This window comes from Novosphingobium sp. NFX11, from assembly GCF_057376415.1.
Genome location: NZ_CP080384.1, coordinates 3,259,024 through 3,316,694 on the forward strand (window position 1 = coordinate 3,259,024; position 57,671 = coordinate 3,316,694).

General features: G+C 65.4%; 42 protein-coding genes, 1 tRNA gene, 6 pseudogenes and 1 riboswitch (2 of these 50 only partly in view). Of the genes and pseudogenes, 25 read left to right on the top strand and 24 right to left on the bottom strand.

All coding sequences use genetic code 11. The features are described 5' to 3' along the window. On the top strand, positions 1-162 hold the end of the coding sequence (locus KZO24_RS16810; RefSeq protein WP_271181412.1) for a threonine aldolase family protein. Its footprint begins 834 nt before the window's first position; only the last 162 of its 996 coding nucleotides appear in the window; its start codon lies beyond the left edge, outside the window; its stop codon occupies positions 160-162. Continuing rightward, positions 159-1,067 (top strand): DMT family transporter, encoded by a 909-nt coding sequence (locus KZO24_RS16815; protein ID WP_271181411.1) that lies wholly within the window; start codon positions 159-161, stop codon positions 1,065-1,067. The genes KZO24_RS16810 and KZO24_RS16815 overlap by 4 nt, the downstream gene beginning before the upstream one ends. On the opposite strand, the gene KZO24_RS16820 is transcribed toward KZO24_RS16815, so the two are convergent. Then, positions 1,032-1,835 carry a Rossmann-fold NAD(P)-binding domain-containing protein gene (locus KZO24_RS16820; protein WP_271181410.1) on the bottom strand — a complete coding sequence of 268 codons (804 nt, stop codon included), beginning with the start codon at positions 1,833-1,835 and terminating at the stop codon, positions 1,032-1,034. The genes KZO24_RS16815 and KZO24_RS16820 overlap by 36 nt on opposite strands. A 169-nt stretch (positions 1,836-2,004) precedes the next feature. On the opposite strand from KZO24_RS16820, the pseudogene pepN reads away from it, so the two are divergent. From pepN to KZO24_RS16850, 6 genes and pseudogenes are all read left to right on the top strand, one after another. Further along, positions 2,005-4,658, top strand: a pseudogene (pepN, locus tag KZO24_RS16825) (aminopeptidase N). Continuing rightward, complete coding sequence (gene pgeF, locus KZO24_RS16830) at positions 4,651-5,421, top strand: peptidoglycan editing factor PgeF (protein ID WP_271181408.1); 771 nt, start codon at positions 4,651-4,653, stop codon at positions 5,419-5,421. The pseudogene pepN and the gene pgeF overlap by 8 nt, the downstream one beginning before the upstream one ends. A gap of 1,120 nt (positions 5,422-6,541) precedes the next feature. Then, a complete protein-coding gene (petA, locus tag KZO24_RS16835; RefSeq protein ID WP_008830913.1) occupies positions 6,542-7,075 on the top strand; it encodes a ubiquinol-cytochrome c reductase iron-sulfur subunit in 534 nt (177 codons plus the stop codon). Positions 7,076-7,098: 23 nt separating this feature from the next. Beyond that, positions 7,099-8,400 (top strand): cytochrome b, encoded by a 1,302-nt coding sequence (locus KZO24_RS16840; protein WP_008830912.1) that lies wholly within the window; start codon positions 7,099-7,101, stop codon positions 8,398-8,400. Positions 8,401-8,426: 26 nt separating this feature from the next. Next, entirely contained in the window at positions 8,427-9,266 is an 840-nt protein-coding gene (locus KZO24_RS16845) for a cytochrome c1 (protein ID WP_271181405.1), read from the top strand. Positions 9,267-9,462: 196 nt separating this feature from the next. Further along, positions 9,463-9,999, top strand: coding sequence for an adenine phosphoribosyltransferase (locus KZO24_RS16850; protein ID WP_271181404.1), 537 nt, complete (start codon positions 9,463-9,465; stop codon positions 9,997-9,999). 148 nt (positions 10,000-10,147) lie between these two features. Here KZO24_RS16850 and KZO24_RS16855 read toward each other — a convergent pair whose 3' ends face one another. Beyond that, entirely contained in the window at positions 10,148-11,227 is a 1,080-nt protein-coding gene (locus KZO24_RS16855) for a malonyl-CoA decarboxylase (protein WP_486486649.1), read from the bottom strand. Between the two features lie 551 nt (positions 11,228-11,778). Between KZO24_RS16855 and KZO24_RS16860 the strand changes: the two genes are divergently transcribed. After that, positions 11,779-11,852: transfer RNA gene (locus KZO24_RS16860), tRNA-Gly, on the top strand. 424 nt (positions 11,853-12,276) lie between these two features. Next, on the top strand, positions 12,277-12,492 hold the full coding sequence (locus KZO24_RS16865; RefSeq protein WP_271181402.1) for a hypothetical protein: 216 nt from the start codon (positions 12,277-12,279) through the stop codon (positions 12,490-12,492). Positions 12,493-12,611: 119 nt separating this feature from the next. Here KZO24_RS16865 and proP read toward each other — a convergent pair whose 3' ends face one another. Next, positions 12,612-14,339 (bottom strand): glycine betaine/L-proline transporter ProP, encoded by a 1,728-nt coding sequence (proP, locus tag KZO24_RS16870; RefSeq protein WP_486486650.1) that lies wholly within the window; start codon positions 14,337-14,339, stop codon positions 12,612-12,614. Positions 14,340-14,791: 452 nt separating this feature from the next. Between proP and KZO24_RS16875 the strand changes: the two genes are divergently transcribed. From KZO24_RS16875 to KZO24_RS16890, 4 genes and pseudogenes are all read left to right on the top strand, one after another. Next, positions 14,792-15,883, top strand: a complete 1,092-nt coding sequence (locus KZO24_RS16875; protein ID WP_486486651.1) for a phospholipase A — start codon at positions 14,792-14,794, stop codon at positions 15,881-15,883. A 425-nt stretch (positions 15,884-16,308) separates the two neighbouring features. Further along, positions 16,309-16,464, top strand: a complete 156-nt coding sequence (locus KZO24_RS16880) for a hypothetical protein (protein WP_271181398.1) — start codon at positions 16,309-16,311, stop codon at positions 16,462-16,464. A gap of 181 nt (positions 16,465-16,645) precedes the next feature. Further along, positions 16,646-17,474 (top strand): annotated as a pseudogene (locus KZO24_RS16885) (23S rRNA (adenine(2030)-N(6))-methyltransferase RlmJ). 172 nt (positions 17,475-17,646) lie between these two features. Next, on the top strand, positions 17,647-17,967 hold the full coding sequence (locus KZO24_RS16890; protein ID WP_271181396.1) for a hypothetical protein: 321 nt from the start codon (positions 17,647-17,649) through the stop codon (positions 17,965-17,967). A gap of 222 nt (positions 17,968-18,189) precedes the next feature. Here the strand turns inward: KZO24_RS16890 and KZO24_RS16895 are convergent. From KZO24_RS16895 to KZO24_RS16915, 5 genes and pseudogenes are all read right to left on the bottom strand, one after another. Next, positions 18,190-20,244 (bottom strand): annotated as a pseudogene (locus tag KZO24_RS16895) (TonB-dependent receptor). A 172-nt stretch (positions 20,245-20,416) separates the two neighbouring features. After that, positions 20,417-20,664, bottom strand: a riboswitch (cobalamin riboswitch). 472 nt (positions 20,665-21,136) lie between these two features. After that, positions 21,137-22,426 carry a purple acid phosphatase family protein gene (locus KZO24_RS16900; RefSeq protein ID WP_271181394.1) on the bottom strand — a complete coding sequence of 430 codons (1,290 nt, stop codon included), beginning with the start codon at positions 22,424-22,426 and terminating at the stop codon, positions 21,137-21,139. Between the two features lie 11 nt (positions 22,427-22,437). After that, positions 22,438-25,644 (bottom strand): TonB-dependent receptor, encoded by a 3,207-nt coding sequence (locus KZO24_RS16905; RefSeq protein WP_486486652.1) that lies wholly within the window; start codon positions 25,642-25,644, stop codon positions 22,438-22,440. A gap of 133 nt (positions 25,645-25,777) precedes the next feature. Beyond that, positions 25,778-26,752, bottom strand: coding sequence for a FecR family protein (locus tag KZO24_RS16910; protein ID WP_271181392.1), 975 nt, complete (start codon positions 26,750-26,752; stop codon positions 25,778-25,780). An 11-nt stretch (positions 26,753-26,763) separates the two neighbouring features. After that, positions 26,764-27,306 (bottom strand): RNA polymerase sigma factor, encoded by a 543-nt coding sequence (locus KZO24_RS16915; protein WP_486487189.1) that lies wholly within the window; start codon positions 27,304-27,306, stop codon positions 26,764-26,766. 669 nt (positions 27,307-27,975) lie between these two features. Between KZO24_RS16915 and ltrA the strand changes: the two genes are divergently transcribed. Both ltrA and KZO24_RS16925 read left to right on the top strand, forming a co-directional pair. Then, positions 27,976-29,298, top strand: a complete 1,323-nt coding sequence (gene ltrA, locus KZO24_RS16920; RefSeq protein WP_486486653.1) for a group II intron reverse transcriptase/maturase — start codon at positions 27,976-27,978, stop codon at positions 29,296-29,298. Between the two features lie 288 nt (positions 29,299-29,586). Continuing rightward, positions 29,587-31,548, top strand: a complete 1,962-nt coding sequence (locus KZO24_RS16925) for a TonB-dependent receptor plug domain-containing protein (protein ID WP_486486654.1) — start codon at positions 29,587-29,589, stop codon at positions 31,546-31,548. Here KZO24_RS16925 and KZO24_RS16930 read toward each other — a convergent pair. Then, complete coding sequence (locus KZO24_RS16930) at positions 31,511-32,167, bottom strand: cation efflux transmembrane domain-containing protein (RefSeq protein WP_271181389.1); 657 nt, start codon at positions 32,165-32,167, stop codon at positions 31,511-31,513. The two genes, KZO24_RS16925 and KZO24_RS16930, sit on opposite strands and share 38 nt — an antisense overlap. Before the next feature lie 64 nt (positions 32,168-32,231). Here KZO24_RS16930 and KZO24_RS16935 point away from each other — a divergent pair, with 64 nt between their 5' ends. Beyond that, a complete protein-coding gene (locus tag KZO24_RS16935; RefSeq protein WP_271181388.1) occupies positions 32,232-32,636 on the top strand; it encodes a MerR family transcriptional regulator in 405 nt (134 codons plus the stop codon). Positions 32,637-32,650: 14 nt separating this feature from the next. Here the strand turns inward: KZO24_RS16935 and arsH are convergent, their stop codons facing one another. The 8 genes and pseudogenes from arsH to KZO24_RS16975 all read right to left on the bottom strand — a co-directional run bounded on the left by arsH (position 32,651) and on the right by KZO24_RS16975 (position 40,739). Beyond that, the gene (gene arsH / locus KZO24_RS16940; RefSeq protein WP_271181387.1) at positions 32,651-33,400 is read right to left on the bottom strand and encodes an arsenical resistance protein ArsH; all 750 of its coding nucleotides are present in this window, start codon (positions 33,398-33,400) and stop codon (positions 32,651-32,653) included. Then, positions 33,397-33,999, bottom strand: a complete 603-nt coding sequence (locus KZO24_RS16945; protein WP_271181386.1) for an aquaporin — start codon at positions 33,997-33,999, stop codon at positions 33,397-33,399. The genes arsH and KZO24_RS16945 overlap by 4 nt, the downstream gene beginning before the upstream one ends. Next, positions 33,996-34,426 (bottom strand): annotated as a pseudogene (gene arsC / locus KZO24_RS16950) (arsenate reductase (glutaredoxin)). Before arsC ends, KZO24_RS16945 begins: the two are co-directional and overlap by 4 nt. Positions 34,427-34,437: 11 nt before the next feature. After that, positions 34,438-34,767, bottom strand: coding sequence for an ArsR/SmtB family transcription factor (locus tag KZO24_RS16955; protein WP_271181384.1), 330 nt, complete (start codon positions 34,765-34,767; stop codon positions 34,438-34,440). Positions 34,768-35,030: 263 nt separating this feature from the next. After that, the gene (locus KZO24_RS16960; protein ID WP_271181383.1) at positions 35,031-35,801 is read right to left on the bottom strand and encodes an SDR family oxidoreductase; all 771 of its coding nucleotides are present in this window, start codon (positions 35,799-35,801) and stop codon (positions 35,031-35,033) included. Then, the gene (locus KZO24_RS16965; RefSeq protein WP_430097531.1) at positions 35,798-37,411 is read right to left on the bottom strand and encodes a GMC oxidoreductase; all 1,614 of its coding nucleotides are present in this window, start codon (positions 37,409-37,411) and stop codon (positions 35,798-35,800) included. The genes KZO24_RS16960 and KZO24_RS16965 overlap by 4 nt, the downstream gene beginning before the upstream one ends. Then, on the bottom strand, positions 37,408-39,459 hold the full coding sequence (locus KZO24_RS16970) for an acyltransferase family protein (protein WP_271181381.1): 2,052 nt from the start codon (positions 39,457-39,459) through the stop codon (positions 37,408-37,410). Before KZO24_RS16970 ends, KZO24_RS16965 begins: the two co-directional genes overlap by 4 nt. 131 nt (positions 39,460-39,590) lie before the next feature. Next, entirely contained in the window at positions 39,591-40,739 is a 1,149-nt protein-coding gene (locus tag KZO24_RS16975; RefSeq protein ID WP_271181380.1) for a cell wall hydrolase, read from the bottom strand. A gap of 236 nt (positions 40,740-40,975) precedes the next feature. On the opposite strand from KZO24_RS16975, the gene KZO24_RS16980 reads away from it, so the two are divergent. Next, positions 40,976-42,304, top strand: a complete 1,329-nt coding sequence (locus KZO24_RS16980) for a glycosyltransferase (RefSeq protein ID WP_271181379.1) — start codon at positions 40,976-40,978, stop codon at positions 42,302-42,304. 71 nt (positions 42,305-42,375) lie between these two features. On the opposite strand, the gene KZO24_RS16985 is transcribed toward KZO24_RS16980, so the two are convergent. From KZO24_RS16985 to KZO24_RS17010, 6 genes are read right to left on the bottom strand one after another with little or no spacing between them, the layout of a single operon-like run. Then, on the bottom strand, positions 42,376-42,966 hold the full coding sequence (locus tag KZO24_RS16985; protein ID WP_486486655.1) for a phytanoyl-CoA dioxygenase family protein: 591 nt from the start codon (positions 42,964-42,966) through the stop codon (positions 42,376-42,378). After that, a complete protein-coding gene (locus KZO24_RS16990) occupies positions 42,953-43,339 on the bottom strand; it encodes a hypothetical protein (protein ID WP_486486656.1) in 387 nt (128 codons plus the stop codon). The genes KZO24_RS16985 and KZO24_RS16990 overlap by 14 nt, the downstream gene beginning before the upstream one ends. A gap of 22 nt (positions 43,340-43,361) precedes the next feature. Next, positions 43,362-44,132 carry a P-loop NTPase family protein gene (locus KZO24_RS16995; RefSeq protein ID WP_271181377.1) on the bottom strand — a complete coding sequence of 257 codons (771 nt, stop codon included), beginning with the start codon at positions 44,130-44,132 and terminating at the stop codon, positions 43,362-43,364. 27 nt (positions 44,133-44,159) lie between these two features. After that, on the bottom strand, positions 44,160-45,686 hold the full coding sequence (locus KZO24_RS17000; protein WP_486486657.1) for a GumC family protein: 1,527 nt from the start codon (positions 45,684-45,686) through the stop codon (positions 44,160-44,162). After that, a complete protein-coding gene (locus KZO24_RS17005; protein WP_271181375.1) occupies positions 45,683-46,837 on the bottom strand; it encodes a porin family protein in 1,155 nt (384 codons plus the stop codon). Before KZO24_RS17005 ends, KZO24_RS17000 begins: the two co-directional genes overlap by 4 nt. Continuing rightward, entirely contained in the window at positions 46,834-47,550 is a 717-nt protein-coding gene (locus tag KZO24_RS17010; protein WP_285020188.1) for a polysaccharide biosynthesis/export family protein, read from the bottom strand. Before KZO24_RS17010 ends, KZO24_RS17005 begins: the two co-directional genes overlap by 4 nt. 258 nt (positions 47,551-47,808) lie before the next feature. On the opposite strand from KZO24_RS17010, the gene KZO24_RS17015 reads away from it, so the two are divergent. Then, a complete protein-coding gene (locus KZO24_RS17015) occupies positions 47,809-48,696 on the top strand; it encodes a WecB/TagA/CpsF family glycosyltransferase (protein ID WP_486486658.1) in 888 nt (295 codons plus the stop codon). 149 nt (positions 48,697-48,845) lie between these two features. Here the strand turns inward: KZO24_RS17015 and KZO24_RS17020 are convergent, their stop codons facing one another. Next, a complete protein-coding gene (locus tag KZO24_RS17020) occupies positions 48,846-50,231 on the bottom strand; it encodes a glycosyltransferase (protein ID WP_486486659.1) in 1,386 nt (461 codons plus the stop codon). A gap of 100 nt (positions 50,232-50,331) precedes the next feature. On the opposite strand from KZO24_RS17020, the gene KZO24_RS17025 reads away from it, so the two are divergent. The 6 genes and pseudogenes from KZO24_RS17025 to KZO24_RS17050 all read left to right on the top strand — a co-directional run. Further along, on the top strand, positions 50,332-51,516 hold the full coding sequence (locus KZO24_RS17025; protein ID WP_271181371.1) for a glycosyltransferase family 2 protein: 1,185 nt from the start codon (positions 50,332-50,334) through the stop codon (positions 51,514-51,516). Next, positions 51,489-52,439 carry a glycosyltransferase family 2 protein gene (locus KZO24_RS17030; RefSeq protein ID WP_486486660.1) on the top strand — a complete coding sequence of 317 codons (951 nt, stop codon included), beginning with the start codon at positions 51,489-51,491 and terminating at the stop codon, positions 52,437-52,439. Before KZO24_RS17025 ends, KZO24_RS17030 begins: the two co-directional genes overlap by 28 nt. A gap of 132 nt (positions 52,440-52,571) precedes the next feature. Continuing rightward, the gene (locus KZO24_RS17035; RefSeq protein ID WP_486486661.1) at positions 52,572-54,014 is read left to right on the top strand and encodes a formyltransferase family protein; all 1,443 of its coding nucleotides are present in this window, start codon (positions 52,572-52,574) and stop codon (positions 54,012-54,014) included. Positions 54,015-54,154: 140 nt separating this feature from the next. Beyond that, a pseudogene (locus tag KZO24_RS17040) lies at positions 54,155-56,777 on the top strand (MupA/Atu3671 family FMN-dependent luciferase-like monooxygenase); the annotation flags it as partial. A gap of 108 nt (positions 56,778-56,885) precedes the next feature. Further along, positions 56,886-57,224 carry a phosphopantetheine-binding protein gene (locus KZO24_RS17045; protein WP_486487190.1) on the top strand — a complete coding sequence of 113 codons (339 nt, stop codon included), beginning with the start codon at positions 56,886-56,888 and terminating at the stop codon, positions 57,222-57,224. 72 nt (positions 57,225-57,296) lie between these two features. Beyond that, positions 57,297-57,671 (top strand): annotated as a pseudogene (locus KZO24_RS17050) (beta-ketoacyl synthase N-terminal-like domain-containing protein); its annotated part runs 675 nt beyond the window's last position; the annotation flags it as partial.

Below are 57,671 nucleotides of genomic sequence, written 5' to 3' on the forward strand. Positions count from 1 at the left end.
AACGAGATCTTCCTCACCTGCACCGCCGCCGAGCGCGAGGCGCTGCGTGCGCAAGGCTTCGCCTTCTACGACTGGGGCGCCGATGCCGCGCGGCTGGTGACGTCGTGGGATGCGAAGGACGCGCATGTCTCCGCCCTCGCCAGGGCATTGGCCGGGCTGTGACCGAGGCGCAGGAGCCCGCTTCCCGAGGCAAGGTGATCTTCGCCTTCCTCGTCGTCACGGCGATCTGGGGCTCGACCTGGCTGGTGATCAAGGATCAGGTCGGATCGGTGCCGCCGACATGGTCGATCACGTACCGCTTCGCGCTGGCGGGCGCGGGAATGCTGGCGCTCGCGCTGCTGCGGCGCGACAGTCTGCGCCTTTCGCGGCAGGGGATGGGGCTGGCGCTGCTGGTCGGGCTGAGCCAGTTCGTGTGCAACTTCCAGTTCGTCTACCAAGCTGAGATCCACCTGACCTCGGGGCTGGTCGCCGTCTGCTATGCGCTGCTGATGCTGCCCAATGCGGTGCTGGCGCGGATATTCCTCGGCCAGAAGGTGACGCCGGGCTTCGTCGCGGGCTCGCTGGTGGCGATCGCGGGCATCGCGCTTCTGATGGTCCACGAATACCGCAGCGCCCCGCCCGAGGGCCGCGTCGCGCTCGGCGTGCTGATGACTTGCGCGGGCATCCTCAGCGCCTCCACCGCCAACATCCTGCAGGGCACGAGCGTCGGCCGCGCGCAGCCGATGGTGCCGATGCTGGCATGGGCGATGCTGCTGGGCGCCGCGATCGACGCCTGCTGGAGCCTCGCCACCGTCGGCGCGCCGGTGATGGAGACGCGCTGGGAATACCTCGCCGGGATCGCCTACCTGGCGATCGCCGGATCGGTGGTGACTTTCCCGCTCTACTTCATGCTGATCCGCGAACTCGGCCCCGGGCGCGCGGCCTACAACGGCGTTGCGGTGCCGGTGGTGGCGATGGGACTCTCGACCCTGTTCGAAGGCTATCGCTGGACCGGCCTTGCGGTCGGCGGCGCGGTGCTGGCGCTGGCGGGGCTAGTGATCGCGCTGGCGGCGCGCAAGCGCGGCTAGGCCCTCGACATAAGTGGGGTAGCGCGGCCGCCAGCCGAGCACGCGCTTTGCCCTACCGTTCGCGACGCGCCGGTTCTCCGCGTAGAACGCCCGCGCCATGGGCGACAGCTCAGCCTCCTCCAGCGATTGCAGCGGCGGCAGCGGCGTCCCGGTAAGGCGGCAGGCTTCCTCCACCAGCAGGTTCTGCGCGCAGGGCAGGTCGTCGGCGAGGTTGTAGGCGCCCGGTTGAGCGCCGATCCCGGCCAGCACCCCGCTCGCGATGTCCTTGACATGGACGCGGCTGAACACCTGATCGGGCATGTCGATCCGATGCGCGCGGCCCAGCGCCAGCCGTTCCAGTATCGAGCGGCCGGGGCCGTAGATCCCCGGAAGGCGATAGACCCGCGCGCCCAGCGCCAGCCATGCCGCATCGGCTTCGGCCCGCGCCGTGCGGCGGCCGGTGCCGACAGGCGCGCTCTCGTCCACCCACGCGCCGCCGGTGTCGCCGTAGACGCCGGTGGAGGACAAGTACGACAGCGCCTTTCCCCTTAGCGCATCGCCATAGCGCTCGAGCACGAAGTCCAGCGGCTCGCCCCGCCCCTCACGTCCCGGCGGGACCGAGGAGAGCACGTGATCAGCATCCGCCAGAGCAAGGCGCACACTGCCCTCGTCGTCGAAGGCAAGGGTGCCCTCGCTGCCGGTCGAGACCACTTCCCAGCCCTGCACTTCGAACAGCGAGGCGATGAAACCGGCCGTATAGCCGAGACCGAAGATGAACAGGCGGCGCATGGTCCATAGCTAGCGAAGGTGGAGCGCGATGCCCACCCCGCTGCGACTAACTCAGCCTGCAGCTTCGCAAGTCTCGCTCCCTCCCGCTTGCGGGAGGGGTTGAGGTGGGCGGATCGCCAATGACGAATCCCCCGCTGGCAATCGGCCGCCGAGCCTCTAAGTAACAGGCATGGACATCGCCAGCAGACCCTCCGAGCCCGCCGAGAACACTCAAGTGGCGGATGCCGCGCCGCCGCTCGCCGCGCCTCCGGTGATCCGGCGCGAGGATTACCTGCCGCCCGCATGGCTGGTGCCTAAGGTCGCGCTGGATTTCCGCCTCGGCCTCGACGCCACTAAGGTCGTCGCCAAGCTCTCGGTCGCGCGCAATCCCGCAGGAAACGGCGCTTCGACGTTGCGCCTCAATGGCGACCAGATCGCCCCGCTGGCGGTCCGGGTGGACGGGCTCGACGTCAACGACTGGCGCCTCGACGGCTCCGACCTCCTCGTCGAACTGAACGGCGAGGCGCATGAGGTCGAGGTCGAAACCGCGCTCAATCCCGCCGCGAACAGCCAGCTCATGGGCCTCTATGCCTCGAACGGGATGCTCTGCACCCAGTGCGAGGCGGAGGGCTTCCGCCGCATCACCTTCTTCCCCGACCGGCCCGACGTGCTCTCCACCTACTCGGTGCGGATGAGCGGCGAGAAGGCGCAGTTCCCCATCCTCCTCGCCAACGGCAACTGCACCGCCAGCGGCGAGGGCGAGGACGGCACGCATTGGGCCGAATGGCACGATCCCTGGCCCAAGCCGAGCTACCTCTTCGCACTGGTAGCAGGAGACCTCGTCGCCAATCACGCGGAATTCACCACCATGGGCGGCCGCAAAGTCGACCTCAATATCTGGGTCCGCCCGGGTGACGAGGACCGCACCCAGCATGCAATGGATTCCCTCGTCAATTCCATGAAGTGGGACGAGGAAGCGTTCGGGCGTGAGTACGATCTGGACTTGTTCAACATCGTCGCCGTGTCCGATTTCAACATGGGCGCGATGGAGAACAAGGGCCTCAACGTCTTCAACACGCGCTATGTTCTGGCCGACCCCGAGACCGCGACGGACGGCGATTACGATGCCGTCGAAGGCGTGATCGGGCACGAATACTTCCACAACTGGTCGGGCAACCGCGTGACCTGCCGCGACTGGTTCCAGCTGAGCCTCAAGGAAGGCTTCACCGTGCTGCGCGACCAGCTGTTCAGCGCCGACATGGGCAGTGAGGCGGTCAAGCGGATCGAGGACGTGCGCGTCCTGCGCATCGCCCAGTTCCCCGAGGATTCCGGCCCGCTGGCGCACCCGATCCGGCCCGATTCCTTCCAGGAAATCAGCAACTTCTACACCGCGACGATCTACAACAAGGGCGCCGAGGTGATCCGCATGATGCGCACCATGGCGGGCCTCGAACGGTTCCGCCAGGGCACCGACCTCTACTTCGAGCGCCACGATGGCGAGGCCGCGACCTGCGAGGATTTCGTCAAGGCGATCGAGGATGGCGCCAGGCTCGATCTCACGCAGTTCCGCCTGTGGTACTCGCAGGCCGGCACGCCGCAGGTTGCTGCTGAGATGGCACACAACGGCACCCAAACGGTACTCAAGCTCACCCAGACCGTCCCCGCCACCCCGGACAGCCCGAAAAGCAGGCCATGCCGATCCCCTTGCGCGTCGCCCTGTTCGACCGCGACACCGGCGCGCATTCGGGCGAGCAGTTGATCGTCCTCGACAAGGACAGCCAGACCTTCACCTTCGACGGTTTCACGCAGCCGCCGGTGCTGTCGATCAATCGCGGCTTCTCCGCGCCGGTGGCGATCGAGTTCGAACGCGACAGCGCGGACCTCGTGTTCCTCGCCGCGCATGACGATGATCCCTTCGCCCGCTACGAGGCGATGCAGGGCCTCGTAGTCCAGCATCTCGTCGCCGCGGTCTCGGGCAAGCTCGACGATGCGGCGCGGGCCGAGGGCCGGGCGGCGATCGGCGAGGCTTACGGTTCGGTGATCGCCGACCCCGCGCTCGACGACCTGATGCGCGGCGAGCTGATGATCCTGCCCGCCGAGACCTACCTTGCCGAGCAGCTCCCCGTCTCCGACCCCGGCGCGATCCATGCCGAGCGCGAGGCGCTGAAGGCATGGCTGGGCCGCGAACTCACCGGTCCGCTTAAGGCGCTCCACGACCGCGCCGTCGCCGTGCCCTATTCGCGCGAGGCGGCCGCGCGCGGTGCCCGCAAGATCAAGACGCAGGCGCTGGTGCTGATCGCCTGCGGCGACCCGGCCGAGGGCGCTAGCCGTGCCTTCGCGCAGTACCAGGCGGCCGACAACATGACCGACCGTCAGGGCGCGCTCATGGTCCTCGCCAGCCTCGACGCGCCCGAGCGCGAGACGGCGCTGACCGACTTCCACGATCGCTACGAAGGCAATGCCCTCGTCATCGACAAGTGGTTCTCGCTCCAGGCGGGCGCGCTGAACCCGAAAGTGCTGGAGCACATCGCGGCGCTGGCGCAGCACGCAGACTTTACCATGACCAACCCCAACCGCGTGCGGGCGCTCTACATGGCGGCGGCAGCGAACCCCAAGGCGTTCCACGACGCCAGCGGCGAGGGCTACCGCATGATCGGCGACCTGATCCGCCGCCTCGACCCGATCAACGCGCAGACGGCGGCGCGCTTCGTGCCCTCGCTCGGCCGCTGGCGCCGGATCGAGCCGGTCCGCGCGGCGATGATGCGCGCCGAACTGGAGCGCATCGCGGCACTGCCCGACCTTTCGCGCGACGTGCGCGAGCAGGTGTCGAAGTCCCTTGGCTGAGCCGGTCGAAGTCAACCGCGCCGCCCTGCTCGAAGGTATCTCCCACGGCTTCCTCGGCCGCCGGGGCGGGGTGAGCGAGGGCGAGGTGGCGGGCCTCAACGTCGGGCGCGGTTCGGGCGACGACCTTGACCTCGTCGAGCGCAACCGTGCGCTGGCGGCCGAAGCGGTGCTGCCCGGCGCGCGGCTGGTCACGGTCTATCAGGTCCACTCGGCCGACTGCGCGGTGCTGGGCGGGGAACCATGGTCCGAGGAAGACCGCCCCAAGGCCGACGCCATCGTCACCGACCGGCCCGGCGCGGTGCTGGGCATCCTCACCGCCGACTGCGCGCCGGTGCTCTTCGCCGACCGCGAGGCAGGCGTGATCGGCGCGGCCCATGCCGGCTGGCGCGGGGCGCTGGGCGGCGTCACCGATTCCACCATCGCCGCGATGGAGGCCCTCGGCGCCCGGCGGGAAAGCATCGTCGCGGCGGTAGGTCCATGCATCGCGCAGGATTCCTACGAGGTGGACGCGGCGTTCCGCGAGCGCTTCCTCGCCGACGACCTGCCCAATGCGCGGTTCTTCCAGGAAGAGCGGCCGGATCATTTCCAGTTCGACCTCGAAGGCTACGTGCTGTGCCGGTTACGCCTCGCCGGGATCGCGCATCCCGAGGGGCTGCGGCTGGATACCTATGCCGAGCCCGAGCGGTTCTACTCCTTCCGCCGCGCCACCCATCGCGGGGAACTGAGCTACGGGCGGCAGATTTCGCTGATCGGGTTGGGCTGAGGGCGTACCTCCGTCATTGCGAGCGCAGCGAAGCAATCCAGGGCGGCGTCATACTGCCCTGGGTTGCTTCGCTACGCTCGCAATGACGAACTTGGTGGTCGGCAACTTACGCCCCTTAGCGGACTTCGCGTGAAGGTGGTGGACCGGCCTTTTCCCATTCCGCTGCGGTGTACTCAACGCACGGTATCAAGGTGCTACACCTATATCGCTCGCCAACCGCGCGACGAATAACGGCAACACGATCTCGATCAGATGCAAGGTCAACCACGAAGGCAATTCCCGGCCGAGGATCAAGTTGCGCATTGTCTTCAAGGTAATCGAACACAGTTTCGTCGCTGGTTAACTTACCATTCCAAAAGAGCTGATTGTCACGAATCTCCAAGAGATTCACGGTGGCCAGCTCGCCAAATTCGCACCCCTGCCGTTGCCAACCTGATGGTGATGGGTGGCAGTTAGGCCGACCCCCATTTTGCGTTAGCGATCTTTCACCACTATCCGCGCTCGAATTGCTTGTCAGATGAGCGACGGCCATGATGAAAGTAACGAATGTCATGCGGCGGAATGCTATCATGTGAATGGCAGCAATCCACCCAAATTCGCCGTCACCCTGAACTTGTTTCAGGGTCCAACAGGCCGATCGCCCAGTTCATGAGCGACTAAATCGACGGGGCGGTTTTGACCTTCCAGCGATGGCACCAACTGCGCGATGGATCCTGAAACAAGTTCAGGATGACGAAGGGCAGGGGCGCAACATCGGCGTCTCACTGATAGGCCCCCAACCCGCTCAGGCTGAGCTTGTCGAAGCCCCCGAGGCCGAGCGCTGCGGCCTGCCATGCTTCGGCAGCCCGAACGCGCCATCGCCACCGTCCCACCCCGAAATCACCGGTATCGCCAAGCCGATCGGCCTAACTTCCGTCCGTTACAGTAGCTTGCCTTGACCAAAATCAAGGTTGGCACAGGCGACGTTCATGTATAACAGAAGCCCCAAAGTCGGGAGATTCATGGGTTTTGCCCATGGTTCGTGAGCCGACACGGGGGATACCAGGATACCATTCGGTCTGATAGACCTTCTGCCGCACCTCCGGCAGAGAGGGTTGTCGAAAGCAAGGCAAGGGCAAACATGGCAGAAACAGAGGGCGTAAGGCGGCGCGATTTCATCAACATCGCCGCAGTCAGCGCTGCAGGCGTTGCAGGAATCGGGATCGTCGTCCCGCTCGTGAGCCAGATGTCGGCATCGGCCGACGTTCTCGCGGCATCTTCCACCGAAATCGATATCTCGGCGATCCAGCCCGGACAGGCGATCAAGGCGGTGTTCCGCAAGCAGCCCGTCTTCGTGCGCAACCTGACCCCGCATGAGATCGAGGCCGCCAACAAGGTCGATGTCGCCTCGCTGCGCGATCCCCAGACGCTGGAGGAGCGCACCAAGGAGGGCAAGGAGAACTGGCTCATCACCATGGGCGTGTGCACCCACCTCGGCTGCGTGCCGCTGGGCGCCGGCGAAGGTGAAGTGAAGGGCGAGTTCGGCGGCTACTTCTGCCCCTGCCACGGTTCCGCCTACGATACCGCGGCGCGCATCCGCAAAGGCCCCGCGCCCAAGAACCTCGAGGTGCCGAAGTACGAGTTCTCGTCCGACACCGTCGTCAAAATCGGCTGAGCCCAAGAGAGAGGATCAAGAACATGAGCTTTCCCTGGGCAAAGCACTACACCCCCGCGCATCCCTTCATGAAGTGGATGGACGACAGGCTGCCGATCCCGCGCCTCGTCTACAATGCCGTGGGTGGTGGCTACGAGGTTCCGCGCAACCTCAACTATTTCTGGAACTTCGGTTTCCTTGCGGGGCTCTGCCTCGTGCTGCAGATCGTCACCGGCATCGTCATGGCCATGCACTACGCGGCCAATACCGCCGTGGCGTTCGACACCATCGAGATGACCGTGCGCGACGTGAACTGGGGCTGGCTGATGCGCTATGCGCACGCCAATGGCGCCTCGGCCTTCTTCGTCGTCATCTACATCCACATCTTCCGCGGCTTCTACTACGGCTCGTACAAAGCGCCGCGCGAAATGGTGTGGCTGCTGGGCGTGGTGATCTTCCTGCTGATGATGGCCACCGCCTTCATGGGCTACGTGCTTCCCTGGGGCCAGATGAGCTTCTGGGGCGCCAAGGTCATCACCGGCCTGTTCGGCGCGATCCCCTTCGTGGGCGAGCCGTTGCAGCAGTGGCTGCTGGGCGGTTTCGCGCCTGACAACGCTGCGCTCAACCGCTTCTTCTCGCTGCACTATCTGCTGCCCTTCGTGATCCTGGGCGTGGTGATCCTGCACATCTGGGCACTGCACATCCCCGGCTCGTCGAACCCGACCGGCGTGGAAGTGAAGTCCAGCTCGGACACGGTGCCGTTCTACCCCTTCTACGTCGCCAAGGACGGCTGGGCGATCGGCGTCTTCGCGATCCTCTTCGCGATCGCGGTGTTCTACTTCCCCAACGCGCTCGGTCACCCGGACAACTATATCCCGGCGAACCCGATGAGCACGCCCGCGCACATCGTGCCCGAATGGTACTTCTGGCCGTTCTACGCGATCCTCCGCGCCTTCACGCAGGACTTCTTCTTCATCCCAGCCAAGCTGATGGGCGTGCTCGCCATGTTCGGCGCGATCCTGGTGTGGTTCTTCCTGCCCTGGCTCGACAAGTCGCCGGTGCGTTCGGGCGGCTACCGTCCGCTGTACCGCAAGTTCTTCTTCTTCGGCTTGATCCCGGCGATGCTGGTGCTGTTCTACTGCGGCGGCGCCGCGGCGGCGGAGCCCTACGTGATGATCTCGCAGCTGGCGGCGCTCTACTACTTCGCGCACTTCCTCATCATCATCCCGGTGGTCTCGGCGATCGAAAAGCCGCTGCCGCTGCCGTTCTCGATCACCGAATCGGTGCTCGGCAAGGATGACGAGGCCGTACTCGACGTTTCCGCCGCCCCGGCTTCGGCCGTCTGATCCAGCCAGAACGAAAGACGAAAGACATGGCACGCATTCTCTCGATCCTCGTCGGGCTGTTCTTCACGGTCGCGCTGGCGTGGTCGTTCGGCAAGGGCGCCTACACGCAGATCACCGAACCGCCCGCAGCGACTGCCGAGCACGAGTTCCACCTGCACCCCAAGGAACTCCACCTCGCCAGCGACGGCCCCTTTGGCAAGTTCGACAAGCAGCAGCTGCAGCGCGGCTTCCAGATCTACAAGGAAGTCTGCTCGGCCTGCCACTCGCTCAGCCACGTCGCCTTCCGCGACCTGGCGGCGCTGGGCTATTCCGAAGGCCAGGTGAAGGCCATCGCGGCGGGCTTCCAGGTCCCCGGCGTGGACCCCACCACCGGCGAGGCGAACACCCGTCCGGGCCTGCCGACCGACTACTTCCCCAAGCCCTTCGCCAACGACACGGCCGCGCGCGCAGCGAACAACAACGCGATCCCGCCGGACCTTTCGCTGATGACCAAGGCGCGCCACGAAGGCGGCCCCTACGTCTACTCGCTGCTGACCGGCTTCCAGGCCCAGCCCGCCGCGCTGCTGAAGGAGTTCCCGGACGCCAAGACGCCTGACGGCCTGCACTACAACCCGTACTTCGCGAACCTCAACCTCGCGATGGCGCCGCCGCTGACTGCCGACGGTCAGGTGGAATCCAGCCCGGGCAACCCGAAGCCGACGGTCGACCAGATGGCGAAGGACGTCTCGGCCTTCCTCGTCTGGACCGCCGAACCGAAGCTGGAGAAGCGCAACCAGACCGGCCTTGCCGTGGTGCTCTTCCTGATCTTCGCGACGGTGCTGGGTTATATGTCCTACCGCAACATCTGGGCGGGCAAGAAGCACTGAGCCCACCCATTTCGTCATTGCGAGGGGTGTAAGCCCCGCGGCAATCCAGCGCAGGGCAAACGGCTCTGGATTGCTTCGCTTCGCTTGCAATGACGAAGGGTTTTGGCGATGCCCTACTTGCTGCTAAGGGCTCCGGCGCCCCGCCATCCACGGTGATGGCGGGGCGCTTTGCTTATGAGCTGCCGGAGATGCAAAAGTGACCGTCGAAGACCTCCGCCAGCTGGTGCGCACGATCCCCGACTTCCCCAAGCCCGGAATCCTGTTCCGCGACGTCACCACCCTGATCGGCCACGGCCCCGGCTTCGCAGCGGCGGTGGGGCACATGGCGGACCGTGCCGAAGCGGCGGGCGCCGAGGTGATCGCCGGGATCGAGGCGCGCGGCTTCGTGTTCGGCGCGGCGATGGCGGCGCGCATGGGCCTGCCCTTCGTGCCGGTGCGCAAGCCGGGCAAGCTGCCGGTCCCGGTCCTCGCGATCGACTATGCGCTGGAATACGGCACAGACACGCTGGAGGTCGATCCGGGCGCGGTGCCGGACGGCGCCCGCGTGGTGGTGATCGATGATCTCATCGCCACCGGCGGCACGGCGCTGGCGGCGGTGGAACTGCTACGCCGGGCAGGGGGTGAGGTGGTGCATTCGCTCTTCGCCATCGACCTGCCTGACCTCGGCGGCGCGCAGCGGCTGCGCGATGCAGGCGTTCCGGCCGAGGCGCTGATGGCCTTCGAGGGGCATTGAGGCGCTAAGGGAAAAAGCCCACCTCTGCCCCCTCCCGCAAGCGGGAGGGGAATGAGAGGTCGGGTTTCCCCTTCCCGCAAGCGGGAGGGGCAGCGAGACTTAGTCCGCAGGACTTAGTCGCAGCGGGGTGGGAGGGTGGACCTGCCGCTCACGCCGCCACCGTCTCCTTGGCCTTCTTCCCACCCTTCTTCGCCCCGCCTTCCGGCTCCTCCAGCAGTGTTTGCACCGCCTTCGAGGTGACGACCGTGCCCAGTTCGGTCAGCGCGAAGAAGTTCGCCTCGATGTCGGCCAGATCGTAGAGGTAGTTCACCATGACCCCGTGCGCCTGCTTCTGCCCATTGGCGGAGAGGTCCGCATTGGCATGCACCGCCTCAAGCCGCGCGCCGTTGCCGAGGTGGAATCGCGCCACCGGATCGAGCGGCTGCCCGCCCTTCTTCGCCTCGACCAGGTAGCGCGCTGCCAGCCTGCGCAATTCCTGCGCGCCGGGGACCGGAGCATCGGCGTCCTGCTCCTTCGCCAACCACTTGGCAAAGCCCGGCACCGGTGAAAGCGTGGCGAACGTCTTGAGGTGCGGCAGTTCTTCCTTGAGCAGCCCGACCACGCGCTTGATCAGGTGGTTGCCGAAGGGGATACCCTTCAGCCCGACCTGGCAGTTGCTGATCGAATAGAAGATCGCGCAGTTGGCCTCGCGCGGGACGATCGTCTCACGCTCCTCGGAGATGATCTCGTGGATGGAGCCGGGAATCTGCTGCGTCAGCGCGACTTCGACGAAGATCAGCGGATCGTCCTGCATCTGCGGGTGGAAGAAGCCGTAGCAGCGCCGGTCGACCGGCTCGACCCGGCGGCGAAGGTCGTCCCAGCCCTGGATCTGGTGGACCGCCTCGTAGCGGATGATGCGCTCCAGCAGCTGCGCGGAGCTGTCCCAGCCGATCCGCCGCAGTTCGAGGAAGCCGGCATTGAACCAGGCCGTGAAGGCGTTCTCCAGATCACGGTCGAGCGCGGCCAGGCCTGAGGTGGAGGCCGAGCGCGGCACCGCCAGCAAATCTTCGCGCAAGTCGATCAGGCGCTGGGTGCCCTGCGGCGCCAGGTTGAGCTGGTTGATCAGCCGCCGGCTGGGCGACTTGCTGGCGACGTTGAGAGCGAGGGCGGAAGCCTCGTCCCGCTTGTCGTTCCATCTGGCGATGGCCTGGTCGATGGCCTTGGCGTCGGCCGGGTGGAGGTCGTGCACCTTGCCGAGAAACTCCTGCCGCGCGGCAAGGTCGCTCGCTTCGTAGAGATCGAAGAACGCCGAGGCGAGCGCCGGTCCCGAAGCCCGCCCGCGCAGCGAAAGCAGGGCGTCGGCAAGGTCGAGCAGGCTCTCCCCGCTCGCGGGCCGGGGGCGACGCCGATGCCGCGCAGCAGCTTGCCCAGCCCGGAATTCATCAGCAGATCGAGCGGGTTGCGCCGCCGCGCGGAAGCGGTTTCGGCGGGAGTGCGCGTCCGGGGCGTGTTCATCAGGACCTCGTTCTCGTCAGCTGCTTTGGGACGTCAGGCTATCATCGCTGCACCTGCGAGAGAATACGTCGAAGCCGGGATGCGCGACGTTCGGGGCAGGAAGAATGGTCCGGATCGGCAGTTTTCCGTGCCTCTGGCCACAGAAGCCGCCGGGGCGATCCTCGGATGTGCGCCTGTCATGTTGCAAGAATGCAAGAGAGGCGTTGACGTCGATGCCCCGACCGTGGCAAGCGCCTCCCACGACGCGGCCCGGGATACCACGGGGCTCGCGGTACGGCGCGATGAGCGGGTATAGCTTAGTGGTAAAGCTCCAGCCTTCCAAGCTGGCTATGCGGGTTCGATTCCCGCTACCCGCTCCAGCCACCCTTCCAAAATAGCCTGAAAATGCTATGAAACCCGCAGAAAACCAAGACTTTTGTGTCTTGGTTCGTCCGGGTATGACCACCTAAATCCACCCCCATCCGCCCCATATAGGGGCCAAACGGGGGCATGGCATTTTCCGGGCGATTAGCGTGGCCCCCAAGCGGGGGCCACGCCGCGGAAAAGGCAACGAATCATGGCACTTACCGATGTCGCTATCCGAAACGCCAAGCCACGGGCCAAGCCATACAAGATGGGAGATGCTCTGGGCCTGTTCCTTCTCGTCCAGCCGACCGGGGGCATCTTTTGCACCGTTTGGCCCGCGCTGGCGCAAGCTCCGATGGAAGGGATGACGGTGGCGGTCGTAATTAGGTAACTGCACCGTGCTGGCGGCAGAGTCGCGCCAGCGACTGGAGAATGTTGATGGCTGCCGAGAATTTGAGCCCTGAGCACGAACGGAACGCTGCGATCTATGTCGCTGTGATCGATGGGGCGACCTTCGGCCAGCTTGCCGGACGGTATGGCATCAGCAAAGTCCGGGTGCAGAAGGCCTACGCTCGCGAGCGCACGAACGCTTGGGAAGCGCGCAAGCGTGGTGAGACCAGCTACCTTGATCGGCCCATACCGGCGGACGTTTGAGGCATGCGGCATTAAAGGCACGGATCCGACGGCGCTCCTCGCCGAAGAGCGGACGGCAGAATTGCTGTCACAGCACTGGGTATTTTTCGACCGGGCTCCATGAGTACCCGCACGCCATCTCATCCGCGATCGAGCCAGTCGTTCCCTTTCTCCGGATATGCGTCGAGCGGCCGGGCGCGGGCCGGATCAGGACGTCTGCCGGGCACCTCGTCCGCCTCGTAGACACCCTGCTGGTCGATCTGGGGAAGCCCCATCTCCCAGAAGGTCAACGTCCGGAGAGGAGAAGGAGTATCGAGGGCGATCGCCGCAACCGGTTGATAGTTAGGTGAGTCCGCGCGCGGGTAACATTGCGCCCATGCTCCCCGGGTGCTCTGCCGTTCGTCCCCTTCCGGCGCCGCCAATCCGGGCAGAGCGGTATCGACCGTGACCGGCTCGTCGCTCTTCGCCAGCGCGACAGCTTCCGCCTGCGTCGCCACCGACGGGGGCGATCCTCGCAACGGCATGCCCGCCGTCTCCTTCACCGTCAGCATCGTCAGCAGCCCGATCGTCGCCGCGCCCATCAGGTAATAGGCGGGCACCAGCGGATCGCCGGTCTTCTCCACCAGCCACGCGGTCAGCAGTGGCGTGGTGCCGCCGAACAGCGAGACCGAGACGTTGAACGCGATCGACAGCGCACTGTAGCGCACCGGCGTGTAGAACAGCGCGGGCAGCGTCGAGGGCATCGAACTGGTGAAGCACACCAGCGTCACCCCCAGCAGCATCAGGCCGAGGAAGATCAGCCAGTCATTGCCGGTGCCGATCAGCAGCATGCACGGGATCGACAGCACGATCAGCGCGGCGCAGGCGCCGATGATCATAGGGCGGCGCCCCAGACGGTCGCTGAACCGGCCGCCGAGCACGTTGAGCGGCATCATCACCACCATCACGAGAATGATGAGCAGCAGACCCTTGCTTGTCGCATAGCCCATCGTCACGCTGAGATAATTGGGCATGTACGTCAGCAGCATGTAGTCGGTGACGTTGAACACCAGCACCAGCCCCACGCATTTCAGCAGCTGCGCGCGGTGGCGGCGGAACAGGTCGCCCAGCTTCGGGCGGTCGACCTCGCGCTTGTCGACGTCCTCGGCATAGGCCTGGAAGGCGGGTGTCTCCTCCAGCTTCAGGCGCATGTAGAGGCCCAGCAGGCCCAGCGGCCCGGCGACGAGAAACGGAATTCGCCAGCCCCACGCCAGCATGTCGGCGGGGGTCAGCGTCATCTGCAGTGCGGTGACGGTGCCCGCGCCCGCGATATAGCCGCCCAGCGTGCCGAATTCGAGCCAGCTGCCCATCTGCCCGCGCCGCCGGTCGGTGGAATATTCGGCGATGAAGGTCGCCGCGCCGCCATATTCGCCGCCAGTGGAGAAGCCCTGCAGCAGCCGCGCCGCCAAGAGCAGCAGCGGCGCCGCGATGCCGATCTGCGCATAGGAGGGGATCAGCCCTATCGCGAAGGTGCCCGCCGCCATCAGGATCATCGTCAGCGCCAGGATCTTGTGACGCCCATAGCGGTCCCCCAGCGGACCGAACACCAGCCCGCCGAGCGGCCGCACCAGAAACGCCGCCGTGAAAGTCGCGAACGTGGCGATCAACTGCACGCTGGCGCTGCCGGTGGGGAAGAAGACGTGGCCCAGCGTGATGGCGATGTAGCCGTAGACGCCGAAGTCGAACCACTCCATCGCATTGCCGAGCGCGGCGGCGCCGACAGCGCGGTTGAGGGTGGATCGGTCGACGACGGTGACGTCGTCCACGGTCAGTTCGCTGCTGCGCTTGAACCAGCCGTATTGGGCGCTGAGCGCCTGGCTAGCGGACATGTTTTTCTCCGGTTTCCGCCGAAAGCGAGCGCGGATAAGGCGCGCGGGTGCACATGACGGATGCGGCCGACGAACGGCCATGGATCTGAAGCGACGCCGAAAACGGCATCAAGCGGGTCCGGCGGTCCCTAGAGAGGAATCGCGGGAGGGGAAACGGATGGACGAGCTGTGCGCCCACCGGGGTGAAGCGAGGGTTTTGAGCCGTTTCAACGGCAGAACGCCGCGATGGTTCCCCCGTGCGGCGGCGGTGCCGTTCACGTGTTTCGCTGCCGTCTGCCGAATTACGATGGAAACCCCGGGGCTGCCGGGCCACAAGCTGCGCTTATGAAGACATCCCTGACATTCGTTGCCGGACTCGCGCTTGTCGCCGCTCTTTCCACCCCGCCTTCGCGCAGGAGGGGATCGAGGCGCTGATCGGGCAGGTTGCCCCTGATGCGCAGGGTGGCGCGCAAGTGGACGTGCGCCTGCTCAATACCGGCATCGCCGCCGCAACCGCCACCCTGCCTGAAACCGTCGAGGCGCGTCTGGCTCACGCGGGCGCCTTCGGGACCGGCCGTACTGTCATCCTGCACCGCGACCCGGATGACCCTGCCGTGCGCGCGATCGCCCCGGGCAGCTTCGCGAGCGTGCGCTACAGCCTTGCCGCCGATGGGTTCGAGAACGGTGCGCTGCTGTCAGTGCCCGCGTGGGGCGGCCAGTCGGTGACGCTGGCGGCGGCGCCGAACGTCGCGGCACCCGATAGCGCTCCGCAGGTTGCCGCCACGACGGGTGCGCCAACGCCGCCGGTCCCGGCCACCCCGCCGCCGAGCGACCGCACCGTAGGCAACGCCTTCCTCGCCAACCTGAGCGCCAACGAGCCGATCTACGCCGTCTACGGCCCCGGCACCGACGACGAGGCGCGCATCCAGCTCAGCTTCCGCTACCAGCTGTTCGGCAGCCGTGCGCGCGAAGGCGGCAAGTCGCTCGGCGACGGGCTCTATTTCGCCTATACCCAGCGCATGTTCTGGGATCTGGGCGCAAAATCCTCGCCGTTCCGCAACATAGATTTCCAGCCAGAGGTGTTTTACGTCACCCCGCCCAAGGCGCTGTCGGACGCCGCCACGGTCAGCGCGCAAATCGGCATGCGCCACGAATCGAACGGGCGCGACGGCGATTTCTCGCGCAGCCTCAACACCGTCTACATCGCGCCGATGGCCGCCTTCTCACTCGGCGGCGACCTGCGCCTGACGGTGGCACCGCGCGCGTGGTTCTACGCGGGCGACCTGTCGGACAACCCGGACGTGCGCCGCTATCGCGGCAACACCGGCCTGTTCTTCGAGATCGGGCAAGAGAACGGCATGCGCCTCTCGTCCTCCAGCCGGTTCAACTTCGGCAGCGGCAAGGGCGCGATTTCGGCGGACATGTCGTATCCGCTGCGACGATTGTTGGGCGGCGGTCCGGACTTCTACCTCTTCGCGCAGAGCTTCACCGGCTATGGCGAGAACCTGCTCGACTACAACAAGCGCGTCAGCCGCCTGCGCCTCGGCGTGGCGTTGGTGCGGTGACCCGCCGGGACGGTGTCGTTCCCGCGGCATTATCCACCCCAGTATTCACGAGCGTGCAAAGCCAGGTTTACGATCCGGAATTATAATCCGTTCGAAAGGATAGAACTTGGGCGGTAGAACGTCCGAAATATGTCGCGATTGATTTTCTCCAATCTCTAGCGGCTCGATTTGGGACTTTCGCGACTGTTGCTTCTGAGCTCACGAATCAAGAGACCAGGCACTCTCAGTGTTCCGATTGCTAACCATCCTTTGGCGTCAGCCGCCCTTGTTTCGGTTGTTCACGAATAAACTCGCTCTCCTCCAAGCGGTCGTTCTTACGTGATTTCGGATAATGGCGGTTGTAACGGGTGGCTACCGCCCAATGGGCCTGAAAATCGCCCAAAGCGTTCTTGACCCGCGCGCGACACATCCCACAAACAGCTCTGATGGATCATGATTTCGCCAACTTATCCCAGTCTCAGTTCGAGGATCTTTGCCGCGATCTGATCGGTGCTGAACTTGGGGTTCGGTTCGACGCCTTCCCTGAGGGGCCTGACGACGGCATGGACGGGTCGGTCTCTACCTCCGATGACGATCGCTAACGCAGCCTTGGAGCCTTACGCCGAAACGCGATGTAGGATTCTATATTGAGTACCGGATTGGTTACTTTAATCGCATCGCGCTCCGCTTCCGCGCCTAACAAGAAAGACACGATCATAACTTCGCTTTGCAGAAGGTTCAGCAGTTCGTTTAAAGGCTGATCGTCAGAATTTTTGAGCCGCAATGAATTATCGCCATTCCTTCCATGCCGGCAATAGCGCCGATGTCGTCAAACACAGCCTCCTCATCGCCTTGGTGCGGGCCTTGCAGCAGAAGCCGGGCGCGCTGACTCTGATCGATACCCATGCCGGTTGCGGGCTGTACGATCTTGGCGGTGACGAAGCTCAACGCACCGGCGAGGCCGCGCACGGCGTTCTGCAGGCCTTTGCGGACCCGAACCCCTTGCTGGACGACTATCGTGCCGCCGTGCAGGCGGTAAATGTGGGGAGAACCCCAGCTTTACCCCGGCTCGCCTCAGTTTCTGACGCAGCTTTTGCGCGAGCAGGATTTACTGATCCTCAACGAAAAACACCCGGAAGACGCTGACACCCTGCGCGGCGTGATGCGGGGCACCGGTGCGGCCGTGCATCAACGCGACGCTTACGAACTGTGGCTGGCTATGGTGCCGCCCCGCACCGCGCGCGGGGTGGTGGTGGTCGACCCGCCCTATGAGCAGACGGACGAACGCGCACGCATCGCCACCACCCTCTCCGCCGCTCACCGCAAATGGGCGCATGGCGTGACGGTGATCTGGTATCCGCTGAAAGACGGCGCCACGCACCAGCGATGGAAGGCGCAGTTGCGCAAGCTCGGCATCCCGAAATTGCTGGTGGTGGAGCATTGGCTCTACGATAGCGAGCAGCCCGGCATCTATAACGGCGCGGGCCTCTTCATCGTCAATCCGCCCTACGCGTTCACGCAAACACTGGCTCCACTGCTGGAAGCTTTGCGCGCGGCGTTAGCCCCCGAAGGACACAAGGGCGAGATTATATGCGATTGGTTGGGCGGCTGAAATGCCCCTATCCTTCCCTTCTTTCGGAGGGGGAAGGGCCGGGCGCTGAAGGACGCCGCCTGCACAGGCAATCAGCCTGCGTTCGCCGTATGCCTAAAGGAAATGGGCGCGTATCAGGCGACGATCATGAGGGAAGGGTGGAGTGTAGCTGCCGGTATGCTAGAGGCATGTCATGCTTCACAAACATGGCCGTGGCGGCACCGTCGAAATCGATGGGTTCAAATATGACTGGGAACTCCTCACCGACCCTCAATTATCTTCTTCCGATGGCTGGAAGGGCATGACGGTGTCCCTGCGTCAGCACGACATGCCACGTGAAGCAGTGCTGGAATTTCCGGCGCCAAAGCGCCTGTTGAAAGGATTGCCGAAAGGGCGATTGCATATCAACGACACGATTGCTTCACGCGGCGTGCGAGCAGCATTGTCGGCAGGATGGGATCCGACGTCGCGAGGCAAACCTATTGTATTTATGGTCGATGCCAACGGCGACTAAGCGGACGCAAATCGTGGACGCGCACACCGCAGATGTAAACTTAGTCGGACAAGATAGTGCCATTCCTACTTCGTGACCGACAAAGCAGACGGGCTGCACCTGGGGAATGGAAATCGGCGATTGAGCGACCAACCAGGGTCGGAACGGATCTTCGCATTGAGTAGAATCGCAGCACGACCACGCCCTGCCCTGCCGAACGGCGGGGCAGGGCAGGGCGTTTGATCAGAATGTGAAGCGTGCGCCGATCTTGAACGTGCGCGGCTCGATCACGCGGCTGAGACGCCCCTCCACCGGGCCATGGGTGTCGAACGCCGGGATGTAGGATCTCGTAGTAGTACGCGATGTCCTTGTCGTGGCTGTCGAAGATATTCAGCACCTCACCGTAGATCTCGATCTTGCGGCCCTTCCATGCGGCGCGGGCGTTGACGATCGTGCTGCCCTTGTCGCGCACCGAATTGTCCTCGATCAGCGGGTAGGGCCCCAGATGTCGGACGCGCACGCTCGCCTCCCATGAGTCGAGCACGATCGCCGCGCCGGCAGAGACCGCGTTCTCGACCGCGTTGGGAATGCGATCGCCATTGTCGTAGCGCGAGTGACTGGCGACATAGCTGCCGTCGAGTGCCAGCCACGGCAGCGGCCGCCAGAACCCGACTACCTCGTAGCCATGACGCTTGCTGGCGCCAGTCGGCTCCACCGCGTTGGAATCGCCGACGAAGCGCAGTTCGCTGCCCACGTCGAGCCACCAGTACGTGGCCGTCAGCGAGACGGTGCCCAGTTGCAGGCGCCCGCCCAATTCCTTGCCGGTGCCGCGCACGAGCACGGGCACGGGGATTCCACGTTTATCGCGCCGCGCACGTCGTTGGAGTGGAAACCGCGTCCCCAGTTGGCGTAGACCTCGAACTGAGGGACGATCTCGTAGGCTGCAGATACCTTGGGTGATATGATGGAATCATGCCCACTGCCGGTTCCCAGATCGGCCGCCACGGCATCTCGCGCGCGAACCGTGTAGCGGTAGTAATCTGCCCGCATGCCGCCGGTCAGCCTGAGGCCACGCGCCGGCTTCCAGGTCGCTTCACCGTAGAGCGCGCCGGACAGTTCCTCGACGTGGTATCGTCCCAGTGAGGACAGGAAGGCGCGGGTGTCTGCGCGATTTACCCCGACATTGCCGATGTGATCGTAGCGGTTTTCGGTTCCCACGCTCAATTGCAGCGTCGAGTCCACATCCCACTGCTTGCGCGCGGTGAGGCCCACGATCCAGCGCTTGTCGAACTGGTCGATCTGCGCACTGGTGCCATCGGGATCGGCGTACGTCGGGTTCGAATACATGTTCCAGTTGTAGTACTGGGCATAGACATTCGCGTTCCAGCTCGGCTGCCGCATCGCGATGTTGCCAACCCAGCGTGTGGTGCGGCCGCGCGCCGAAGGATCGGGCGAGCAGAACTCGTCAGGACACAGCGCGCTGCCGATGATCCGCTCCGGGATCTGCTCGGTCGGCCGCCAGGTGGCGTGGTAGGCATGGAGCGAAGCTTCGAGGGTGCCTCCGCCGGTGGGCGCGGTGTACTTCGCGAAGCCGGAGTAATGCCGAAGGTGTTCTGCCTCCTGCCAGGGCCCGTCATAGCGCTTCGCCTGCCCCACCAGCGTCAGGCTGCCACCCGCCACATCCTTGACGGTTCCACCGGCGGCCAGGCGCCCCGACATGTAGGATCCCCCTTCGACCGAGATCCACGGGCGGTCGAACCCATCGATAGTGGTCATGGAGGCCGCGCCCGCCAGTGCGAAGTCGCCGCCATCGGCGCGGTACGGTCCCTTGCGAAAATCCTCTCGGGCGACGACCTCGGGGATCAGACCGTTGAGATCGAGATAACCCTGACCGTGACCATGGCTACGCAGGTTCATCTGCACGCCGTCGATGTAGGTCGTGAAGTCGGTGCCGTGATCAAGGTTGAAGCCGCGCAGGAAGTACTGGTTAGCCTTGCCGCTGCCCGAATGCTGCGCCGCCACCATGCCGGGCACCGCCTCGAGCAGTTCGGCGACCCGCAGCAGCGGACGGACCAGCAGGTCGGATCCGCCGACGCTACCTTCGCTGGCGGCATGAGCGGTGCCGATCTTGGCCTCGCCGCGTCCGAACACCACGATCTCACTGGAGCCGCCGGGTGCGATGTCGGCGGGGACCTCTTTGGCTTGCGCTGGCACCGTCGCCAGTACCATTGCGCTGCCAGTCGCGATCCCTGTCGCGATGCGCACCAGCGCAACGGTTGTCATCAAATTCATCGTCATTCCCCCCGGGCGCCTGCGACTGGGTGGGAGACGTGCCGCCATAAAGACGGTCGGCACGCGCCTGCGGCCGGACGCCGCGGGCGACCGTCTGCGCGAACCGATGCGGCCTCCACCGCTGGTTCGTCGCTCGAACGGAATGATTCCGGGCCCTGGCCACCCCCTGGACCACGGCATGAGCGACCAGACGCAGGCAGGTCTCCTGGCTCACGGGTCAACGCAGCGATGCACGGCCTTCCCAGGCCTCGCATGTTGCAGCGTCCGGCCCAGTGACTGGCGGCAGGACCCTTCGCCCCGCCGCGCATATGCATCGCGCTCACCGCTTACAGTTGCAGGGACAGCCTCGGATTCGAGGGGCAAAAACCCCTCTCACCGCGTTCCCTTTTAAGCCTCTTTCGAAGCACCGGCGCGATCTCGTCCGCGCCGATGAGGGCGCAGGCACAGCGCGCTATCCCAACCCTTCCCAAGACACAAGAGTGTCTGATTGGTCGCAGAATGTTTTTGGAAATATCGCGCGGCGCCGCAGCGGAAAGATTGCGGATATAAAGAAAGCAGACAAGCCGGAGTAGACGTAGGCAATCCGAGTCTGAGTGTCAGCTAAGGATCGACGGCAGTAGCGATTGACAGGCACCTTATGAGCACTGCCCAGCCGGGTATTGGTAATTATAAGTAACTGTCAATATGGGGGCTGTACCATTCGTCGATCGTAAGGCTGCGCCAAAACTCTGTCGATATCCCGATTTTTTAAAGGATTTCATGCCTATCGACACGATCAGTTCTAACACCTCGCCTTTGCTATCCTCGGGCAGTTTAAGAATCCTCGTCGCGATGGCTAAGGTGTCCGTCGCGGCGAGGAAAGCTTGCTTCCGAACTGATGGTTTCCAGATCCCGGCCGTCAACGTGTATTTTTACGCAGCGAGACTTCGTCGAGCGCTTCGCCGGTGGCAGTGTAGGCGCGGTAGGTCAGGTGATCCGGAGTCACATCGATAACTTGATAGGCCTGCGTGCGTGACGCCGACTTGCGCGCCCAGGTCAAGCTGCCGACATCGTACATTTTGGGACCGGCCACCGACACCGCATACGTTGAGCCGGCATCGTCGGTGGTCGGGCCATCTGGGCCGATTGCGCCGCGTGCATAGCCATGGTCGTGGCCCTGCAGCACCAGATCGACCTTGTACTTGTCGATCAGCGGTTTCAGTGCCGCGCGCACTTTCGGGTTGTCGCGGCCCGGTTCGCTGGAGAACAGCGGGAAGTGCAGGAACATCACCGTCCAATGGCTGGGGTTGTGCGCCAGAAGGCCATCGAGCCACTTGATGATGGATTTCCTCGCCTTCTCATCGCGGTCGACCTGCATGGAATCGATCGAGATCAGGCGCAGGCCCTGATAGTCGGTGTACCAGCTGGTTTCGCGGCTGGCGGGAACGTCGGCCGGGCCGTCTTCGGGCAGGGTGAACTGGCGGCGCCACTGGCCGTTGATCGAGGAGCCGGCGCGGGCGGTCTCGTCCTTGACGTATTCGTGATTGCCCGGCGTCGGCATCTGCGGGGTCTGGGCATAGAGGAAGCCGCCGGCCGTGAACCATTCGCCCCATTCGGCGTCGCTGTCGTGGCGGTTGATGAGATCGCCCGCATGGATCGTGAACGCCGCGTCGCCCGCCTGCCGGAAGGCCATGCGCAGCGTGCGCGAGGCTTCGGACAGGATCTGGTTCTGCATGTCGCCCATGTAGATGAAGCGGAACGGCTTCGCCTCGCGCGAGGCGGTGCGGAACTGCAGCCATTCGGACCAGTGCGTGCCGTCGCCCACGCGGTAGGCGTAGACGGTATCGGCCTGCAGGCCCTTCAGCACCGCCGAGTGATAGGCGGCACGGAAGGCGGGGTCCTCGCGCACGGGCAGGACGGCGTCGTCGGTCGTCGCGGCGAGGGTCATCGGGGATTTCACGAAGTCCGGGCTGCTGGTCGCCACCGCATATTGCACCTGCCCGGCAGAGCCCGGCGCCGAGCGCCAGGTCACCGCCATCTCGCTCGCCGGGTCGGCGGTGAGATTGAGCACGATGCGCTCGGGGTTCACCGTCGCCGGGGCGAGGATCACCGCAGGGGGCGCGGCGGGAACGGCATCAGCCGCCCCCGCCGCGCTGAGGGGAAACGCGCTCAGCAACAGCGCGCTGGCAAGGGTTCGGGTCGCAGTCATCCTTGTTCCCCTCAGAAGATCATGTTGAAGCCGAGCGTCATGCTGCGGCCGTTCTTGACATAGGCGCGGCTGGCGCCGGTGCCGGACGAGACGGTTTCCCAATATGTGTGGGAATCGAAGAGGTTGCGGACCTGGAACTGGATCGACGACTTCTTCATGAAGGTCTTGCGGAAGGTCAGGTCGACGAAGCTGTAGCCCTGTTCGTAGGGGTTGTTGCCGAAGTCGTTGATGCCGCCCATGAACTCCGACTGGTAGTTCCAGGCACCGTAGATTTCCCAGCCCTTGCGCTTCCAGAAGATCTGCAGGTTGGCGACCGTTTCGGGCGTTTCCATCAGCGGCAGGGTGTAGCCCTCGGGGTGCCACGAGAGGCCGGTTACCGCCTTCGAGCGCTGCAGCGTCAGGTTGCCGCCCACGCCCAGCGAGCTGAGGATGCCGGGCAGCCAGGGCAGCTGCTGCTGCACGCTGAACTCCACGCCGTAGACTTCGGCCCACTTGCCGTTGTTGGGCATCGAGATCGCCACGCCTGCAGGGTCGACGTTCTCGCCCAGCGTTCCGTCGCGGATGTTGCTGGAGGAGGAGCGGAACAGGAAGTTGGTGATGTGCTTGTAGTACAGCGCCACCGAATACGACCCGGTGTTCCCGGCGTAATGCTCCAGCGACATGTCGAGGTTGAGCGAGCGCATCGGCTTGAGGTTGGGGTTGCCCTGCTCGATCGCGAGCAGCACCCAGTCCGAGGTGGAGTTCTCCTCGCCGTCGCCATCGGGGTCGGTATCGTAGCTGTATTCGCGGGCAGAGCTCATGCGGGCGATGTCGGGCCGGGCGAAACTGGTCCACACCGCGCCGCGCAGGCGGGTCTTGCGGTCGAAGTCGTAGTTTACATGGATCGAGGGCAGCACGTTGGCGAAGCTGCTGGTGTCGGTCGTGAAGCGCGCGCCCTGCACCTCGTCCATGGTGTAGGCATCGATCGTGTTGCGGGTGGCTTCCACGCGGACGCCGGCAATGATCTGCGCCTTGCCGATGCGCGCGGTCGCCATGGCGTAGCCGGAGATCACGCGTTCATTGAACCGGAAGCTGTCCTCGTTCGACAGGACTGCCTGGGACGGATCGGTCGCCACGCCTTCGAACATGGTGCTCTCGCCTTTTTCGGCGCGCTGCAGTTCGGCCAGCATCTTGGCGTTGTTCAGCGTCTGGCCGAGGCGGTAGACCCCGGTGTAGGCGCCTCCGAACAGGCTGGTCACGTCCGCGCCGTAGAACTGCGAGAAATCGGCCATGGTGCCGTCGGTCTCGAGGTTCAGGAAAGAGCCTTGGTAGGTATAGCGGCGCGAGTCGTAGAACTTGCCGCCCACCTTGACCGATTCCAGCCATCCGCTGTCCGGCTTCCACAGCACGTTGGTCTGCGCCTGCCACAGCCTTTCACTGCTGCCGCCGACTTCGCCTTCGAGGCTGCTGAAGGCATATTCGGACGGGTCCTGCACCGCTGCTAGACCCGCATCGTTGAGCAGCCACTTGGGGAAGCGCAGATCCTCGCTGCTGGAGAACAGCACGCCTTCGTTGCCCAGCCAGCCGTACTTGTCGCTGCGGAATTCCAGCGTGTAGCCGTCGTCGAGGTTATCTTCCGACTTGGCGTAAGACACGTCGTAGTCGATCGTCACGGTGCCTAGGCGCGAGACGCCGCCGAGGTTGGCCGAGGCCAGGCTGCCGCTCTCGTTGGTGGCTTCCCAGAAGCGGCGCAGGCGGAAGCCCTGCGGGTCCCAGGTGCCCGAGCCGCCGTTGAGGCTGTAGAACGACTTGGCCGACCGGTCCGCGTCGGTGATGATGCCGTCGCCGTCACGGTCGACGATCTGGTCGGTGGTGTAGCTGTAGATGCGGCCCAACTCGTCGTCGTAGCCGACCACGCTGTCGTCGGGCTGCGCCAGACTGGTGTCGTCGGTGTCCACCTGCGACAGCCGGGTCGAGTTCTTCGAGGTGTCGTTGCGGAAGTTCAGGCGGTTGAGGAATTCCTTCTTGCGGTACTTGTTGTACTGCCCTCGGAAGTGGAGGTCATGGTTGTCCGAGCGGTAATCGACGCTGGTGTTGCCGCCGAAGCGCTCCACGTCGGTCTCGCCGAAGCCCAGGTCCATGCCGCGCATCACGAAGCGGTTGGGGTCCCAGCCCAGCGTCTCGCTGTCGGAATACCAGGTGTCGGGTTGGTTGTCGCCGTCGACACCGTTCTGTTCGAACTGCGACTTGCGGCGGCTGTAGCTGCCCGAGACGAAGACGCCGAAGTTGTCGCTGAACTGGCGAGAGAACGCCCCGGATACCTGCGCGGACTTCTTGTGATCGAACTTGTCCAGCATGCCGCCTTCGGCCGAGAGGCGGAAGTAGGTGGGATCCTGATCGAACGCGGTCGGCGTCGAGATGTCCACCGAGCCGCCTAGCGCATCGCCGTCGCGGTCGGGGGTGAGCGTCTTGTAGACGGTGATCTGCTTGATCCCGTCGGGCGGCAGCACGCTCAGGCGCACGCCGCGAAAGAAGTTGTCGTCGCGCGATCCGGCGCCGCCCACGCGCACGCCGTTCATCGAGTAGTTGTTCAGTTCGGTGGACATGCCGCGCACGGTGATGCGATCGCCTTCGCCGGTGGCGGAATCGCGCACCGCGTTGACGCCGGGCATGCGGGACAGCGCTTCGGACACGTTGTTGGCGGGCAGCTTGCCCATGTCGTCGGCCATGATGGTGTCCGAGACGACGTCGGTCTTCCGCTTCACCTCAAGCGCCTTCTGCACCGCCTCGACATAGCCGGTGACGACGATCTCGCCGTTGGCCGGTTCTTCTTCGGCCATGTGCGCTTCCGCCGGGCGATAGGCCGGGGCGGGTGCAGCACTGCGCGGTGCAGGTTTAGCCAGCGCGGCGGCAGGCTGGACGCGCGCAGCCAGCGGTTTGACGATGATCGTGCCGCCGCGTCGCTGCGTATCGACATTGGCGCCGCCGATTAGCAGTTGGAGCGCGCCCTGCGCCGACATCGTGCCCGAAACGGCCTGGCTACGGCGACCGCGCAACGCGTCCGACGAAGCGGCGACGGGCACGCCGGTGATGCGCGAGAATTCCTGCAGCGCATGCGCGAGATCTTGCGCGGGGATCGCGAAAGCGTAGCGCCGCTCGGCTGCGGCAACGGGTGTCGTGCAGACGGTCGCCACGGCTATGGCCAGCGCCGATACGGCGGGCCGGTACGGAAGAAACATCGAAGAAATACCCCCAGCTGAACTTAGCGTTCAGGGCTCAGACGCGGCTGGCAGGCAAAACCCGACAAAATAATTTTCTTACAATTTCATGGCTTTACTGTGAATATTCGATGACAGTCATGGGCTAGGCTTTCTACCGCTCCAACAGATAGCTCCCATTTGTTTCCCGCCAGTGCAGATCGTGGATTGCCGCCACCGCGTCGAGCACGCCGCGAGCGTCGCCGGTCTGGAAGCGGCCGGTCACCAGCAATTCGCCGAGGGCTGGATCGGCCAGCGCCACAGCCTTGGGTGCCGTGCGGTTGAGGCGCTGCACCAGTTGTGCGACGGGTGTGTCGTTGGCTTCGTACCAACCGCTCGTCCAATCGGGTCGATCGCCTTCCACGTCCTTAAGGCTGCGCACCCGCTCGCCCGAGAGCTCCAGCCCGCTGCCTGCGGGCAGGCGCCATTCGCGTCCGGTGCCGGCCTCTACGCTTACCAGTCCGCGATAGACCTGGATGACGCGGGTGTCGGCATCGACCCGTTCGATGTCGAAAGCGGTGCCAAGCACCGATACGGCGGCGCGGCCGGTGTCGACTGTGAAATTGCGCATCCGCTCGTGCGCTACGTCGAAGAAGGCCTCGCCGCGTTCCAGCGCGACATGGCGGGACCAGGGCGTGATGCGCACGGCGATGCGCGTCTCGCCGTCCATCCGCACGGTTGAGCCGTCGGGCAGCGATACCGTGCGCATCTCGCCGTGACCTGTCGCAAAAATCCGGTCGGTCACCAGCAGGCGAGGGACGGCGATGCAGGCGACCAATAGCACGCACAGCGAGGCGACCGCCTGCACCGTGCGTCGCCGCATCAGGTGATGGCGGCTCCGCGGCGCATCACAAGCGTCCTCATCGTCGTTCGAGGCGGCAGGGCGCGTGGCGGGATCGTGAAGTGCGGCTGCCAGTCCGTCCGATTGCCACAGCGCGCTCATGCGGGCATAGCTTTCGACGTGCTGCGGGTCCTTGAGGATCCAGCGGTCGAAGTCGGCCGCAGCGGCGCTGTCGATCACGGGGCGGCTCAGGCGTTCGATCCACTGGATCGCCTGCATGTCGATCGCCTGCCGGTTCCTGATATGCATATCGTGCCCCATCAGTCCTGCCCAACCAGATCGATCCCGGCATGGTCGAGCGCACGGCGCAGGTCGATCATGCCGCGTGTAATGTGCTTCTCCACCGCCTTGGCGCTGATGCCCAGATCCTCGCCGATGGCGCGGCAGCTTTCCTGATGGAGCCGCCGCCGCATAAGTACCTCGCGCCGCAACTGCGGCATGCGTTTGAGGCAACGGTCGAAGATGTCGATAGCCCGGCGCGAATCTAGCACGCGATCCAGCGAAGGCTCATCGCTTCGCCAATCGTCATCGATCTCAGCCGACAGGCGGCTTTCGCGGCGATGCATGTCCATCAGCAGGTTGTCCGCGATGCGAAACGCCAGCGCGAATACACTCGCGATCTGCTGTTCACGAGTGAGTTGAACCAGCCTTGCTATAACCTCTTGGGCAATGTCGTCTGCAATGTCATGCCGCGCACCTCGTCCACGGATGTAGCGCTGCACGGCCACTTGGACAGCACACCAGTCAAAGTCTTGCTGCGCGATATCGTAAGGCGCGCCCCTGGTCGACGAAAGCACGCGCACCTCCAACCAAATCGGCCGCCCCGTAATGCCTCGATATGACAACTCAGAGGCACGTCGTCCGCGAAATCCAGGACCATCGAACACGATGAGGCCTAACAGGGGCAGTTGCGAGCAAAGCCTTGAGATTAGCGGACGGTCGCCCGCCAGAGATGAAAATCTTGCTTTTGAGCGACCGAGAAGGGTGTGCGCCGTGCAAAGGCGGCACTTTCTAGTGGGTGAGAGGCCCACCCGGCGATGCTCCAGCCGGAAGCAACCGGGGCAGGCGTGGAGGTGACGAAATGTCTGAAGCCCCGGATAACGGTCACGTAGGTGACCGTGCGAGCGTACAGGCCGCAACGTGAGTGAACGCTGAGCAATCCTCGAAAAGGACGATGTGCAGGCCGACCCGTTAACCCTTACGGGGAAGGTTGATATGGACGGGCGAGTTTGAGCGACGTTGAACCCGTCTGCTGCACCGGGGTAGTGGCGACAGCATGTACGCAAGGAAAGTGCACGCAACACGGGAAGCCCCATCGCGTGCCGGGTGATCGGCAACTGGACGCCCGCGAGGGAGGGAAGGGCGCAATGGGGTGGCGGAGAGGCCCGTAGTACCGAGGAAGCCGGGTAATGTCGGTGGAGGGAAGGAGCCTCAGTTCAAGATGAACGCAGCAAGTGGTGAGGGGCAGGAGATTGGGTAACCTATCAACTCCGATAAGCGTCCAGAAACTGCAGAAGGCGTTGCACGCGAAAGCGAAGGCAGAAGTCGGCTATCGGTTCTACGCGCTGTACGACAAGATTAGCCGCAATGACATTCTGGCTCATGCCTATGCCCAGTGTCGTTCCAACAGGGGCGCGCCGGGTGTGGATGGTCAGGACTTTGCGGGTATCGAGGACTACGGCGTCGAGCGATGGCTGGCGGAACTGGCGCTTGCGCTCAAAGAGGAGACGTACCGACCGGAACCGATCAGACGGGTCTACATACCAAAAGCCAACGGCAAACTCAGGCCGCTGGGCATTTCCACCGTGCGGGATCGGGTCTGCATGACGGCAGCGATGCTGGTGCTTGAACCGATCTTTGAAGCCGACCTCCCACCCGAGATCTACGCCTACCGAGCCGGGCGCAACGCCCAGCAGGCCGTGGTCGAGGTGGAGGAGCAACTGTTCTATGGCCGACCGGATGTCGTGGACGCCGACCTTGCCGACTACTTCGGCAGCATCCCCCACCTTGAGCTGATGAAATCGGTATCGCGCCGGATCGTTGATCCGCGCGTTCTGCATCTGATCAAATCCTGGCTGGAATGCGCTGTCGAAGAAACGGATGACAAGGGCAGGAAGACACGAACGACGCAGGCCCGCGATCAGCGGCGCGGCATCCCGCAAGGATCACCCATCTCACCACTGCTGGCAAATCTCTACATGCGCCGGTTCGTTTTGGGGTGGCGGAAGCTCGGTCTTGGGCAACGTCTAGGCGCGCGGCTCGTCACCTATGCTGATGATCTCGTGATCCTGTGTGCGAAGGGCAATGCGGAAGCTGCGCTAGATCACATGCGCAGGATCATGGAAAAGCTGAAGCTGACAGTGAATGAGGAAAAGACACGTATCTGTAAGGTGCCGGACGAGACGTTCGACTTTCTGGGATACACGTTTGGTCGGATGTACTCCGCGAAAACCGGCAAAGCCTACATGGGCCACCGGCCATCAAAGAAAAGCATCCAGCGCGTGATCGCTACGATCCACGAGCTGACAGACCGAGCGCGTACATGGCAGGATACCACATACCTTGTGGCCAAGATGAACCGGGTGCTGCGCGGATGGGCCAACTACTTCTCGGTTGGAACCACGAGCAGGGCATATCGGGCTATCGACAGTTACACAGTGGTGCGGTTGCGCCGGTGGCTGCGGGCCAAGCACAAGACCAGACGAAAGCGCGAGGGAGCCTATCACGACCCTGAGCTGTACGAGCGCTTCGGCCTCGTACGTCTGGCGAACTTGGCCGCAGCCCGCCGTGGGTGAAGGCGTGATATCTTGTCCGAGAGCCGGATGCGGGAGATCTGCACGTCCGGTTCGATGAGCAGGGAGTGGAAACGGATCGTCTGGCAAGCCCCACAGGCGCGCCGCACGACACCGCGCCACTTCCTGACTCTACCGACAGCGGGACGGCAACAACGCGCCCATCTTTGTCGTTCCGACATCCGATTTTGATCCAGAAAGTCGCCCTTGACCCTGTAGTTGCTACAGGGCTTATGAAGCCTTCCGTAACCGGCGGTTCATGCCGGAAAGGAACGGGGCGATATGAGTCTGATGTTTCGTGGCGGCGGGGCATATCCAACTGGCAGCGTGCTGGTCATTGCGATCGTGATTGCCAGCCCAGCCTACGCGCAGGCCGACGCCGATCATGCCGAAGACGCCGAGACCGAGATTGTGGTCCAGGCAACGCGCACGGGCCGCCGTGTTCAGGATGAGCCCATCCGCGTCGATGTGATCAATCGCGAGGAGATTGAGGAGAAACTCCTCATGCGGCCCGGCAACATCGCCATGCTCGTTAGCGAGACGCCAGGCGTTCGCGTCCAGACCACATCGCCTGCGCTGGGCGCAGCCAATGTCCGCATCCAGGGCCTCAAGGGCCGCTACACGCAGATACTGGCCGACGGATTGCCGCTCTACGGCGGGCAGACGCCTTCCATCGGCCTGCTGCAAATTCCGCCGACCGATCTTGGCCAGGTCGAGATCATCAAAGGCGCGGCATCGGCGCTCTACGGACCCTCGGCGCTTGGCGGCGTCATCAATCTGGTTTCACGCCGTCCAACCAGCGAACCACAGGGCGAACTCCTGCTCAACGCGACCAGCCGGGACGGGCAGGATGTGACGGGGTATGTCGCCGCACCGCTCAGCAGCGTGCTCAGCGCCTCGATCACGGCAGGCTACGATCGACAAAGTCGTCAGGATTTGAACGACGACGGCTGGGCCGACATGCCCGGTTACGAGCGCTTCACATTCCGGCCCCGGCTGTTTATCGACGCTGCCGATGGGACCAAGGCCTTGCTCACCTTCGGCGCGATGGCAGAGCAACGCGACGGCGGAACCATTTCAAGCGCGAAGGCTCCGGACGGATCGCCATTTGCTCAGACGCTGCGCAGCCGACGGTATGATCTAGGTCTCACGGCCGAGACGCCGCTGGAAGGCATCGGTACGCTGCATCTGCGGGCCTCCGGCGTCACCCAGTCCCATCGTCATGTCTTCGGCGACACGGTGGAAGATGATCGCCACCACACGGCATTTGCGGAGGCGTCGATCGGCAGCAAGGCGGGCACGACGACATGGCTGGCAGGCGCTGCGGTGCAGCTGGACGACTTCCGGTCCAAAGCATTCTCAGCCTTCGACTATAGCTACACCGTGCCCGCACTTTTCGTGCAGGGTGAGCAGGAATTGGCCGACAGGTTGACGCTGGCAGGCAGCCTGCGCTGGGATGCGCACAGTGACTATGGTTCGCATATCAGTCCGCGTGTGTCCGCGCTCTATCGGCCCGGTCCCTGGACTATCCGCGCTTCATTGGGCCGCGGCTTCTATGCGCCGACACCGTTTGTCGAAGAAACGGAGGCCAATGGCCTCGCGCGGCTGCAGCCCTATGGAAAGCTCAAGGCGGAGATCGCCGACAGTGGCTCGGTCGATTTCGGCTACGCCAACGGGCCGTTGGAAGCGAACCTCAGCCTGTTCGCTTCCAACATCGACCATGCCCAGCAATTGCAGGCGGTGGATGCCGAGCATGTCACGCTGGTCAACGCCGATAGCGTCACGCGGACGCGCGGCGCCGAAGTGCTGCTGCGCTATCGCTGGCGGGCATTGTCGCTGACCGGCAGCTACGTCCATGTCGCCGCGCGCGAACCGGATCCCAACGGACCCGGCCGCCGTTTGCTGCCATTGACGCCGCGAGACAGCGCGGGCTTCGTCGGCATGTGGGAGCAGGAAGGGCGCGGCCGCTTCGGGATCGAGGCCTACTATACCGGGCGTCAGTCGCTGGACGACAATCCGTATCGGACGCGCAGCAGGCCCTATGTCCAACTGGGCGCCATGGGCGAACTGATACTGGGCAAGATGAGCCTGTTCCTCAATGCCGAAAACCTGCTCGATGTGCGGCAGACGAAATACGATCCGCTGCTTCTGCCGCGCCGGGCGGCCACGGGTGCGTGGACGGTCGATGCCTGGGCACCGACCGATGGTTTCGTCCTTAACGGAGGGGTGCGGATTCGCTTCGGCGGAGAATAGGTGCTCCCCTTAGTTCATCCCGAGCCTGGCGGATGATCTGCCATCCGCCTGACAGCGCCAGTATGGCCATGATCGCCGCGACCGCGATGTCCGGCCAGCCCGTGCCGGTGCCGAACACGCCGAGGCCGGCAGCGACCACGGCGATATTGCCGATCGCGTCGTTGCGCGAGCAGATCCATACGGAGCGCCTGTTGGCGTCACCCTCCCGGTGGCGCCATAGCATCGTGGCACAGGCAAGGTTGGCGACGAGCGCGATCACGCCCACGATACCCATGGTCTCTGCGGCAGGAACGACGCCCTGCGCCGCCATCCAGATGCTGTTGCCAAGGACCCAGAGGCCAAACAGCAGGATCGACACACCTTTGGTCATCGCGGCCCGCGCTCGCCACGCCAGCGCCATGCCCGCGACGCCGAGGCTGATCGCATAATTGGCTGCGTCACCCAGGAAGTCGAGCGCATCGGCCTTGAGCGATGCGGACCCGGCAGTGACCCCGGCGACGATCTCCACGCCGAACATGAGCGCGTTGACGGCAAGCGCAATCCACAGCACGCGCCGCCACGCAGCGTCTCTCAGCTTTTCCGTATCGTTCTGTGATCCGCCGCAGCATCCGCCGGCCATATGCATCTCCTGTTTCGGTGATGACGGGCTATATAGGCCCTGTAGCGACTACAGGGTCAAGGGCATGGCATTCACGATTGGCGATATGGGCAAGGCGACGGCCACCAAGATCGAGACGATCCGATATTATGAGAAGATCGGCCTGCTACCCAAGCCAGCGCGGACGACGAGCAACTACCGGGACTATGGGCAGGCCGAACTTGGCCGCCTTTCCTTCATCCGCCGTGCCCGCGACCTTGGGTTTTCGCTCGATCAGGTTCGCGCGCTGCTGGGCATTTCGGGCGATCGCAGCGGCGATTGCGCCGGTATCGATCGGATCGCCAGGGAGCACCTGCTGGAAGTGGATCGCAAACTGGCCGACCTTACCGCCCTTCGCAAAGAGCTTAAGGCGGTGATCGATTCCTGCGATGGCGGCATCGTTGCTGACTGCCGCATCATCGAAGCACTTGGTCCTGTTCCTCCAGCCTGAGGTGCCCGAAGCGTTCAGTCGCTGTCGCCCAGCGCTGCATTGGCACGGGTGGCTGAAGGATCAACCTTTGTCCTCATAGACTTCCGCTCCGAATAACGGTCGACCAGCTGGATCGCGTGCGGGCGCGTCAGCACGGTGATCCGCACCAGTTCCTCCATCACGTCGACGATCCTGTCATAATAGCTGGATGGCTTCATGCGCCCCGTCTCGTCGAACTCCTTGTAGGCCATGGCGACCGACGACTGGTTGGGGATCGTGAACATGCGCATCCATCGCCCGAGAAGGCGCAGCGTGTTGACGGCATTGAACGACTGCGAACCACCGGACACCTGCATCACGGCGAGGGTGCGCCCCTGCGTGGGGCGCATGCCCTTCATCTCCAGTGGCAGATGGTCGATCTGCGTCTTCATGATGCCGCTGATCTGGCCGTGCCGCTCGGGGCTGCACCACACCTGTCCCTCTGACCACATCGACAGTTCGCGCAGTTCATGGACGGCAGGGTGGTCGTCTCCCGCCACCTGGTCAGGTAGCGGCAGGTCGGATGGATCGAAGATGCGCGTCTCTGCACCGAAGAACCGGAGCAGCCGCGCTGCCTCCTCGACCGCTAACCGCGAGAAGGATCGTTCCCGCAGCGAGCCGTAGAGCAGCAGGATACGTGGCGGGGGCCGGTCGTTACCAAGACCGAGCGCCGGACGCGCGATGGCATAGGCGGGATCGAGAGCCGGAAGATTGTCCGGGTCAGGCAGGGCGCGGACGCGGCTCATGCAGGTTCCTTCTGTAGTGATGCCGGGAAGATGATCCCGCTGGCAATATGGGCAGCGAGCCCGCCGATGATCTGCGCGGCGATGAAGGCTGGCACGCAGGACGGGGCGATCCCTGCGAAGCTATCGCTCAGCGATCGGGCGACGCTGACGGGCACGCTGTCCGGGCGCAGCCGTACCGTCCCTGCGATCGTCAGGATTAAACCGAAGGTGGCTACTGCCTCGCCTGCCCATTGGCCAAGACCGTAGCGCACTTTATCGGAAAGCTGGAGCACCGGCACATCGAACATAAGGTGCGCCAGCCACACGCCCATGATGCCGCCCGCTAGCTGGGCCGCGCCATAGGCCAGCGCCGCATCGGTACGGATCTGACCGCGAAGACGCATGACCAGTGTGACGACCGGGTTCATGTGGGCGCCCGACACCGGCCCGAGCATCGTGATCAGCACGAACAGGATCGCGCCGGTCGCCAGCGTGTTGCCCAACAGCGCGATGGCCTCGTTCCCGTCAGCGAGACGCTCCGCCATGATCCCCGAACCGACGACGTTCGCGAACAATAGTAGGCTGCCCAACGCCTCGGCAAGGATGGCGCGGTAGTTCACTGAGGGTGGATGCGATTGCCGGCCGCGTCTACGACCTGCTCGCCGCCCTCCTTGGCAAAGGCGCCGCGCTGCGCATCGGGCAGGATGTCCAGCACGGCTTCGGACGGGCGACACATTTTCACACCCAGCGGCGTCACCACCAGCGGCCGGTTGATGAGGATAGGGTGCTCCATCATCGCGTCGATAAGTGCCGTGTCGGACAGTGCCGGATCGGCGAGTCCGAGGTCGGCAAAGGGGGTGCCCTTCTCGCGCAGCAGGTCGCGGGGGTCATGCCGGCGCGGTCGATCATATCGACAAGTAATGCGCGGACCGGAGGCGTCTTCAAATACTCGACGATGTGAGGCTCGACACCGGAGTTCCGGATGAGGGCGAGCGTGTTGCGTGACGTCCCGCAAGTGGGGTTGTGGTAGATGATTATGTCGGTCACGGGGTGATCCTTCAGCAGCACGTGAGTTCGGCTAGCAGCGGCTCGCACAGATCGGCGCGACCACCGCAGCAGTCCTTTGCGAGAAACAGTATAAGACCGCGCAACGCGTCGATGCTGACACGCTGGATCTGCTGGCGTCCGCGCTTTTCGGGAACGACCAACCCGGCCTTCACCAGGACCGCCAAATGGGTGGAGAATGTGCTCTGGCTTAAACCGCTTGCTTCGACGAGTTGCCCAGTTGAAAGGCCGTCGGGCTCATGCTGGACTAGCAACCTGAAGGTCGACAAGCGGGTCGGGTGCGCGAGGGCGGTGAGGATCGAAAGGGCTGCGTCCGTTTGCATCTATCGGATTTATCCGATGCAATTCGGGCGGTCAACAACCCATCGGACAAATCCGATGATTTTATGGCAGCTATCTGCGTTTGCAGGTCGCTAAGCCGCTGTTGGTCAATCATGGACATCTAAAGTGGAATAGCCGACCCGGGCGTTTCCGCGCACAAAGAAATGGCTGTTGAATGACTGGCTCTGGCTCCCTCTCCCGTGAAGCCGCGTATATCCCCCGGTTTGTTTAGAAACCGTCGATCCACGACGGGATCGAGTTCAGGTCAGGCGGCGCTGAGTACCCTCGGCGTGGGCGCCGCGCGCATCATCAGGCGGTTGAAAACTCGGCGCTTGAGCGATTGCTGTTCGAGAACCTCGTTGTTGCGCTCCCATAGCGTGCCGTTCAGCGAAGGATCGCTCGACAGTGCGAGTTGCGCGCCCCAGCGGGCGGCGTCGGCGGGGTGGATGCCGTCGGGCAGGCCCATCGCGGTCCGCAGGGCGCCGGGGATCCAGTCGCTGATGACGATCTCCGGGAAGCGGCCCTCCAGATCCGCGACCAGCGCGCGGGTGAAGATTCGTGCCGCACCTTTGGATACGGAATAGGCGCTGCTTGCGGCGATCGGGGCGAGGTCGGCGAAGCTGGTGACGTTGACGATGCGGCCGCTGCCCCGGTTCACCATGTCCTCCAGCGCCAGGCGGCTGCAGGCGACCATGCCGCCCAGGTTTATCGCCATGGTCTGCATGAAGCTTTCGGGCGTCTCGTCGAGGAAGTCGCGGCGCGGGTAGGCGGCGGCGTTGTTGATGAGGATCGCGACCGGGCCGAGGCGGCGGATCGTGGCGAAGGCCGCGCGCAGGGCTTCGTAGTCCGACACGTCGCAGGCGATGGGGTGGAATGCCCCGGCGACCGGGCACAGCTTCGAGGTGGCCGACAGGTCGGTCTCGTCGCGGCCGAGACCGGCGACGGTGCAGCCGCGCGCGACGAGTTCCAGCGCCAGCGCGCGGCCCAAACCCTTGCCCGCGCCGGTGACCATCGCCAGCTTTGCGGCCCCGCTCATGACAGGACGCTCACGGCTAGAGGCTCATGGCGCGATGCCTTCGGAGCCGCCAAGATTGCGTCGCCGACCCTCAGCGCGTTGGCGGCGATCGTCAGGCTGGGATTGACGCCCATCGAGGTGGGCATGAACGAGGCATCGGCTACCCACAGGTTGCGGATGCCGTGGACGCGGCAGTCGGCATCGACGACGGATCTGGCGGGGTCTGTCCCCATGCGCAGGCTCCCACAGGGATGGCCGAAGTTCAGTTCCGGCTGGTAGGTCAGGAACAGCGTGCGCCGCAATCCCAGCGAAGTGCGGATCAGCTTGCGGAACCGCTTGCGGCGCTGGTGGAGTTCGGGGCTGAACCGGTAGTCGATCAGGATGCCGCCGGGACGCTCCGGGTCTGGCATGACGCGGTTCTCGGCGTAGGGCATGTCTTCCAGCAGGCCGACGAAGACCTTGGCCTGGCCCAGCGCCCGCGCGGCGACCTTGGCCGGTATGCGCGCCATCTGGCTGGCGCCGGGCAGGCGACGCAGTGGGCTGCGCTGGATCTTGCCCCGCAGGTAATTGAGGATCTCGCCCTCGCCCGCGTCGAGGCCCATCGCCTGCACCATGCCGAAGCGGTGCCCTTCGGCGTGATAGAGGTCGCGAAAGCCGATGGACTTGGCCGCTTCGGCATAGCCTTCGCCGCGCCGGGGCCAGAGTGCGAACATCTCGTTGAGGTGGAACATCAGGTATCGTCCGACCTGCCCGTGGGCGTTGCCGCACCCTTCGGGCCACTCGGCGCAGCGCGAGGCCAGGAGGATACGCGGCGAGGAAAGGGCGCCGGCCGCAAGCACGACATGGTCGGCGGTGAATTCGAGCGTTTCTCCGTCCCGGCGGACGACGACATTGGTGATACGGGGGCCGTCACCCCGCAGCTCCGTGACTTCGCAGCGCTCGGCAACCGCGGCGCGGCCGGTCGCGAGGGCGGGCTCGACACCCGCCGATCGTCCGTCGAGCTTGCATGGGCGCGGGCACTTGCGGCCCAGGCACGACCCGCAGCCCTCTACCCCGCGCATGGCGCTGTGCAACTGGTAGGGGTGGAGGCCGGAGCGCCGCATGCCCTCCATGAGCCGGGCGTCGCCCTCGCACATCGCCGGGCCAGCGGAGAGGTTGGGCGTCGGGTGGTTGGCAAGCGGATCGGGCTGGCCCCGGACCTCGAACAGGGCCTGTGCCTGGTCGAACCAGGGAAGCATCGTGTCGAAGCCGACCGGCCATCCGTCTGTCGGGTGCGGACGCTCGGCGCTGTCGTCGAGGTCGTGTGCCTCGGGCCGTTCCAGCGTCGCGGCGTAGAACACCGAGGATCCGCCGACGGCGGCGCCGATCGCGGGATGGAAGCGACGTTCCTGCCCTTCGATGCGCGCACGCGCGGTATCGGGCCATGATCCGCGTATGAGCCGCGCTTCGGGGTCGTGGACGTCGTCGCCCGCCATGTGGTTCTGCTCGGTGCGGTAGCCGGAGCGACCCTTTTCGATGAACAGGACCGAGAGGCCGCGTTCTGCTAGGCGGCGGCCGATGGTGCCGCCGCCGATGCCGGTGCCGATGACGATGACGTCCCAGCGGCGGGAGGCAAGGTCGCCGGTCATCATGGCCGTGCCGCGGCTATGTTCGTGGCGCCGGAGCCCGACATGAAGGGGATGAACAGGTCGCGCAGGCGAACCGAGCCCTCGTAGGTCATGTGGTTGTTATCGAAGTAGAGCGAGGCGCCTTGCACCATGCCGCTGCAGCTGTCGCGGCAGAGCCTTGGCCACGGGTCGATCAGACGGACCTGCCGATCGGCGACGAGCTGGCCGATCGACACCTCCGCCAGCCGGTTGCGGTCGCGCAAGGCGGGCATCCGCACGCTGGCGAGCACCCGGGCCTGGTCTGGGGTCAGCCGCCCGTAAGCGAGGTCGCGGGCGACGCGGACGCTGTCGAACTGCGGCATTTCCGGCACCTGGCGCAGCAGGTAGACCTCATGGCCTTCGCCCTTAAGTTCCGCGACCGTGAGCTTCAGCGCGGCGCCGAACAGAGCCGATTGCGAGACGCCGCGCGGCAAGCCCGAGCCCGTCTCGGGGGAGAGGGTGATGAGGTTGTGGGCGTCGCGGCCGACCCCCTTGCCGTCGGCGTAGTAGGCCCATCGTCCGACCAGCAGCAGGCGGCGAATGCTCGGATATTGCCGGATCGCCGCGCGGATACGCCGGTTGTCGTCGGCGCAGGTACGGTCCTGGTCGGGCGTCGCGGCGCTTTCGTGCTTGGCGAGGCCGAAGAGCGGCGGGCATCCGGCGTGCCAGATGATCATGCCCGGTCGCCCCGCCTCGCGGGCGGCCATGGCGAGGCCATCCATTTGCGCACGCAAGTGGCTGTCGCCCCAGATCAGGAATTCGGGCCGGCCGTCGGGACCGATCGCGCATGTCCTGATTCCGGCGAGGGGACCGTCCTCCGGCCGGCGGCAGCGGCTGGTGTCCTGCAGGAAGCCGGCCGACGCCGCGATGTAGACTTGCGTATCGCGCGAGAAACGGTCTGGCAGGCCATCGGCGAGGAACGTGGCCGCTCCCACCGAGAGGGTGGCGCAGGCGGCCACGGCGGCGCTGCTCAGCAGCACGGGCGCAGTGATCCGGCGGTTGCGGCGGAAGGGCTGCTCGACGAAGCGCCAGCTCAGCGCCGCGACCACGAATACCAGCGCCAGCCATCCGGCGGTTTCCAGCGGCGAGGCATAGTGCCCGCGCCAGTAGCGCGAGAAGATCAGAAGCGGCCAGTGCCAGAGGTAGAGCGAGTAGGAGATCAGCCCGATGAAGACCATGGCAGGGTGCGAAAGCACGGCGCCCGGATTGCCCCTGTCCCCCTTCGCGCCTGCCAGCAGCGCGGCGCTGCCTGCCACCGGGAGCATGGCCTGCCAGCCGGGAAAGCTCGCGTTCCTGATCAGCAGGAAGGACGCGGCCAGCAGCAGGAACCCTGCGCTTGCCAGCACCGCCTGCAGGCGCGGGGTCAGGGCGGCATCGCGCAGCCAGATCGCCAGCAGCACGCCGGAGAGCATCTCCCAGGCGCGGAAGGGGAAGAGGTAAAAGGTCATCACCGGATAACCGGCGGTCAGGGCCACGCAGGCGAGCAGCGATCCGGCCCAGACTGCGATCAGGATACCCAGGATCACCTTCGGGCCGACCCGCGCCAGCGCGAGTGCGCTCAGCAGCAGCGGCAGGAAGAGGTAGAACTGCTCTTCCACGGAAAGCGACCAGGTATGCAGCAGCACCCGGCTGTCGGCGCCGAAGTCGAAATAGCCCGCCTCGCGGTAGAACAGGACGTTGGACATCCACAGGCTGGAGGCGATCAGTTCCTTGCCGAAGTTGCGGAACTCATAGGGCAGGAGGACAAACCAGCCGATCACCGCACAGGCGGCGCCCATCGCGAAGAACGCAGGCGCCAGGCGGCGAATGCGTCGCAGGTAGAACTGGCCGAGATCGATCCTGCCCGCCTCCAGCAATTCGGACCAGAGCATCCCGCCGATCAGGAAGCCGGAGATGACGAAGAACACGTCGACACCGACGAAGCCCGCCTTCAGGCCCGGCACCGCGAAATGATAGAGCACCACCGCCAGCACCGCGATGGCGCGCAGTCCGTCTATCTCCCGGCGATAGGGTGCATGCTGCGGTGCCGGCACGTCGCGTTTCCTTCCGTTGCCGTCCGGCCGCAACCGGGGGCGCAATCCCCTGAAAGTCTAAGTCGAGGCCGACCCCCGCGAAATTCGGCAAAGGGCGGTAGAATTTTTCGGAACGGGGCATGCCCGGAATGTCAGATGCAATGTCCCTGCCCTTCGGACGCGAAGCGGGTGCAGTCCCAACGCAAGTTCTCCGGCGCGGCGGCGGTGCTGCGGCGCTCGAAGATGAAGGAAATGGCGTCGATCGAACTGCCGGGCATCGGCAGGGCGCGGGGCGTGCGGGAGGCGTCGGTCCAGCCGATGAAGCGGCACCGGCTCACTCCGGCGCAGCGCTGTTCGGCAAGGGCGCGGAAGCTGGCGGGCGTGCCGCCTGCGGGCAGGGTCACGAGGAAGATGTTCGGCGGCGGTGCGACAGCGACATTGCTGATCTCCGTCCTCGGTGCGGCTGGCGCCGCCGCCGCGGCGGCAGGCTGTCCGGACGGAATGATCGGCAGGAACTGCAACTGCGGCGCTTCTGCGCTTTCGCTCGTGCCTGCGGTTAATCCGCGATGCGCTTCCGAGATACGTGAAAGCATCGGAATGTCCGGCTCGCTGCCGGTGTGGCGCATCTCGAACACCTGGGTGCCGCGCCAGCGGTAGAACAGGTGGGTGCGCACGACCGCTACCTTGTCCATCGAGCGGTCCCAGGCCGGGCTGACCCAGTCGGTGTGGTAATGCGTGGCAAGGCCGACGGTCGGATCGACCTGTCCGAGCAGCATTTCGGTGGCGACGCGGCGGGCCGCCTGCCATGCTTCCGCCGACGGCGTGCGGCGCAGCATCGAGCCGTCGCAGGTGAAGGTGAACTGGCAGCCGGTGCGCCGCTCCGAACCCTGGAACACCACGCCGCAGACGCTGGCCGGGAATGCGCGGTGGCGCACCCGGTTGAGCACGACTTGCGCGACCGCGCGCTGGTCGGCGATGCCCAGACCCGCCTCGTAATAGTCCGCAGCGGCGAGGCAGTCGGTGGCCCGTGCCAGGTCCGGCGGCGCGGCGCGCAGGTAGAAGGGCTGGGCTGCGACGAGGACGCCCCTCGCCAGCGGCACGCCGGCGTTGAATGCGCGGGCCAGCTGCGACTGCGGATCGGCAGGGGGCAGCAGTACATCCTCCGGCGCGTCGAAAGCCCCACGCACGATCGGCGGCGCGGTGAATTTGGGCAACGGGCTGGCGACGGGGCGCTGGGCTGGAACGGTCGCGATCGCGACGAGGGCCAGACATGCGCCGAGCCCTGTTCTGACCCGGCGCATGACCGTCCTCCCATGCCCCGCTGGCGGCTGCTCGCGGTTCCGATGCTTGCCCGGCAATCTGGAACGAAGGGCGGCAAATGCCGACAAGACGGGTCTCCCGCAGTGACAGCGATTCATCCCACGGCGCGCGTTCAAGCGGCATCCGGGGGATCATGCTCCCGGGGATCCCTCCGTCGATTTCCCAAGCAAAACCCGGAATGCCGCGCGCCTGCCTCAGCGCGCATAATGCGGCGATTATGGAGATCACCGGAACCGCCGCCGAACCGCTCGCCTTCAGGCATGAATCGGGGACCGCGTGGTCCGGCATTGTACGCCAGGCCAGACCCGTCCGGTCGCGGGGCGCGATCGCCTATCTCAGCAACGTCTACCCCAAGATCAGCCACAGCTTCATCCAGACCGAGATCGCGGCACTGGAGCGGCAGGGGTTCGAAATCCACCGCTTCACCGTGCGTCGGGCGGGTGAAACTCCTGCCGATACGGCCGAGCGCGCGGAGGCGGGCCGCACCACGGCGCTGCTGGAAGATCGTGGCGCTCTTGCGTCTGCGACGCTGGCTTGTCTGGCGCGGCAGCCGCTTGCCGCGCTGCGCGCGCTGCAGCTGGCGTGGCGGACGGGCGGGAGGGGCAACCGTATCCGGGCGTTGGCCTACTTCGCCGAGGCCGCGCTGCTGGCGCGGCGGCTGGAAGCAGCGGGGGTCTCGCACCTCCATGCCCATTTCGGCACGAACCCGGCGATGGTGGCACGTCTCGTGGCGCGGTTGGCGCCGGTTACCTACAGTTTCACCGCGCACGGACCGGATGAATTCGACGCACCGCGCGCCCTCGATCTGCCCGGCAAGATCGCCGAGGCGGCCTTTGTGGTCGGCGTCTCCAGCTTCGGACGCGGGCAGTTGATGCGCTGGTCGCATCCTGACCACTGGTCACGTATCCACGTCGTCCACTGTGCCCCGGACCCGGCGTTCTTCGCAGGGCTCTCGCAGGGTGGAGCCATGGTCGAGGATGAACGGGAGGGCGGGCCGGACGGAGAGGATACGCGCTTCGTCTGCGTCGCCCGTCTCAGCGCCCAGAAGGGGCTGCCGCTGCTGCTGGAAGCCTTCGCCCGCGTCGCCGTGCGGCGCCCGATCCGGCTCGACCTTATCGGCGGGGGAGAAGACGAGGCGATCATCGCGGCCCAGATCGCGCGGCTGGGAATGCGCGAGGTCGTCACTCTGCATGGCTGGGCGAGCCCGCAAACGATCCGCGGTGCGCTGCGTAGGGCGCGGGCGCTGGTGCTGCCCAGCTTCGCCGAGGGGCTTCCTGTCGTGCTGATGGAGGCCATGGCGCTGCGCCGCCCGGTGATCGCCACGGCCATTGCCGGGATACCGGAACTGGTCGACGGGGATGTCGGCTGGCTGGTGCCCTCCGGCTCGGTGGATGCTATCGAGGGTGCGCTCGACGCTGCGCTCGATGCCTGGCCGGAGGAACTGGAGGCAATGGGAGAGCGTGCCCGAGCCCGCGTTCTCGACCGGCATGATCCCGAGCGTTGTGCGGGCCGGATGGTCGATCTGTTGGTACCGCTGGTGCGCTGAGGTCGTTTGCAGATACGCCGCAGGGCGAATGTCCCCGGACGGCATCTCGGTCGTCCGGGGAGGGTGGCGGATCAGACGCTCGCGGGCGGGATCATTCGCATCACCGGGGAGAGCCGGCGGCGCCACAGGGCGGCGCGGCGCTGGCGGTCGGGCAGGCCCTCGATCATCTGCAGTGCCTCGGAGCGGTCTATGCCGCTGCGCTCGCACAGGAAGGGGTGGCGAGGCGGGTTCGCGAAGTAGCTGTAGAACAGGGCTGCCCGGTCACGCCCGGTGGCGGGTTTGCCGCGATGGAAGAAGCGTGCGGTGTCGCAGAAGACCACGGTGCCCTTGAGCCCGGTGCAACTCACCACGTCGTCGGCATAGTCCGGTCCGAGCCGTGCCTTGAGCAGCGGGTCTTCGCCGAATTCGTAGTGGTAACCGTCTATATCGCTGCGCACCGTGTCCTGCCGGGCGATGCACTGGAACGGGCCGCCTTCCTCATCGACGTCATGGAGGTAGATCGCGACCTTGAGCATGCGCCGGTCTTCGCGGTCGCGATGCCACTTGCGGGTGGCGATTTCCAGCCCGTCGGCCACGGTGTAGTTAATCGCCACCCCGTCGTATGCCACGGGTAGACCGATGTAGCTCTCTACGATGTCGAGCAGGCGCTCATGAAGGCCCAACCGGTAGATGTCCGGGTTGCGGACGATCTGGAGGGGGGACTATGATGAATTGTCTCCCGTCCCGGGCCAGTGCCCGAGCCTCGGGGGCGAAGTGGCTCGACAGTTGCCATGCCGCGTCGACCACTTCGGCGGCGCCGTGGATACGCAGGGCATCGAGCGTGGTGACGCATACGCCCTTGCGGTTGAGCTGTGCGACTACGTCGTTGCCGATTGCGTCGAGGTCCGGCAGCCTGTGGGCATGCCGGGTCACGGCGGCGCGGTGCCGCTTGCCGAGCCACAGCCGCACCCGCCTTTCGTTGAGTACCGCGAGCGCCGCCTGCGAGGGCAGATCGCGCAGCCATCTGGCGCGCCCTTTCAGCTTCAGGATCGTCATAGCATCCTCCGGTATGTGTGGGTCAGGCCTGTCTGGCTCCACTTTTGTAGTACCCGTAATCCACCCGGCGTGCGGTCGGCGAGATGGACCGGTTGAGCACGGTGCCGACGATGGGCGTCGGACTGACGGTTCGGGCGACGTCCTGAAGCGCTGCCCGCGCGGTCCTGCCCTCTTCCGCGACGATCAGGATACCGTCGACGTTGCGCGCGATCAGCGCTAGGTCGTCGCTGAGGATCGCGGGCGGGGTATCGACGAGGCAGATCGTGCCGTCCTCGATCGAATGCCGGTTGTGCAACGCCAGTGCCAGCGCATTGGAGGCGAGGAGCGCTTCGGCGTCGGCACGCGCGCGGCGCACCCGATGGACGGTGAGGTCCAGTCCCTCGATGCGCGCCTGCGTGGCGCTCCAGGGGCACTCCCCGGCAAGATAGTCCTCGACCCCGGCATAGTCGTCCGGCAAGCCCAGCCGGTTGCCCATCGCGGGACGGCGCAAGTCCAGTTCGACCAGGACGGTTGGGTGAATCCTGGCCATTGCCATGGCGAGATTGGCGGTGATGTGGGTCTTGCCGTTGCCGGGCTCGGCCGAGGTTACCGCGAAGACGCGGGAACCGGTGGCGCGGGCATGGTCGAGCAACGCCGAGCGGATCATCGTGAACTGCCGCAGTTCGTTACTGGGCGGTGCAAGCCCGACTATGTGATTCTCTGAAAGGTGCCCGGCATCGGGTGCGAAGGTGATGCCGGCGACGGCGGGGACTTCGATGCCGCCCTGCGGAATGAATGGCACTTCAGCGTTCATGGGCCTGCTCCGGGTTCTGTCTGGCGACTATGCTGGCGAATGGGCTGGCGAGTAGCTCGGCGCACTGCGCGCCCGGCCCGGCAGCCAGCGTGCGAGCCTGTCGAGGAAGTTGGGATCTCGGCTTGTCGGTATGGCACCGAACAAGGGCGCACGAACCGCATGGCGCAGGCTTTCGGTGCCGTGGATCGTACCGGTCAGTATCTCGCGCGCGATGATGAGCGCCAGGCCGAGGCCGAAGCCGGCAGCGAGGCCCATCAACATGACCATCCATGCGTTTCGGCCCAGCGGGTGCAGCGGCAGGTTGGGCGGGTCGACGACGGTGAAGCGTTCGCCCTTGTCCTCCGATTGGAGATTGGCGGCGACTTGCGCGTCGAGCTGCTTTTCCCGCAGGGAATCGTACTGACGCTTGATGTTGTCGTATTCGCGTTCGATCGTACTGAGTTCGTAGGCCGACTGCGGCGCCTGGGCGACGCGGTGATCGATATCGGACATCGTCCGCACGAGTTCGGCGCGACGGGAGGCAAGGGTGGAGATGCGTTCGCGGCCTGCGGCGATCTCGGCCTCGATCAGCGTCTCACCGCGACCCGGTTCCTGCGCGATCAGGCTTCGCTGACGCTGCACTTCCGCGCGGGCGGCGACGACGTCGGGGAAGCGTTCCGAATGCGTGGAAAGCAGTGCGGACAGGCGCTCTTCCGCGCGCTGGAGCCCTTCGACGCCGGGTGGGGTCCGTTCCAGTTCCTGCTGACGCGCGGCGAGCAGGCTGGACTGCTGGATCAGCCCCTGAGTCTCGGCGTCGGTGCGAGAAATCTCGGCGCGCATCGCCGAGCTGGACTGCGAACTCAGCGCGACATCGGTGGGCAGCGAGCCGGCATAACGGGCCTCTACGCTGCGGCGCTTCTCGGCAAGGTCGCGCAGCTGGCGACGCAACTCGTCGGAGCGCTTGGCGAGGAAGGCAGCGGTGCCGGTGGCCTGTTCGGTGCGGAAGCGCTTGTCTTCGACGAGGAACATCTGGGTCAACTGCTCGGTCACCGCCTGCGCGCCGCGAGGATCGCGATAGTCGAACGAGAGGTTGAAGGCGATCGTGCCGCCGCGACCCCGCGTCGGATCCGCAGCGACGAGGTTCACGCCGACTTTCGTACGCATGATTTCGAGCAACCTGGGATAGTCCATCACCGCCCGCTCCCGCTGATAGAGCCGGTTCTGCTCGATCAGCCTGGTCAGGCTTTCGCGGCTGACGACCTGCTGGCGAATCTTGGCGATCCGCTCGTCCGCCACGTCCGTCAGCGGCGAGGAAATCAGGCTGGGCGGGATCTGCGGGGAATCGATCAGTAGCGTCGTGGAGGAACGGTAGACCGGCTCGTGCGTGGCGACCGAGGCTGCGGCAGCAACGCCGCCAAGCAGGGTCGGCGCGATCAGCCAGCGCCAGCGGCGGCGCAGCATCGCAAGGATCTCGACCGGATAGATGCCGAGGGGATCGGCATTGGCAGGGTCTGATCCGGGCGCCGCAGTGGGCGAAGACGAGGGCGTCATGGGTGTCTGGCTGTTATTGTTCATCGGCTGGGTATCCGGAAAGTGACGCCGGCCCGGATGGTCCAGGAACTCTGCGTCTGGCTGGACAGGCCGGTGCGGCGGTCATAGTCCGCACCGACATGAAGGCGGAATCGGTCGTCGAGGCGATGCTCGTAAGTCGTGGAGAGGCTGACGATCTTCGCGTCCGATCCGAATGTGGGACTGGGAACGGAGCGATACTCGCCAAGGGCGCTCAAGGTGCCGCGTTCGCTTGTCTGGAAATCGAAAGTGGCGGTCAGCACTTTTTCGCGCTGGATGCCGCCGAAGCCGGTGACCGCCGGCCTGATCTGCCCCGCAAGACACACCCGCAAGCGTCGTGGATCGTAGCATAGCGATACCGAAGTCGCGAGTTGGAGCGGGGTCCGGTCGGTCGGCGCACCAGGCCCGCTTCGGGAAGTCCGGGACGCCCCCGCTTCAGCCTGTACGGACAAATGAGGAGCGACGCGCGTTCCAGCCTTGAGCACGAACAGAGCCGCATCCGAGCGTGATCCGTCGGATGCCTTGCTGAAGGTTGCCGAGCCTCCGAGGCCGATCCATGAAAAGGGCGACAACCGGCGTTCTGCGCCGAGATCGAAGTTGGCCGCATCGGTACGGCGCAGCAGTTGCGAGCCGCGCGGCGACAACCGGCTCCAGGCCCCCTCTCCGCTGATCGTCAGGTATTGGTCGGGGCGCCAGCGCAGGCTCTGCTTGAGTTCGTAGCGATCCTGGAGGCTTACCGGATCGATTGCGGCATCGATCGTGCCATTGGTGCCTTCGAGTGGCAGGAGGCGTTCGAAAGAGGCTTCGGTGCGAGCCGATAGGCGCTCGCTGCCACGGTGATCCAGCGCGAGCTTGCCATAACCCGTGACGAAATCGCCATAGCGCCGACTGTAGCGGCGGTATGCGATTCTGCCCTCGAGGTCGAGCGTGGTCCCGGCATCGACGCCGAGGGTCGCACCTGCCTGTGCGGAGACTTCCCCGCCCGAATTCATCTTGCGGTCGTCCGTGAGGAGGAACAGGTTGCGCCCCGTGAACCCCGTCATGTCGAACTCGATGTAGGGCGGCTGCTCCTGTGCGGCCGCATTGGCGGGAACAAGCCCCAGCGTCGGCGGGGCGACTGCCAGGAGGAGCAGGGTGCCACGATGTGCCGCCGTCACGGGATCAGCAGGACGTCGCCGCTCTGAAGCGTCGGCAGTGCCGTGCCAAGGGCACCGGAATTGAGCGAGCGGGCGCCTTTCAAAAGCTTGCTCAGCTTGATGCGCTCCACCACCTGACCGGCGCGGGTCTGGCGCAGGATCACCGCGCCTCCGGTGTCGGCGAAGTCGGCGGTGCCACCGGCCATGCTGAGTGCCTGAAGGATATTGGGCGCCGAGCGACTGGTATAGCTTCCAGGCGTCCGCACTTTGCCGAGTACGTAGAAACGCGTGCCGTCGGTCTCGCGCACGGTCACGGTCACGTCCGGCGGGCCGGCCGTGTAGTTGAGCGCGATGCGGCCGCGAATCTCGTCGGCGATGTCGGTGACGTTGCGCCCGTCGGCGCGGATCGTACCCGCCAACGGAAAGGCGAAAGTGCCGTCTGGCTGGACGAGAACCTGGCGCTGCATGCGCTCCTCTCCCCAGACGAAGACGTCGAGCTGGTCGCCCGCCCTCACCGTGTAACGCGAGGCCGAGGCGGCATCGGGCATGCTGGCGGCCGATTGCGCACCGGACACGACGGGCGCGATGGCCTGGGTGCCGGGAGTGGCGGCCCTGACCTGTGCCGAGACGGGATGGACCGCAAGGCCCATGGCGAGGAAGGAAACGGCCGCCGCAACGGTCCGGGTTGATCGGTGCGCAGCGCGCGACCGATAAGCGTCGTTCGATTGAAGCATGTCTACCCCCACAGTCGGCATGGAATGTCGATCTGCGGAAAAGGCTAACCTCGTGCGGTACTTGCCGAAAATTCTCCCATTGGAGGGCGTGCTTATCCGTGGGGAGAAACACGCATCGGCTCGTTTTGAACAGCCCTCCGGGATTTATGGAGAGGTTTTTCAGAACGAGGAATACGCCTCCCAGTTCGTCGGGCGCAGTTGCTGGAGAAGACCCCGGAACGGCGTGGCGGCATAATCGCGCACGGGGAGGTACGCTTTATGTCGCTTGAACACCTGAACCTTATCGGCCGCGAGATTTCGGCACCCGTGCTGGATCTGCCGCTGGATCTGCCGCTGCCGGTCATCGCCGACCTGAATGCCGGGCATCAGGCCGGCCATCGGGACGATGTCGAGTTCCTCGACCTCGATTTTACGCCGATCGACTTGCCGACAGCGATGAATGCAGTGTGCAAGCGGCCTCCCTCGGCGCCATTTACGTATATCGTCACGCCCAACGTCGACCATGTCGTGCGGTTGCTGCGGCGGCGCTCCGACTTGTGGCCGGCCTATCGTGATGCCTGGATGACCTTGTGCGACAGCCGTATCCTTGCGCGCCTGGCACGCGGCGACGGGCGCGAGTTGCCGGTGGTGACGGGCAGCGACCTGACGCTGCGCCTGTTCGAGGAGGGCATTGCCGCCGACGATGCCGTCGCGATCCTGGGCGGCAGCGACGCTACAGTGGCGCGCATCAGCGAACTCTACGGGCTGCGCAACGTGCGTCACTACAATCCGCCGATGGGCTTCATCAAGGATCCGCGCGAAGTGGCGCGAGCAGTACGCTTTCTTGTCGAGGCCAAGGCGCGATACTCATTCCTGGCGGTGGGTTCGCCGCAGCAGGAGATCATCGCGCGTCGCGTCGCCAAGGCGCGCGGCGGCCAGGGTATCGGCTTCTGCATCGGCGCCAGCCTCGAATTCCTCTCCGGCGAGCAGGAGCGCGCGCCGGCGGTGATCCAGCAAATGTCGATGGAGTGGGCCTTCCGGCTGTGCTCCAACCCCCAGCGGTTGTGGCGGCGCTATCTGATCGAGGGGCCGCAGATTTTCCGGATCCACCAGATGTGGCGTAGCAATAGGGCGCCGGCTCCGTTGCGAGCGCCGCTGCACGCATAACGAGCGGGGCAACCGTCCGCAGCCCGCCGATCGACCCTGGAGCAGTTTGCGCCTCGACGGCACGACTGCTCCAGTTTTCTTTGGTTTAAAACGTTTTCCGGGTCATCGGTGGTTCCACCTGATCGGACGTGCTCTGGTACGACAGGCGCTTATGGGATCAGCGCGCGCAGATGCGCCATCCTGCCTGCGAATTCCTGGCCGAAATCATGCCGGCGGGCGAAGGCGAGGCCGGATCGTGCGCTTTCGGCGATGGCGGGGCGATCAAGGTTCCACCGCCCGATCGCCTCTGCAAGCTGCTTCGTCGAGCCCAGCGGCACTGCGAGGCCGCCGCCCGATTCCCTGCTCAAACGGCACCACATGCGATTGCTGTAGCCAGCTATGGCAAGACCGCAGCCCATCGCTTCAAGGTAAGTGCATGAGGGGTCGGACTGTCGGTGGCAAGACAGGAATACATCGGCCTGAGTCCGGCTGAGCGGCACCAGCTTCGTCTTGAAATCGACGGGCGCATGCAGGCGGACCGCACCGTCGAATTCGCCGAGCCCATCGCGAATTTCCTGTTCGAGACTTCCCGCGCCGTAGATGTCCAGGGTCGCTGGTACGCCCATTGCCGCCAAGGCGCGCATCACGGGAAGCAGGTCCTGGCTACCCTTCATCGGCTCCAGGCGTCCCGAATGGATCAGTCGCAAAGGATATCCTGCCAGCAGCCGTTCATTGCGCACGGCCACTTCGGCCGGCGTCGCCATCATCTCCGGACCCATCCTGTTGTCGAAATAGAGATGCGCATCGTCTGCGAGCCGGGAATAGGCGCTGAAAGCCGGATACCCGTTGAACTGTGCACCGACGGCGGCCTTCAGCCGCGATCGCACCTGCCGTTCGTTGCGCAGGAGCCAGAGACTACTGCGCATCTTGCGCATTCCCGACACCTCGCGATCCAGCCAGAGGGTGCGTAACCGGGTCTCCAGCGTATATTCCACCCCCACCGCGTATGGGATACCGGCTGAGGCGATGCTCTGGCAGATGGCCGGGAAGCCCGGCATGTCGGCAGATACCAGCGCGATCGAGATTCCCGTCAGTGCAGCGGGCGGTACAGGTGCGCCCTTGCCCAGCACAACCATCTCGAAGTCGAGTTCATCGGGTCTGTAGACACGGCCGAAGGGGATGGTGTCGTCGCTTTCCCAGATTATGCAGCGGATTTTCCCACCCCAGTCTGCGACATGCGCGCGCATGCCTTCGACGAACTTGGTGTCCAGGCGATACCCATCCGCAGCTACCTGGACAGGCGCCGGAGCGCTGAGCAGCAAGGTAGCCGCGGCCGCCCCCTTTGACCTGCAGTACCGGCGGCCGTGCAGGGCGGCATCGCGGCGTTCATGGCAGGAAAGGCGGGGCGCATTCTGTCGTCCACCTTCCTGACGATGCCGACAGACTTGGCCTGCGGCGTGAACGGAGCCCGATGTACATGCAGCAACTCTCCTTGGAAATTTCGCGAGACGCTTTGCGTCCAAGTCTATTGGGCGCCGCCGCCCGGTGTCGATCATGAGAACTTCCAAGGGAGTTTCAGGTCTGCCCGGGCCTTGGCTGCCCCCTTATCCTCTTGCCGGGTGAAGCTGGCGTCGCGGGGCGCAAGAGGGGAACCGGATGGACTTGCTGGTGCTTGCCGACCGCATCGTGCTGGGCTTCGCATGGTGGATGGCCGTGGCGGCCGGATTGCCGACGGCGATGCTTGCGCTCGAATGCGTCGTCGGCGCGCGGAGGCATGTTTCCGGCGAAGCCGGTGAGGCGCCGCCTTTTGTCGTCGTCATGCCCGCCCACGACGAAGCGGCCGGAATCGACACGAGCGTGCGCGCGGCGCTGGGGTTGCTGCGCGATGGGGACGAACTGCTGGTCGTCGCGGACAACTGCACCGATGATACGGCCGCAAGGGCGCGGGCTCTGGGCGCGACGGTCATCGAAAGGTCCAATCCGCACTTGCGCGGAAAGGGCCACGCGCTGGAATACGCCCGCGCCTTCATTGCCGACCATCTGCTGCGAGCGGAGGCGGTGCTGGTACTCGACGCCGATTGCCGCGCGATGCCCGGTTCCCTGCCTGCGTTGGCTGAGGCGGCGGTCCGGCGCGATGCGGCGGTGCAGGGAATCTTCCTGCTTGCCGCCCCGGATGATGCGGGCGCGGTCGTGCGGGTGTCCAGTTTCGCCTTCCTGATCAAGAACCTCGTGCGGCTTCAGGGGCTGGGGCGCCTGTCCGGAATGGCGCTGCTGCAGGGATCGGGCATGGCCTTCCCGCGCTCCATGTATCTCGAGATGCGCTGGCCGGGCGGGTCGCTGGTCGAGGATCTGGAAATGGGGCTCGACCTCCTGCTCGCAGGCCGGCGCGTGATCGTCGAGTCCGGCGCCCGCATCCTGAGCGCTACCAGCTCGGTCGAGGGCACCGGCAGCCAGCGCCGCCGATGGGAGCACGGCATGATGCAGACCGCCTGGCGCTATGTCCCCCGGCTGCTGGCGCGCGCGGTGCGAAGGCCCGCGCTTGCGATCGTCGCGCTGGACCTCATGATACCGCCAACCGTGCTGCTCGCGCTGTGCTCGGCACCCGCGCTGGGGATCGTGCTGGCACTGGCGGGACCAACCGCGCCGTTCCTCGCCCTGCTGGCGACCCAGACCGCAGCGGCGCTCGGGCTATCTCTGGCATGGTGGCTGCATGGGCGGGATACCCTGCCGCTGTCGTCCCTGCGCCTGCTGCCGGGCTACTTCGTCTGGAAGCTGCCGCTGATCGCCCAGTTCGTGACCCGCCGCGAGCGGGAATGGACCCGTACGGAGCGGCTGCCGTGACGCCGGTGGGCTTCGTCATTATCGGTCGCAACGAAGGCGGGCGCCTCGATTTGTGCATCGACAGCGTGACGCGGACCGGCCAGCGCGCCGTCTACGTCGATTCCGGCTCCACCGACGGTAGCGTGGCGCGCGTGAAGGCGCGGGGCCTGTCGGTGGTCGAACTCGATCCCGGGCAGCCGTTCGCCGCTGCGCGGGCGCGGAATGCCGGGCTTGACTGGCATCTGGACAAGGACCCGCTGCTCGAATTCGTCCATTTCATCGATGGCGATTGCGAACTGATCCCTGGTTGGCTTGACAAGGCCCGCGCCGCATTTCTGGCCGACGATCAACTCGCCGCCGTTTGCGGTCGCCGGCGGGAGAGGGCACCGGACGCCAGCCTCTACAACCGATTGTGCGAGGCCGAGTGGAACACGCCCGTGGGCCTTGCCGAAAGCGTCGGCGGCGACGCACTGTTCCGCGTCGTCGCACTGCGCCAGGTAGACGGCTACGATGAGCATCTGATCGCCGGCGAGGAGCCCGACATGTGTTACCGCATGCGACGGCGTGGCTGGCTCATCCGCCGGATAGAGGGAGACATGACCATCCATGACGCGGCGATGATGCGCCTCGGCCAGTGGTGGCAGCGCAACCGCCGTAGTGGCTACGCCACCGCCGAGGCACTGGCGATGCGCGGCGCGCAAGATCTGCAAAAGGGGCGCGAACTGCGTCGCAAGGTGCTCAGCAATCTACTCTGGTCGCTCCCGCCGATGTGGCTGCTCTGGCCCGTGTTGTGGCTGCGCATCCGTGCGCGCAAGGATGCGCTTCAGGCGACTTGGCTGATCCTTGGCAAGCTGCCGCATCTGCAGGGGCAGATTGATTACTGGCGTCGTCGAAAGTCGCGTAGCGCCGCCGTTCGTCCTGCTCGTCTGATCGAGTATAAGTAATTCGCTCCCTAAAACACCCAAGTAAGCATCCATGGTGAAAACAGGGGCGGGGTTTGGGACATAGTTTTCCAAATTCAGTCTCAATACAGTCGATGTCGACTTGGGGTAATTCATTCAGGCGTGGGGCATCGCATGACGTCTTTCCGGGACTTCGCCGGCAATGGGCAATCTCCTGATTGCCCGGTTGCAAGCAGCATTCTCGTCGGCAACGAAACGCTGCTCGCGGAGTGTGGCAGGCTGCTGATCGATCGTGGGCACCGGATCGCCGCCGTGGTGGCGGCGCCGGTTTCGCCGGCCGCCGATTGGGCTCGGCGCCTCGGCATTGCGCTGTTCGAGAAGCCGCGCGACCTTCTGGCCGCTGCCGTAGAAAGCGTCGACTACGTCTTCAGCATCTCCAACCTCAGCGTTCTGCCGGCGGAGGTACTGGCGCTCGCATCGCGGGCGGCGATCAATTTCCATGACGGCCCGCTGCCCGAACTGGCCGGCCTCAATACGCCCGTCTGGGCGCTGCTGGATGGAGCGGCGCGGCATGGCGTGACCTGGCACCTGATGACAGGCGCAGTGGACGAAGGTGCGATCCTCGCTGCGGAGCGCTTCGAAATCGCCGAAGAGGAAACCGCGCTTTCGCTCAACACCCGCTGCTTCGAGGCGGGCTTGCATTGCTTCGAGGGGCTCGTCGCAGATCTCGACGGCGCGGTCGCAGCGGCGGTTCTGCAGGACCGTGCACCCGATCGCATGGTCGGCCGCGCCGACCGCCCGAAGGCCGCCGCCACGATCGACTGGAGCCGCCCGGCTGCCGAGATCGCCCGTCTGGTCCGTGCGCTCGACTTCGGAACTTACGCCAACCCGGTCGGAGTCCCGAAGGCATTGCTCGGCGATCGGCTGTTGCTCGTGCAGCAGATCACGCCGCTGTCCAGCGTATCGGGCCGCGAGCCGGGCACGATCCTGGTGTCCGGCCCCACGCCGGTTGTCGCCACAGGCGATCTTGATGTGCGGCTCGACCGTCTCGCCATGCTCTCCGGCGAAGCGCTGGGCGGGGCGCAAGTGAGCGAACTGCTGATCGGTGCGGCGGGCTTCACGGTGCTCGACGATGCCCGGCGCGATCAGCTCGATTGCCTCGATGCGGCCGCCGGGCGCTATGAGGCGTGGTGGCGTCGTCGCTTGCAGCAGCGCGAGAGCTTGCAGTTGCCGCAGTTTACTCCGCGTGTTGGCGACGGTCCTGCGCAGCCCTTCATGCTGGACCGGGCAATGCCGCAGGGTCTCGATGCCGGCGGCGCTCTGGCCGCGCTGGTCGCGTGGCTGGCCCGCGCTGCCGACCGGGCGAGCGTCGAGATCGGATATTCCGACTGTGTCAGCCGTGCGCGGCTGGACGACGTGGCGGGCTGGTTCGCGCCGGAGATGCCGCTGAAGGTCGCGGTCGATTTCGATGCTCCGCTGGCCGTGCTGCGCGACGCGCTGGACCGTGAAGTCGCCGGGATGCACCGCCGCGTGGCCATCTGCGCCGATCTCGTCGCCCGCAGCCCCGAACTGCGCGGTCGCGCGGGGGCGACCATCCCGTCAGCGTGCAGGTGGTGAAGCGGCTCGACGAGGTGCGCGCAAGCGACGCGGTGCTCGACGTGGCCGTTTGCACCTCGGAAGGCAGGCTGCGCTGGACCTGCGACGCCACCCGCCTTTCCCGCGCCGATGCGGAGGACCTCGTGCGCGGTTTCGAGGCGATGTACCTGGACCTTGCGGACGCACCGGTCGGCCGCCTGTCGCTGCTCGAACCCGAGGAACATGGGCGGATCGTCGGTGCCTGGAACGCCACCGAAGGTCCCGTTCCTGCCGGTCCGGCCTGGCACCACCACTTCGTGGAGCAGGCCGTGCGCACGCCCGACAAGCTGGCAGTGACGGCGCTCGGCATCTCACTGACTTACGCGCAGCTCGATGCGCTCTCTAACCGCGTCGCGCATGACCTTGCGGCGCGGGGCGTGGGGCCGGAAGTGCTCGTCGGCCTCCACCTGTCGCGCTCTGTCGAGATGCTCGCCTGCCTCATCGGCGTGCACAAGGCGGGGGCGCCTACGTGCCGCTCGACCCGTCCTATCCGCGGGATCGCATCGCCCACATGGTGGCGGATTCCGGCCTTGGCCTGGTTCTGAGCGAAACTGTGCTGGCGGGCGATCTGCCGCAGACCGAGGCGCCGATCCTCCTTATCGATACCATGCGCGAGGTCTTCGCCGCGTGCCCGTCGGACCCCTTCGACGGCGGCGCGGAAGGCGCGAATCTCGCCTACATGATCTACACCTCGGGTTCGACCGGGCTGCCCAAAGGTGTCATGGTCGAGCACCGTAACCTGTTGAATTTCTATGCAGGAATGGACCGCAAGATCGAGCCGGACGGGACGTGGCTGGCCGTCACCAGCCTCAGTTTCGACATCTCCACGCTGGAGCTGATGTGGCCGTTGATGCACGGCTATCACATCGTCATCGCCAGCGAGCGCGAAGTGCGCGGCGATGTGCCGGAAGTGGCTGTCGCCGATGCGCGGCCGGTCGGTTTCAGCCTGTTCTACTTCGCCAGTTCCAGCGCGGGCAGCGCGGCCGAGCAGTACAACCTCCTTCTGGAAGGCGCCCGCTTCGCCGATGCCGAGGGCTTCGAGGCGATCTGGACGCCGGAGCGACATTTCCATGACTTTGGAGGGCCTTACCCGAATCCCGCCGTCGCCGCGGCGGCCATCGCGGCGATCACGTCGCGGGTGCAGATCCGTGCCGGGAGCGTGGTGGGGACTTTGCACCATCCGCTGCGTATCGCCGAGGAGTGGGCGCTGGTTGATAACCTGTCGGGCGGGCGTGTAGGGATTGCTTTCGCCTCCGGCTGGCAACCGGACGATTTCGTCCTGAATCCAGGGGCTTATGCCGATCGTGCGGGCGTTCTCAAGCGGTGTGTCGAGGATGTCCGGGGCCTGTGGCGGGGCGAGGCGCGGGCCTATCCGGGGCCGTTGGGGCATGACGTTTCGGTGCGCACGTACCCGCGCCCGGTCCAGCCGGAGCTGCCGGTCTGGATAACTTCCGCTGGAAATTCAGAGACTTTCCGCGAGGCAGGGCGCGTCGGCGCCAATGTGCTGACGCACCTTTTGGGGCAGTCGATCGAGGAGGTGGCGACCAAGATCGCCGCCTATCGTAGCGCCTGGCACGAGGCCGGGCATTCGGGAGAAGGGCGCATCACCTTGATGTTGCACACTTTTCTTGGAGAAAGCGAAGATGCGGTGCGTGCGGCCGTCAAGCCTGCGCTCATCGAGTACCTGCGCACCTCGACCAATCTGCTCAAGCAGTACGCCTGGTCGTTCCCGGCTTTCAAGACGCCGCAAGGTGCTGAAAGACTGGAACTTTCCGACATTTCCGAGGAAGAGACCGACGCCCTGCTCGACCATGCCTTCGAGCGCTACTTCGAGACCAGCGGCTTGTTCGGCACGCCTGAGGACAACGTCGGACTGGTCCACCGCCTGTCGGCGATCGGCGTCGACGAGATCGGCTGCCTTGTCGATTTTGGCGTGGATTCCCAGACGGTTATTGAACATTTGCCGCAAATCGCGCAGTTGCGCACACTGGCACTCAACGGCACTCAACAGGACCATAACGCCGCAGAACGCCCGCTTCACGACCTGATGGCGCGCCACGGGGTGACGCACCTGCAGTGTACGCCGTCCCTGCTTCAGGTGCTCGCGAGCGACCCGGCTGCCCGCCCGCGCCTGCAGGCGCTCCAGCACCTCATGGTCGGCGGCGAGGCGTTCCCGCCGCAGCTGGCGACCGACATGACCGGCCTCGTTTCCGGCACCGTCATGAACATGTACGGGCCGACCGAGACGACCGTGTGGTCCGCCGTCCACGCGCTCGATGAAGGGGGGCGCCGCCGCTCGGCAGGCCGCTGCTCAACCAGCAGATCTACATCCTCGACCGGCGGCTGCAGCCGGTGCGGCAGGGCACGCCGGGCGAGCTGGTCATCGGCGGCGCCGGGGTCGTGCGCGGCTACCACGACCGGCCCGAGCTGACCGCCGAACGCTTCGTCGCCGACCCGTTCAATCCGGGCGCGCGCGTCTACCGGACCGGCGACCTCGCCCGCCAGCGCGAGGACGGGACGCTCGAATTCCTCGGCCGCCTCGACCATCAGGTGAAGATCCGCGGCTACCGCATCGAACTGGGCGAGATCGAGGCCGCGCTCACCGCGTACCCGGACGTCACCGAGGCCGTCGTCGTCGCCCGCAAGGAAGGCGTCGCCACCCGCCTCGTCGCCTACCTCGCCCCGCGCACCGATGCCCCGGCGGTCGAGGACTTGCGCGCGCATCTGCGGGAGCGGCTGCCCGACTTCATGGTCCCCGGCAACTTCGTCCTGCTCGAAGCCCTGCCGCGCACGCCCAACGGCAAGATCGACCGCAATGCCCTGCCCGAGCCGGTCAGCGTGGTCGTCGACAACATGGATGACAGCGCCGCCCCGGCGACCGGCGTGGAGGCCCAGATCCAGGCGATCTGGTGCGACGTGCTCAAGCTGCCGCAAGTGCGCCTGACGGAGAACTTCTTCGACATCGGCGGCCACTCGCTGCTCGCCATCCAGGTCCACCGCCGCTTGTCCGCCGAACTGACGCAGCCGGTCGCGCTGACCGACATCTTCCGCTTCCCGACCATCGCCGCGCTCGGCGCGCACTTGTCGGGCGGGCAGGACGATGCCGCCGCGCTCGCCGGTCAGAACCGCGCCGAAATGCGCAACCAGGCACGTAATCGTCGCGCTACCGCCCGCATCGGCGTGAGGGTCTAGACCATGCACCAGCCCATCGAAGAACCGTTCGACCCCTCGCTCGACACCTCCAGCGCGGTCGCCATCGTCGGCATGGCGTGCCGCTTCGCCGGGGCGCGCGGCCCGGAGGAATTCTGGTCGCTGCTGAGCGAAGGCCGCGACGGGATCGAGACCTATTCCGAAGAGGAACTGCTCGCCGCCGGAGTCTCGCCCGCCCTGTTGCGCAACCCCGACTACGTGCGCCGCGGCGCGCCGCTCGCCGACATGGAGTGCTTCGACGCCGCGCTGTTCGGCCTGTCGAAGCGCGATGCTGCAGTCATGGACCCGCAGCATCGCCACTTCCTCGAATGCTCGTGGGAGGCGCTGGAGGACGCAGGCCATACGCCGCAGGGCTTTGCCGAGGGAACAGGCGGGGTGATCGGCGTCTTCGCGGGATCGGGCCACAACGCCTACATGCCCTACAACCTG

What these genes read in the sequence shown, in the direction of transcription:
- KZO24_RS16820 (WP_271181410.1), bottom strand. Translation starts at nt 1,835, where the DNA reads ATGCGCCGCCTGTTCATCTTCGGTCTCGGCTATACGGCCGGTTTCATC.
- petA (WP_008830913.1), top strand. Translation starts at nt 6,542, where the DNA reads ATGGCAGAAACAGAGGGCGTAAGGCGGCGCGATTTCATCAACATCGCC.
- KZO24_RS16840 (WP_008830912.1), top strand. Translation starts at nt 7,099, where the DNA reads ATGAGCTTTCCCTGGGCAAAGCACTACACCCCCGCGCATCCCTTCATG.
- KZO24_RS16845 (WP_271181405.1), top strand. Translation starts at nt 8,427, where the DNA reads ATGGCACGCATTCTCTCGATCCTCGTCGGGCTGTTCTTCACGGTCGCG.
- KZO24_RS16865 (WP_271181402.1), top strand. Translation starts at nt 12,277, where the DNA reads ATGGCTGCCGAGAATTTGAGCCCTGAGCACGAACGGAACGCTGCGATC.
- proP (WP_486486650.1), bottom strand. Translation starts at nt 14,339, where the DNA reads ATGTCCGCTAGCCAGGCGCTCAGCGCCCAATACGGCTGGTTCAAGCGC.
- KZO24_RS16880 (WP_271181398.1), top strand. Translation starts at nt 16,309, where the DNA reads ATGGATCATGATTTCGCCAACTTATCCCAGTCTCAGTTCGAGGATCTT.
- KZO24_RS16890 (WP_271181396.1), top strand. Translation starts at nt 17,647, where the DNA reads ATGCTTCACAAACATGGCCGTGGCGGCACCGTCGAAATCGATGGGTTC.
- KZO24_RS16900 (WP_271181394.1), bottom strand. Translation starts at nt 22,426, where the DNA reads ATGACTGCGACCCGAACCCTTGCCAGCGCGCTGTTGCTGAGCGCGTTT.
- KZO24_RS16905 (WP_486486652.1), bottom strand. Translation starts at nt 25,644, where the DNA reads ATGTTTCTTCCGTACCGGCCCGCCGTATCGGCGCTGGCCATAGCCGTG.
- KZO24_RS16910 (WP_271181392.1), bottom strand. Translation starts at nt 26,752, where the DNA reads ATGCATATCAGGAACCGGCAGGCGATCGACATGCAGGCGATCCAGTGG.
- KZO24_RS16925 (WP_486486654.1), top strand. Translation starts at nt 29,587, where the DNA reads ATGTTTCGTGGCGGCGGGGCATATCCAACTGGCAGCGTGCTGGTCATT.
- KZO24_RS16930 (WP_271181389.1), bottom strand. Translation starts at nt 32,167, where the DNA reads ATGGCCGGCGGATGCTGCGGCGGATCACAGAACGATACGGAAAAGCTG.
- KZO24_RS16935 (WP_271181388.1), top strand. Translation starts at nt 32,232, where the DNA reads ATGGCATTCACGATTGGCGATATGGGCAAGGCGACGGCCACCAAGATC.
- arsH (WP_271181387.1), bottom strand. Translation starts at nt 33,400, where the DNA reads ATGAGCCGCGTCCGCGCCCTGCCTGACCCGGACAATCTTCCGGCTCTC.
- KZO24_RS16955 (WP_271181384.1), bottom strand. Translation starts at nt 34,767, where the DNA reads ATGCAAACGGACGCAGCCCTTTCGATCCTCACCGCCCTCGCGCACCCG.
- KZO24_RS16960 (WP_271181383.1), bottom strand. Translation starts at nt 35,801, where the DNA reads ATGAGCGGGGCCGCAAAGCTGGCGATGGTCACCGGCGCGGGCAAGGGT.
- KZO24_RS16965 (WP_430097531.1), bottom strand. Translation starts at nt 37,411, where the DNA reads ATGATGACCGGCGACCTTGCCTCCCGCCGCTGGGACGTCATCGTCATC.
- KZO24_RS16975 (WP_271181380.1), bottom strand. Translation starts at nt 40,739, where the DNA reads ATGCGCCGGGTCAGAACAGGGCTCGGCGCATGTCTGGCCCTCGTCGCG.
- KZO24_RS16980 (WP_271181379.1), top strand. Translation starts at nt 40,976, where the DNA reads ATGGAGATCACCGGAACCGCCGCCGAACCGCTCGCCTTCAGGCATGAA.
- KZO24_RS16990 (WP_486486656.1), bottom strand. Translation starts at nt 43,339, where the DNA reads ATGACGATCCTGAAGCTGAAAGGGCGCGCCAGATGGCTGCGCGATCTG.
- KZO24_RS16995 (WP_271181377.1), bottom strand. Translation starts at nt 44,132, where the DNA reads ATGAACGCTGAAGTGCCATTCATTCCGCAGGGCGGCATCGAAGTCCCC.
- KZO24_RS17000 (WP_486486657.1), bottom strand. Translation starts at nt 45,686, where the DNA reads ATGAACAATAACAGCCAGACACCCATGACGCCCTCGTCTTCGCCCACT.
- KZO24_RS17010 (WP_285020188.1), bottom strand. Translation starts at nt 47,550, where the DNA reads ATGCTTCAATCGAACGACGCTTATCGGTCGCGCGCTGCGCACCGATCA.
- KZO24_RS17015 (WP_486486658.1), top strand. Translation starts at nt 47,809, where the DNA reads ATGTCGCTTGAACACCTGAACCTTATCGGCCGCGAGATTTCGGCACCC.
- KZO24_RS17020 (WP_486486659.1), bottom strand. Translation starts at nt 50,231, where the DNA reads ATGATCGACACCGGGCGGCGGCGCCCAATAGACTTGGACGCAAAGCGT.
- KZO24_RS17025 (WP_271181371.1), top strand. Translation starts at nt 50,332, where the DNA reads ATGGACTTGCTGGTGCTTGCCGACCGCATCGTGCTGGGCTTCGCATGG.
- KZO24_RS17030 (WP_486486660.1), top strand. Translation starts at nt 51,489, where the DNA reads ATGGACCCGTACGGAGCGGCTGCCGTGACGCCGGTGGGCTTCGTCATT.
- KZO24_RS17035 (WP_486486661.1), top strand. Translation starts at nt 52,572, where the DNA reads ATGACGTCTTTCCGGGACTTCGCCGGCAATGGGCAATCTCCTGATTGC.
- KZO24_RS17045 (WP_486487190.1), top strand. Translation starts at nt 56,886, where the DNA reads ATGGATGACAGCGCCGCCCCGGCGACCGGCGTGGAGGCCCAGATCCAG.